The 46,226-nt window shown below is 61.7% G+C and carries 40 protein-coding genes (1 of these 40 only partly in view); 22 read left to right on the top strand and 18 right to left on the bottom strand.

The genetic code is table 11. The features are described from left to right. Positions 1-235: 235 nt before the first annotated feature. The 4 genes from HX815_RS05995 (at position 236) to HX815_RS05980 (ending at position 7,579) form a co-directional block, all read left to right on the top strand. Positions 236-1,147, top strand: coding sequence for an SDR family oxidoreductase (locus tag HX815_RS05995; RefSeq protein ID WP_008438591.1), 912 nt, complete (start codon positions 236-238; stop codon positions 1,145-1,147). 485 nt (positions 1,148-1,632) lie between these two features. Continuing rightward, a complete protein-coding gene (locus tag HX815_RS05990; RefSeq protein ID WP_023659149.1) occupies positions 1,633-3,423 on the top strand; it encodes a DUF1302 domain-containing protein in 1,791 nt (596 codons plus the stop codon). 26 nt (positions 3,424-3,449) lie between these two features. Further along, positions 3,450-4,817 (top strand): DUF1329 domain-containing protein, encoded by a 1,368-nt coding sequence (locus tag HX815_RS05985; protein ID WP_003212808.1) that lies wholly within the window; start codon positions 3,450-3,452, stop codon positions 4,815-4,817. A gap of 272 nt (positions 4,818-5,089) precedes the next feature. After that, on the top strand, positions 5,090-7,579 hold the full coding sequence (locus tag HX815_RS05980; RefSeq protein WP_177027944.1) for a LuxR C-terminal-related transcriptional regulator: 2,490 nt from the start codon (positions 5,090-5,092) through the stop codon (positions 7,577-7,579). A gap of 155 nt (positions 7,580-7,734) precedes the next feature. Here the strand turns inward: HX815_RS05980 and HX815_RS05975 are convergent, their stop codons facing one another. Then, on the bottom strand, positions 7,735-8,523 hold the full coding sequence (locus tag HX815_RS05975; protein WP_008438587.1) for an IclR family transcriptional regulator: 789 nt from the start codon (positions 8,521-8,523) through the stop codon (positions 7,735-7,737). Between the two features lie 119 nt (positions 8,524-8,642). On the opposite strand from HX815_RS05975, the gene hmgA reads away from it, so the two are divergent. The 4 genes from hmgA to HX815_RS05955 all read left to right on the top strand — a co-directional run bounded on the left by hmgA (position 8,643) and on the right by HX815_RS05955 (position 13,415). Next, positions 8,643-9,926, top strand: coding sequence for a homogentisate 1,2-dioxygenase (hmgA, locus tag HX815_RS05970; protein WP_177027943.1), 1,284 nt, complete (start codon positions 8,643-8,645; stop codon positions 9,924-9,926). Positions 9,927-9,929: 3 nt separating this feature from the next. After that, complete coding sequence (fahA, locus tag HX815_RS05965; RefSeq protein WP_177027942.1) at positions 9,930-11,216, top strand: fumarylacetoacetase; 1,287 nt, start codon at positions 9,930-9,932, stop codon at positions 11,214-11,216. Positions 11,217-11,228: 12 nt separating this feature from the next. After that, a complete protein-coding gene (maiA, locus tag HX815_RS05960) occupies positions 11,229-11,864 on the top strand; it encodes a maleylacetoacetate isomerase (RefSeq protein ID WP_177027941.1) in 636 nt (211 codons plus the stop codon). A 165-nt stretch (positions 11,865-12,029) separates the two neighbouring features. Then, complete coding sequence (locus HX815_RS05955) at positions 12,030-13,415, top strand: aromatic acid/H+ symport family MFS transporter (protein WP_177027940.1); 1,386 nt, start codon at positions 12,030-12,032, stop codon at positions 13,413-13,415. On the opposite strand, the gene HX815_RS05950 is transcribed toward HX815_RS05955, so the two are convergent. Then, positions 13,339-14,142 carry a SirB1 family protein gene (locus tag HX815_RS05950; RefSeq protein WP_003212796.1) on the bottom strand — a complete coding sequence of 268 codons (804 nt, stop codon included), beginning with the start codon at positions 14,140-14,142 and terminating at the stop codon, positions 13,339-13,341. The two genes, HX815_RS05955 and HX815_RS05950, sit on opposite strands and share 77 nt — an antisense overlap. A gap of 186 nt (positions 14,143-14,328) precedes the next feature. Here HX815_RS05950 and HX815_RS05945 point away from each other — a divergent pair, with 186 nt between their 5' ends. Beyond that, positions 14,329-15,348 carry a Glu/Leu/Phe/Val dehydrogenase dimerization domain-containing protein gene (locus HX815_RS05945; RefSeq protein ID WP_010176963.1) on the top strand — a complete coding sequence of 340 codons (1,020 nt, stop codon included), beginning with the start codon at positions 14,329-14,331 and terminating at the stop codon, positions 15,346-15,348. 6 nt (positions 15,349-15,354) lie between these two features. Here the strand turns inward: HX815_RS05945 and HX815_RS05940 are convergent, their stop codons facing one another. Continuing rightward, entirely contained in the window at positions 15,355-16,662 is a 1,308-nt protein-coding gene (locus tag HX815_RS05940) for an acetamidase/formamidase family protein (RefSeq protein ID WP_177027939.1), read from the bottom strand. Between the two features lie 217 nt (positions 16,663-16,879). On the opposite strand from HX815_RS05940, the gene HX815_RS05935 reads away from it, so the two are divergent. Then, positions 16,880-17,605, top strand: a complete 726-nt coding sequence (locus tag HX815_RS05935; RefSeq protein ID WP_087695180.1) for a dienelactone hydrolase family protein — start codon at positions 16,880-16,882, stop codon at positions 17,603-17,605. A gap of 208 nt (positions 17,606-17,813) precedes the next feature. On the opposite strand, the gene HX815_RS05930 is transcribed toward HX815_RS05935, so the two are convergent. Further along, positions 17,814-18,074, bottom strand: coding sequence for a YebG family protein (locus HX815_RS05930; protein ID WP_003212789.1), 261 nt, complete (start codon positions 18,072-18,074; stop codon positions 17,814-17,816). A 305-nt stretch (positions 18,075-18,379) separates the two neighbouring features. Between HX815_RS05930 and HX815_RS05925 the strand changes: the two genes are divergently transcribed. Beyond that, positions 18,380-18,637: a DUF6124 family protein gene (locus tag HX815_RS05925; protein ID WP_008438570.1), complete on the top strand. Its 258-nt coding sequence runs from the start codon at positions 18,380-18,382 to the stop codon at positions 18,635-18,637. Positions 18,638-18,920: 283 nt separating this feature from the next. Continuing rightward, entirely contained in the window at positions 18,921-19,409 is a 489-nt protein-coding gene (locus HX815_RS05920; RefSeq protein ID WP_003212783.1) for a phosphate-starvation-inducible protein PsiE, read from the top strand. On the opposite strand, the gene HX815_RS05915 is transcribed toward HX815_RS05920, so the two are convergent. The 3 genes from HX815_RS05915 to HX815_RS05905 all read right to left on the bottom strand — a co-directional run bounded on the left by HX815_RS05915 (position 19,406) and on the right by HX815_RS05905 (position 22,756). Further along, positions 19,406-19,723 carry a DUF3509 domain-containing protein gene (locus HX815_RS05915; protein WP_003212781.1) on the bottom strand — a complete coding sequence of 106 codons (318 nt, stop codon included), beginning with the start codon at positions 19,721-19,723 and terminating at the stop codon, positions 19,406-19,408. The two genes, HX815_RS05920 and HX815_RS05915, sit on opposite strands and share 4 nt — an antisense overlap. Before the next feature lie 300 nt (positions 19,724-20,023). Continuing rightward, entirely contained in the window at positions 20,024-21,319 is a 1,296-nt protein-coding gene (locus tag HX815_RS05910) for a serine/threonine transporter (protein WP_177021370.1), read from the bottom strand. 60 nt (positions 21,320-21,379) lie between these two features. Further along, positions 21,380-22,756 (bottom strand): L-serine ammonia-lyase, encoded by a 1,377-nt coding sequence (locus tag HX815_RS05905; protein ID WP_177027938.1) that lies wholly within the window; start codon positions 22,754-22,756, stop codon positions 21,380-21,382. A 137-nt stretch (positions 22,757-22,893) separates the two neighbouring features. Between HX815_RS05905 and HX815_RS05900 the strand changes: the two genes are divergently transcribed. Both HX815_RS05900 and HX815_RS05895 read left to right on the top strand, forming a co-directional pair. Then, positions 22,894-23,841, top strand: coding sequence for a LysR substrate-binding domain-containing protein (locus HX815_RS05900; RefSeq protein ID WP_003212775.1), 948 nt, complete (start codon positions 22,894-22,896; stop codon positions 23,839-23,841). Positions 23,842-24,052: 211 nt separating this feature from the next. Beyond that, positions 24,053-24,463, top strand: coding sequence for an HPF/RaiA family ribosome-associated protein (locus HX815_RS05895; protein WP_003212772.1), 411 nt, complete (start codon positions 24,053-24,055; stop codon positions 24,461-24,463). Positions 24,464-24,535: 72 nt separating this feature from the next. Here the strand turns inward: HX815_RS05895 and HX815_RS05890 are convergent, their stop codons facing one another. Then, positions 24,536-26,044, bottom strand: a complete 1,509-nt coding sequence (locus HX815_RS05890; RefSeq protein ID WP_177027937.1) for an MFS transporter — start codon at positions 26,042-26,044, stop codon at positions 24,536-24,538. Positions 26,045-26,148: 104 nt separating this feature from the next. On the opposite strand from HX815_RS05890, the gene HX815_RS05885 reads away from it, so the two are divergent. Continuing rightward, the gene (locus HX815_RS05885; RefSeq protein WP_008438547.1) at positions 26,149-27,021 is read left to right on the top strand and encodes a LysR family transcriptional regulator; all 873 of its coding nucleotides are present in this window, start codon (positions 26,149-26,151) and stop codon (positions 27,019-27,021) included. Here the strand turns inward: HX815_RS05885 and fecA are convergent, their stop codons facing one another. The 3 genes from fecA to HX815_RS05870 form a co-directional block, all read right to left on the bottom strand. Beyond that, complete coding sequence (gene fecA / locus HX815_RS05880; protein ID WP_177027936.1) at positions 27,022-29,367, bottom strand: TonB-dependent Fe(3+) dicitrate receptor FecA; 2,346 nt, start codon at positions 29,365-29,367, stop codon at positions 27,022-27,024. It lies immediately after the preceding gene. Positions 29,368-29,457: 90 nt separating this feature from the next. Then, the gene (locus tag HX815_RS05875) at positions 29,458-30,399 is read right to left on the bottom strand and encodes a FecR domain-containing protein (RefSeq protein WP_177027935.1); all 942 of its coding nucleotides are present in this window, start codon (positions 30,397-30,399) and stop codon (positions 29,458-29,460) included. Next, complete coding sequence (locus HX815_RS05870; RefSeq protein WP_087695173.1) at positions 30,396-30,884, bottom strand: sigma-70 family RNA polymerase sigma factor; 489 nt, start codon at positions 30,882-30,884, stop codon at positions 30,396-30,398. Before HX815_RS05870 ends, HX815_RS05875 begins: the two co-directional genes overlap by 4 nt. Before the next feature lie 159 nt (positions 30,885-31,043). Here HX815_RS05870 and HX815_RS05865 point away from each other — a divergent pair, with 159 nt between their 5' ends. The 6 genes from HX815_RS05865 to HX815_RS05840 all read left to right on the top strand — a co-directional run bounded on the left by HX815_RS05865 (position 31,044) and on the right by HX815_RS05840 (position 37,316). Then, positions 31,044-31,346: a DUF3649 domain-containing protein gene (locus HX815_RS05865; protein WP_003212759.1), complete on the top strand. Its 303-nt coding sequence runs from the start codon at positions 31,044-31,046 to the stop codon at positions 31,344-31,346. After that, a complete protein-coding gene (locus HX815_RS05860; RefSeq protein ID WP_177008185.1) occupies positions 31,343-32,917 on the top strand; it encodes a PepSY domain-containing protein in 1,575 nt (524 codons plus the stop codon). Before HX815_RS05865 ends, HX815_RS05860 begins: the two co-directional genes overlap by 4 nt. Next, on the top strand, positions 32,918-33,244 hold the full coding sequence (locus HX815_RS05855; RefSeq protein ID WP_003212755.1) for a DUF3325 domain-containing protein: 327 nt from the start codon (positions 32,918-32,920) through the stop codon (positions 33,242-33,244). It begins immediately after the preceding gene. 11 nt (positions 33,245-33,255) lie between these two features. Beyond that, entirely contained in the window at positions 33,256-33,816 is a 561-nt protein-coding gene (locus HX815_RS05850; protein ID WP_003212753.1) for an RNA polymerase sigma factor, read from the top strand. Then, complete coding sequence (locus HX815_RS05845; protein WP_102605180.1) at positions 33,813-34,802, top strand: FecR family protein; 990 nt, start codon at positions 33,813-33,815, stop codon at positions 34,800-34,802. The genes HX815_RS05850 and HX815_RS05845 overlap by 4 nt, the downstream gene beginning before the upstream one ends. A 273-nt stretch (positions 34,803-35,075) precedes the next feature. Further along, positions 35,076-37,316 (top strand): TonB-dependent receptor, encoded by a 2,241-nt coding sequence (locus tag HX815_RS05840; protein WP_177027934.1) that lies wholly within the window; start codon positions 35,076-35,078, stop codon positions 37,314-37,316. A 135-nt stretch (positions 37,317-37,451) separates the two neighbouring features. On the opposite strand, the gene HX815_RS05835 is transcribed toward HX815_RS05840, so the two are convergent. Together HX815_RS05835 and yejK are read right to left on the bottom strand one after the other, a co-directional pair. After that, positions 37,452-37,802: a glutaredoxin family protein gene (locus HX815_RS05835; protein ID WP_003212747.1), complete on the bottom strand. Its 351-nt coding sequence runs from the start codon at positions 37,800-37,802 to the stop codon at positions 37,452-37,454. Further along, on the bottom strand, positions 37,802-38,806 hold the full coding sequence (gene yejK / locus HX815_RS05830) for a nucleoid-associated protein YejK (RefSeq protein ID WP_003212745.1): 1,005 nt from the start codon (positions 38,804-38,806) through the stop codon (positions 37,802-37,804). Before yejK ends, HX815_RS05835 begins: the two co-directional genes overlap by 1 nt. 397 nt (positions 38,807-39,203) lie before the next feature. On the opposite strand from yejK, the gene HX815_RS05825 reads away from it, so the two are divergent. Continuing rightward, positions 39,204-39,485, top strand: a complete 282-nt coding sequence (locus HX815_RS05825) for an HU family DNA-binding protein (protein ID WP_003212743.1) — start codon at positions 39,204-39,206, stop codon at positions 39,483-39,485. A gap of 64 nt (positions 39,486-39,549) precedes the next feature. Here HX815_RS05825 and rlmF read toward each other — a convergent pair whose 3' ends face one another. The 5 genes from rlmF to HX815_RS05800 form a co-directional block, all read right to left on the bottom strand. After that, positions 39,550-40,572: a 23S rRNA (adenine(1618)-N(6))-methyltransferase RlmF gene (gene rlmF / locus HX815_RS05820; RefSeq protein WP_003212741.1), complete on the bottom strand. Its 1,023-nt coding sequence runs from the start codon at positions 40,570-40,572 to the stop codon at positions 39,550-39,552. Between the two features lie 248 nt (positions 40,573-40,820). Next, a complete protein-coding gene (locus HX815_RS05815) occupies positions 40,821-43,667 on the bottom strand; it encodes a valine--tRNA ligase (RefSeq protein WP_177027933.1) in 2,847 nt (948 codons plus the stop codon). Between the two features lie 185 nt (positions 43,668-43,852). Beyond that, positions 43,853-44,257 (bottom strand): DNA polymerase III subunit chi, encoded by a 405-nt coding sequence (locus HX815_RS05810; RefSeq protein WP_177027932.1) that lies wholly within the window; start codon positions 44,255-44,257, stop codon positions 43,853-43,855. Between the two features lie 7 nt (positions 44,258-44,264). Continuing rightward, complete coding sequence (locus HX815_RS05805; RefSeq protein WP_102605183.1) at positions 44,265-44,693, bottom strand: DNA polymerase III subunit chi; 429 nt, start codon at positions 44,691-44,693, stop codon at positions 44,265-44,267. 51 nt (positions 44,694-44,744) lie between these two features. Further along, positions 44,745-46,226: the 3' portion of a leucyl aminopeptidase gene (locus HX815_RS05800; RefSeq protein ID WP_177027931.1), read on the bottom strand. Its footprint extends 9 nt past the window's final position; only the last 1,482 of its 1,491 coding nucleotides appear in the window; the start codon falls outside the window, past its right edge; it ends in the stop codon at positions 44,745-44,747.

The raw sequence follows: 46,226 nt of genomic DNA, 5'->3' as shown, positions 1-46,226 counted from the left end.
CGAGTGGTGGGGCAAGAGCGTTTTGCTTACTTTTGCGCTCTTCAAAAGTGAGCCGCTGTAAGAGCGGAACCATAAGCCGCCGTTACCTAAATAACGGATATGTCCCCCATCTAACCCACACCAATCATCCCCCAGCCTTATCGCGCACCATTCACCCCCAGCCGTATTTATTGTGACCCCAGGCCCCGTGCCTGACACTCAACCCATCCACCCCTAACCACCCCTGGAGTCCCCAATGAGTGAGCCTGTGCAGTTCCAAGACAAGGTCGTGATCGTCACCGGTGCCGGCGGCGGACTAGGCCGCGCCCACGCACTCCTGTTCGCCAGACACGGCGCCAAAGTGCTGGTCAACGATCTTGGCGGCTCAACCCAGGGCGAAGGCGCCAACGCCTCGGCGGCCGACCGCGTAGTGGCCGAAATCCGCGAAGCCGGCGGCATCGCCGAGGCCAACCACGACTCCGTCACCGACGGTGACAAGATCGTCCAGAACGCCCTCGACGCCTTCGGCCGCATCGACGTCGTGGTCAACAACGCCGGGATCCTGCGGGACAAAACCTTCCACAAAATGGAAGACAGCGACTGGGACCTGGTCTACCGCGTACACGTCGAAGGCGCCTACAAAGTCACCCGCGCCGCCTGGCCCCACCTGCGTGAACAAGCCTACGGCCGGGTGATCTTCACCGCCTCCACCTCCGGTATCTACGGCAACTTCGGCCAGTCCAACTACGGCATGGCCAAGCTCGGCCTGTACGGCCTGACCCGCACCCTGGCGCTGGAAGGCCGCAAGAACAACATCCTGGTCAACGCCATCGCCCCCACCGGCGGTACACGTATGACCGAAGGCCTGATCCCGCCGCAAGTCTTCGAACGCCTCAAGCCGGAATTGATCAGCCCGCTGGTGGTGTACCTGGGCAGCGAGGCGTGTCAGGAAACCTCCGGGCTGTTTGAGGTGGGCGGCGGCTGGATCGGCAAGACCCGCTGGGAGCGCAGCCTGGGGGTTGGGTTTGATCCTGAAGCCGGGTTCTCCCCGGATGATGTCGCCGCCCACTGGCAGCAAATCTGTGACTTCGACGGGGCCGCTCACCCCAAGGACAACATCGAGGCCTTGAAGGAGATGATGGCCAACCTGCAGAAGTACAGCCTGTGATCATTACGTGAAAAAGTTTTAATCAAGCGGGGCGCCATGGCGCCCCGCTTTATTTCAGGCATAAAAAAAGCCGCTGCAAAGGCAGCGGCTGAAGTAAGACGTTTGATCAAGGAGCAATAAATCAACGTCAGTGAACACCGGTAAAAGATTGAAAATATTGATCAATCCATAAAAAACTGGCTGTTCTTCCAGGTTCTGGAAGCGGGCGGTTTGCCCTGAAAGCCAGGCAAGAATAGGCTTTTGTTACAAAATGAAAAATAGCGATTCGAGACAAGGACTGTTACCAAACCCGCAACAGTGGCAATAACACCTCATCCATCCCCCTGATAATCCTTCATCCATCTCGTCCATGGCCTCTCCAAGACCCCGGCCAGAGCGCCCTCTCATCCTTTCGAGCGACAACACGAATACCTCCTTGGTGCGCTTATCGCTCCTGATCGCGGGCAGTAGGGTGGGGCCTTCTGTCACACCACCGGGGAAGACGCATGACAAAAACAACAATGCGCGCCATCTTCAGGCCACAGGCGCTGGCCGCTGCGGTTGCTTTGGGTTGCTGTGCCCAGGCGCAGGCTGTTTCGTTCAACATCGGCGAGATCGAAGGGCAATTCGATTCCTCGCTGTCGGTCGGTGCCAGCTGGGGCATGCGCGATGCCGACAAGAAGCTGGTGGGCATTCCCAACGGCGGAACGGGCCAGGCCTCCACCGGCGATGATGGTCGCCTGAACTTCAAGAAGGGCGAGACCTTCTCCAAGATCTTCAAGGGCATCCACGACCTGGAACTCAAGTACGGCGACAGCGGCGTGTTCGTGCGCGGCAAGTACTGGTACGACTTCGAACTGCAGGACGAAGACCGCGAATTCAAGCAGATCAGCAATAACCACCGCGACGAAGGCGCGCGCTCTTCCGGCTACGAATTACTCGATGCATTTGTCTATCACAACTATTCCATCGGCGATTTGCCGGGCAACGTGCGCGTCGGTAAACAGGTGGTCAGTTGGGGGGAAAGTACGTTCATCGGCAACTCCATCAACAGCATCAACCCCATCGACGTTTCCGCGTTCCGCCGCCCTGGCGCCGAGATCAAGGAAGGCCTGATTCCGGTCAACATGGTGTTCGCCTCCCAAAGCCTCACCAACCAGTTGAGCGTGGAAGGTTTCTACCAGTTGAACTGGGAAAACACCGTGGTGGACAACTGCGGCACCTTCTTCGGTAACGACGTGGTGGCCCATGGCTGCAACGGCAACTACACCGTCGGCAGCCCGGCGATTGCACCATTGCAACCGGTAGCGGCGGCGTTTGGCCAGGGCTTCCAGGTTACGAAAGAAGGCGTAGTGGTGCAGCGTGCAAAAGACCGCGAGGCGCGCGATGGCGGCCAGTTCGGCATGGCGTTGCGCTGGCTGGGAGATGACACCGAGTACGGCCTGTACTTCATGAACTATCACAGCCGCACGCCCACCGTCGGTACCATCACCGCCAACACCAACCTGGCAACCATTGGCGCTATTGCCAACGCGGCCAACGGGATCGCCCCGGGTACCGGGGCCGGCCTGGCGCAAAGCACGATGCTCGGTCGCGGCCAGTATTACCTCGACTACCCGGAAAACATCCGCCTGTTCGGTGCCAGCTTCTCGACCACCTTGCCCACCGGCACCGCCTGGACCGGCGAAATCAGCTACCGCCCGAATGCCCCCGTACAACTCAACACCACCGACCTGACGCTGGCCCTGGTCAACCCGATTGCCGGCAACGCCGCTTCACCGATCAGCAGTTCCTTCGGTGCCGACAACGCCGGCTACCGCCGCAAGGAAATCACCCAGATCCAGAGCACCATGACCCAATTCTTCGACCAGGTACTGGGCGCCGAACGCCTGACCCTGGTGGGCGAGGCGGCCTTTGTGCACGTCGGCGGGCTGGAGGCGAAATCCAAGCTGCGTTATGGCCGTGACTCGGTCTACGGCCAGTACGGGTTCGGCGGCGACACCGATGGGTTTGTCACGGCCAACTCCTGGGGTTATCGCGCCCGGGCCATCCTCGATTACAACAACGTATTCGCCGGGGTCAACCTCAAGCCCAACGTGTCGTGGTCCCAGGACGTCAGCGGCTACGGCCCCAACGGCCTGTTCAACGAAGGCGCCAAGGCCATCAGCGTCGGCGTGGATGCGGACTACCGCAACACCTACACCGCGAGCCTGAGCTACACCGACTTTTTTGGCGGTGACTACAACACCCTCACCGACCGCGACTTCATCGCCCTCAGCTTTGGCGTGAACTTCTGATTTGGCTTAAGTAAGGACAAGAGACTATGCGCAAAATGATTCTGCAATGCGGGGTGTTGGCCCTGAGCCTGTTGGCCGCCAACGTGATGGCCGCAGTGTCGCCGGAAGAAGCGGCCAAGCTCGGCACTACCCTGACCCCGGTGGGCGCCGAGAAGGCCGGTAACGCCGATGGTTCGATCCCGGCATGGACCGGTGGCATCCCGAAAAACGCCGGGGCGGTGGACAGCAAGGGTTTCCTCGCTGACCCGTTCGCCAATGAAAAGCCGCTTTTCGTGATCACCGCCGCCACGGTCGACAAATACAAGGACAAACTCTCCGAAGGCCAGGTGGCGATGTTCAAGCGCTACCCGCAAACCTACAAGATCCCCGTGTACCCGACCCACCGCACGGTCAACCTGCCGCCGGAGATCTACGAGTCGATCAAGCGCAGCGCGCTCAACGTACACGCGATCAACGACGGCAATGGCCTGGAAAATTTCACCGGCAACCGCTACTACGCCTTCCCGATTCCGAAAAATGGCGTCGAAGTGCTGTGGAACCACATCACCCGTTACCACGGCGGCAACCTGCGCCGCATCATCACCCAGGCCACGCCGCAGACCAACGGCAGCTACACGCCGATCCGTTTCGAGGAAGAAGTGGCCGTGCCGCAACTGATCCCGGACATGGACCCGGTCAAGGGCGCCAACGTACTGACCTTCTTCAAACAATCGGTGACCGCCCCGGCGCGCCTGGCCGGCAACGTACTGTTGGTGCATGAGACGCTCGACCAAGTGAAGGAACCGCGCCTGGCCTGGGTCTACAACGCCGGCCAGCGCCGGGTACGCCGTGCGCCGCAAGTGGCCTACGACGGGCCGGGCACTGCGGCCGACGGCCTGCGCACCTCGGATAACTTCGACATGTTCTCCGGCGCTCCCGACCGCTACGACTGGAAGCTGGTGGGCAAGAAGGAGATGTACATTCCCTACAACAGCTACAAGCTCGATTCGCCGACCCTCAAGTACGATGACATCATCAAGGCCGGCCACATCAACCAGGACCTGACCCGCTACGAGCTGCACCGGGTCTGGGAAGTGATCGGCACGGTCAAGCCGAGCGAGCGGCACATCTACGCCAAGCGCCACATGTACATCGACGAAGACAGCTGGCAGGTGGCGCTGGTGGACCACTACGACGGCCGCGGCCAGCTGTGGCGTGTTGCTGAAGGTCACGCGCAGTTCTACTACGACCATCAGGTGCCGGCCTACACCGTCGAAACCCTGTACGACATCATCGCCGGGCGCTACATCGCCCTGGGCATGAAGAACGAAGAGAAGAGCAGCTTTGTGTTCGGCTTTGCGGCCAAGGCGGCCGACTACACGCCGGCAGCATTGCGCTCGGAAGGCGTGCGCTAAAACCTGATTGAAATGCGATCAAACTGTGGGAGCGGGCTTGCTCGCGAAGGCGGTCTGTCAGTTAAAGCATCAGTGACTGATACACCGCCTTCGCGAGCAAGCCCGCTCCCACATTTACGGTGTTCCACCTTTAGAACGAGTGCCGGGTGGCCTTTTGGCTCCCGGCTTTTTTATGCCCGCCAATCAGCCTGCTGAATACTCCTCAACAACCGCCAGCCACAGGACTAGGGTAGGGCGCACGCCGCCTAATAATAAAAAACAGGGACGCAGTAATGACCGCCATGACCCGTTGTCTGGATCGTCCTGGATTCATGCCACGCTTGTCTCCCCATCATCTGCTGCGCCCGCGCCTGGCCGTGCCGCTGCTCAACGCCACCGCGCGGGTGAAGTTGCTCTGCGCCCCGGCCGGCAGTGGCAAGAGTGCATTGCTCGCCGAGTGCGCGTTGCAGGCGCCTTCGCAGTGCCAGGTGTACTGGTTGCCGCTGAATGGCGTGGCCTCGGATTTGTGTCAGCGCCTGGCGCAAAGCCTTGGCCTCGACTTTGTTGATGAGCCCACGTTGCTGCTGGCCCTGAACCGCTGGCAAGCGCCGGCCTGGTTGTTTCTCGATGACTTCTGCCGCGTGCCGGCGCCTGAACTGGATGGGTTGCTTGACCGCATTCTGGCGGCCAGCAGCCCGGCCTTGACCTGGTGGATCGGCGCGCGGCGGCGGCCGGCCTGCAACTGGCCCCGGCTGTTGCTTGATGATGAGCTGTGGGAATGCAGCGCTGCCGAGTTGGCGTTTGACCCCAGCGAAATCCAGCACTTGGCCGGGCCCAGCGCCGACAAGGTATTGCAGTTCAGCGCCGGCTGGTGCGCCGGAGTGCGTATCGGATTGCTTGAAGGCGACGGGCACCCGGACAAAACCTTGCTCGACTACCTGCAACACGAGTTGTTCACGGGCCTGGCGCCGGAATTGGCCGAGGCCTGGCGCGTGCTCGCGCACCTGCCACGCTTCAACCCGAGCTTGTGTGACCACCTGTTCGGCTTTGGTGACGGCGGCAACTACCTGCGAGACTTGCAGACGCTGGGCGCCTTTATCGAGCCCTGGGAAGAGTCCACCGACTGGCTGCAAGTCTTCCCGCCACTGGCCCAACTGATGCGCGCCGAACCCTGGCCAGCGAGGCGCTCCTGGCACCGGCGCGCGTGCCAATGGTTTACCGCCGCCGAGGACTGGCAAGCAGCCTTTGAGCAAGCGTTGCAGGCCGAAGAGTACGAAGTGGCCGTGAGCCTGTTGCAGCACTTCAGTTTTGAAGACCTGTTCCGCCAGCAAAATGCGGTGCTGTTGTTGCGCCTGCATGAGCAGCATGGCGATGAATTGATGCTGGGCTCGGCGCAACTGGTGGGCTTGGTAACGGCGGCGTTACTGTTTGCCGGGCGTTTCGACCAGGCGGCGTTGTGCATTGACCAACTGGCGCGTTTCACTCCGCAACCGACCGCGCACCTGCAGCGTTATCTGCTGGCCCGCTGGCAGGCGCAATGGGGCTGGCTGTTGCATCTGGGCGGCGAAGCCGCACGGGCCCGGGAACATTTTCTCGAAGCCCTGCAAGACTTGCCCGAGAGCGCCTGGACGTCGCGCCTGATGTGCCTGTCGGGCCTGACCCAGCAAGCCTTGCTGCGTGGCGAGCTGGACGTGGCCCAGGCGCTGAACCGCGAGGCGTTGTGCCTGGCGCGCTCCCACGGCTCACTGCTGTTGGAGGCATTGTTGGAGCTCGATCATGCGCAGTTGCTGGAGCAGCGCGGCGCGCCGTATCGGGCCCAGAGCCTGCTGGAAAATGTGCAGCGCATGCTGGTGCAACAGCGGCTTAAAGCCGGGCCGTTGATGGGGCGGATTTGCTTGCGACGTGGGCACCTGGCGCTGCGCCAGGGCCACGACGGCGTGGCCGCCGAATGCTTCGAATCCGGCCTGGGCATGTGCCTGCACAGCCAGGACAAACGCGTGCTCTACGGCTACCTGGGACTGGCGCTATTGGCCGCCAACAAGGGCGATTACGCCCAGGCGTTTATCCAGTTGCGCGACGCTGAGCGCCTGATGCAGCAACGCCAGGTGCCCGACACCGTCTATCGCGCCGTATTGCTGTTGCTCAGCGGGCATTTCTGGCTGCAACAGGGTCGCGCCGAACTGACCCTGGAGGCGGTGACCCGGGTGCTGCGGCACTACCGTGGCCCCAAGGCGAAACAAGCACCGCCGGCCACCCTGGAGTTGATCCCCAGGCTTGAATATTTGCAGGTGCTGGCCGAAGTGAAATTGCATCGCGCCGAAGAGCCTGTCGCCCGCCTGAGTGCGTTACTGGAGGCCGCCCGTCAGCGGGGCATGCTGTGCCTGGAAGCGGAGTTGCACTTGGTGCTGGGGGAAGTGGCCTGGCAAGTCGGCGATCGCCCGTTGGCCGTGCGCTCGCTGGAAGCCGGATTGGAACTGGCGGGGCGTTGCCAGGTACAGCAGGCGATTCGCGAGCTGCGCCTCAGGCAACCGGGGTTGTTGAGTGCGTTGGGGCTGGAGCCGCAGGAATGCCCGGCGGCGGCGGGGGAAAATCCCCTGAGCCAGCGCGAGCTTGAGGTGCTGCAACTGATTGCCCAGGGCAATTCCAATCTGGAAATTGCCAGCCAATTGTTTATCTCGCTGCACACGGTAAAAACCCATGCGCGGAGGATTCACAGCAAGTTGGGGGTGGAGCGGCGTACCCAGGCGGTGGCCAAGGCCAAGACGCTGGGCTTGATGGCTTGAAGCCATGCACTATTCGTCAAACAATGACGATCAAATGTGGGAGCGGGCTTGCTCGCGAATGCGGTGTATCAGTCACTGATGCTTTAACTGACAGACTGCATTCGCGAGCAAGCCCGCTCCCACATTTTGTTCTGTTGGGTGCCTGATACTGAGCGTTACGGCTGATAACCCATGCGCCAACTCACCGCCTGGGTCGCCGCCAGCAAACGCTTCGCCGCCGGGCCGTCTTCATCGGCATGGAACAGCGACGTCGGTCCCACCACGGTCAACACCGCCGCCACTTGCCCGACTGCGTTGAATACCGGCGCCGACAACGCGTCCACACCCGGCATCAGCAAACCATGCACAAAGTGCAAGCCGCGCTGGCGGATCTGCTCACAGGTGGTCGCGTATTCCTGGTCATCCGCCAACGCATGGGCAACGCCCGCCTGAATCTCCCGCTCGCGCAACTCCACGGTTTCCCGCGACGGCAGGAACGCACTGAACACCAGCCCGGTGGACGAACTGAGCAACGGCAACACCGAGCCCAATTGCGTGACCACCGTCACCGCGCGCACCGCCGGCTCGATATGCACCACCGTCGCGCCCTGGTTACCCCAGACGGCCAGGAAGCAGGTTTCATTCAACTCATCCCGCAGTTCCGCCAGGGGCAGGGCGGCGACTTTCAGCACGTCCATGCTGCCCAGCGCGGCCAGCCCCACGCGCAAGGCTTCGCGGCCCAGGCCGTAATGGTTGGTGGCGGTGTTCTGTTCGGCAAAACCCGAGGCAATCAGCGCCTGCAAATAACGGTGGACCTTGCTCGCCGGCATTTGCACGTGCTCGGCCAGGCGCGACAACGAGGTGGCCGGCGACAGTTCAGCCAGGGCCTTGAGGATGTCGGTGCCCACTTCAGCCGAGCGGACTTTCTGTTTACCGGTGTCGCGGGGGGCGGGCGGCTTTTCCATGGAAGGCATGAATCCGAAAGACGAATGGGCGTCTTTATAGCTTGACGGTCAACAGGTATCAAATTACGTTATGCGTAACTGGATTACGATAAAAACAACTTCCGCTCAGAGGACGATCCATGACCCTCGAATACCAATCGGGTTTTGGCAATGAATTTGCCACTGAAGCCTTGCCCGGTGCATTGCCCGTCGGCCAGAACGCCCCGCAGAAAGCGCCCTACGGGCTGTACACCGAACTCTTTTCCGGCACCGCCTTCACCATGGCCCGCAGCGAAGCCCGGCGCACCTGGTTGTACCGCATCCAGCCGTCGGCCAATCACCCGGCGTTCGTCAAGCTGGAACGGCAATTGGCCGGTGGACCGCTGGGCGCTGTGACGCCCAACCGCCTGCGCTGGAACCCGCTGGATATTCCGGGTGAGCCGACAGATTTCGTCGATGGCCTTGTAGGCATGGTCGCCAATTCCGGATCGGAAAAACCCTCGGGCATCAGCATCTACAACTACCGCGCCAACCGTTCGATGGACCGCGTGTTCTTCAACGCGGACGGCGAACTGTTGATCGTTCCCGAGCAGGGCCGCCTGCGCATTGCGACCGAACTGGGTGTGCTGGAAGTCGAGCCACTGGAAATCGTCGTGCTGCCCCGGGGCCTGAAATTCCGCGTCGAACTGCTGGATGCCCAGGCCCGCGGTTACGTCGCCGAGAACCATGGCGCGCCACTGCGCCTGCCGGACCTTGGTCCTATCGGCAGCAACGGCCTGGCCAACCCACGGGATTTCCTCACCCCCGTCGCCCATTACGAAGACCTCAAGCAACCGACCACGCTGGTGCAGAAATTCCTCGGCGAACTGTGGGGCTGCCAGCTCGACCATTCGCCGCTGAACGTGGTGGCGTGGCACGGCAACAACGTGCCGTACAAATACGACCTGCGTCGTTTCAACACCATCGGCACCGTGAGCTTCGATCACCCGGACCCGTCGCTCTTCACCGTATTGACCTCGCCCACCAGCGTGCACGGCCTGGCCAACCTCGATTTCGTGATCTTCCCGCCCCGCTGGATGGTCGCCGAAAACACCTTCCGGCCACCGTGGTTCCACCGCAACCTGATGAACGAATACATGGGCCTGATCCAGGGTGCCTACGACGCCAAGGCCGAAGGCTTCGTGCCCGGCGGCGCGTCGTTGCACAGCTGCATGAGCGCCCACGGCCCGGATGGCGAGACCTGCACCAAAGCCATCAACGCGACGCTTGAGCCCCACAAGATTGATAACACCATGGCGTTCATGTTCGAGACCAGCCAGGTGCTGCGTCCCACCCAGTTCGCCCTTGAATGCTCGCAGCTGCAACCTTCCTACGACGCTTGCTGGGCCTCGCTCCCTGCAACCTTCAACCCGAATCGGAGATAACCCATGACTCAGCCTAATCTCACCCGCAGTTGGGTGGTTTCCGCCAACGGTCACCGGGATTTCCCGCTGCAAAACCTGCCGTTGGGGGTGTTCAGCGTTAATGGCTCGGCACCGCGCAGTGGCGTGGCGATTGGCGAGCAGATTCTTGATCTGCACGCCGCGCTGGAATGCTTTGAAGGCGAAGCCCGCCGGGCCGTTGAAGCCACCGCTGGCGGCCAACTGAACGCATTTTTCGAACTCGGCCGTGGCCCGCGCGTGGCCCTGCGCGAACGCCTGCTGGAACTGTTGGCCGAAGGCAGCGACCAGCAAGGCAAACTGCAAGCTGCGCTGCACCCGGCTGCCGATTGCCAAATGCACCTGCCGGCCAGGATCAACGACTACACCGACTTCTACGTGGGCATCGAGCACGCGCAAAACGTCGGCAAGCTGTTCCGCCCGGACAACCCGCTGCTGCCCAACTACAAGTATGTGCCGATCGGTTATCACGGCCGTGCGTCGACCATTCGCCCATCGGGCACCGACGTGCGCCGCCCTAAAGGCCAGACGCTGCCAGCCGGTCAAACCGAGCCGACCTTCGGCCCCTGCGCACGCCTGGACTACGAGCTGGAGCTGGGCATCTGGATCGGCCAGGGCAATGCCATGGGCGACTCGATTGCCATCGGCGACGCGGCTGATCACATCGCCGGTTTCTGCCTGCTCAACGACTGGTCGGCGCGGGATATCCAGGCTTGGGAATACCAGCCGCTGGGCCCGTTCCTGTCGAAGAGTTTCATCACCAGTATTTCGCCATGGGTGGTGACGGCTGAAGCCCTGGAACCGTTCCGCAAGGCACAACCGGCGCGCCCTGAAGGCGACCCGCAACCACTGCCATACTTGCTGGACAAGCGCGACCAGGCGGCCGGTGGTTTTGATATCGAACTGGAAGTGCTGCTGACCACCGCCTCGATGCGTGAGCAGAACCTGCCGGCCCATCGCTTGACCCTGAGCAACACCCAACACATGTACTGGACCGTCGCGCAGATGGTTGCGCACCACAGCGTCAACGGCTGCCAGTTGCAGGCGGGTGACCTGTTCGGTTCGGGCACCTTGTCGGGGCCGGAAGCCGGGCAATTCGGCAGCCTGCTGGAAATCACCGAGGGCGGTAAAAAGCCGATCGAACTGGCCTCCGGCGAGGTGCGGAAATTCCTCGAAGACGGCGACGAAATCATCCTGCGTGCCCGCTGCACCCGCGACGGTTTTGCCTCCATCGGCTTCGGCGAATGCCGGGGTACCGTGGTCGCGGCGCGCTGAGAGGGCAGGGCCATGGAACTCTATACCTACTACCGCTCCACTTCGTCCTACCGGGTGCGGATCGCGCTGGCCCTCAAGGGCCTGGACTTCACCGCCGTGCCGGTCAACCTGCTGGTGCCCAAGGGCGGCGCCAACCATCAGCCGGAGTACCTGGCGATCAACCCGCAAGGTCGCGTGCCGGCCTTGCGCACCGATGAGGGTGATGTGTTGATTCAGTCGCCGGCAATCATCGAGTACCTGGAGGAACGTTATCCACACGTGCCGTTGCTCTCCACGGATCTGGCAACCCGCGCCCATGAGCGCGCGGTGGCGTCGATCATCGGTTGCGACATTCATCCGCTGCACAACTCCAGTACCCAGAATCTGCTCAAGCAATGGGGGCACGATGAAGCGCAGGTGCTGGAGTGGATCGGGCACTGGATCAGCCAGGGCCTGGCGGCGGTTGAGCAGTTGATTGGTGATCAGGGTTACTGCTTTGGCGAGCAGCCGGGGATGGCGGATACGTTCCTGATTCCACAGTTGTATGCGGCCGAGCGGTTCAAGGTGTCGCTGGCGGCGTACCCGCGCATTCAGCGGGTGGCGGGGTTGGCGGCGCAGCATTCGGCGTTCATGGCGGCTCATCCCGCCAACCAACCGGATACCCCATAAATCTCCAGGCTCACACCGGCCAAATGTGGGAGCGGGCTTGCTCGCGAATACGGTGTATCAGTCAGCAGATGTATTGACTGGCATACCGCTTTCGCGAGCAAGCCCGCTCCCACATGTGATCTTCAGCGTGTCCAAAATATATAAAAACAATACAGGTCCCTTGCGATGCACAATCAGATTGCCAGCTTTCGTGCGGCACTCGACGCCCGTCCGGTGTCGCGCTATCAGTGGTTGATTCTCCTGTTGCTGGCACTGTTGCTGGTCACCGACGGCTACGACGCCCAGGTCCTGGGCTACGTAGTACCGGCGCTGGCCAAGGACTGGGGCCTGGAAAAAGCCGCGTTCGGCCCGGTGTTCAGCGCCAACCTGCTGGGGCTGACGCTGGGCTCCCTGGCCGTCACGCCGCTGGCGGATCGCTTCGGGGTGCGGCGCATCCTGCTGTGCTGTGTGTTGATCTACGCCAGCCTCACGGTGCTGATGGTGTTCGCCAACTCTCTCAATACCTTGATGGCCGCCCGCTTTATCTGCGGCATCGGCATGGGCGGTGCAATGCCCAGCGCCATGGCCTTGATGTCGGAATACTCACCACCCCGCCTGCGAACATTGATGGTGACGCTCGCCGCCTGTGGCTTTTCTTTCGGCGGTGCGGCCGGTGGTTTTGTCGCGGCCGGGTTTATCGACAGCTTCGGCTGGCAGGCGGTGTTCCTCGCCGGTGGTGTGACGCCATTGCTGTTGTTTCCGTTTCTTGCCTGGATGTTGCCCGAATCCCTGCCACGCCTGCTGCGTGATGCACCGCCGTATGCGCGCCTGCAAAAAGTCACCGCGCAAATGCTGCCAGGCTGGCAACCGCCGCCAGCGAGCGAGGCAGAAAACCGCCAGGAGCAAGGCAGCAAACTGACGGTGGTGGAGCTGTTCCGCCATGGTTATGCGCGCCCGACATTACTGCTGTGGGCGACGTTTTTTGTCAGCCTGATCCTGCTGTATTTCATGATCAGCTGGCTGCCTTCGCTGTTGCTGGAAAGCGGCCTGGGCCTGAATGAGGCCAACCTGGTGACCTCGATGTTCCTGTTCGCCGGGACCTTGGGCGCCATCGGCATGGCCTGGTTTGCCGACCGGCTCAAAAGCAAAGTGCGCCTGCTGTCCGGCGTGCTGGCAGCGGCTGCGGTGTGCACCATCCTGCTGGGGCTGAATCACGACAATCCGCGCTATCTGGTGGCCTGCGTGTTTGCGGCGGGCTTCTGCATCATCGGCGGTCAACTGACCCTGAACGCGTTCGCCAGTAACTTCTACCCGGCTCACGTGCGGGCCACCGGTACAGGCTGGGCACTGGGTGTCGGGCGGTTCGGGTCGATCCTGGGGCCGCTGTTCGGCAGCCTGCTGCTGGCGATGCACATACCGGTGCAGCAGATTTTCTTCTTCTGCGCGATTCCGGCGGTGATAGCGGCGTTGTTGATTATCCAGGTGCGCTCGCCAGTCAATGCACCACTGAGTTCGGCGGCAAATGCCCCAGCCGTTCGGTCAGGCGTAGACGCTGGATCGGGTCTTCGCTGAGCATCAACGCGTGTTCCAAGTCAAAACGCTCGGCGTTCGGGCAATCCAGGCGCTGATACAAACTGGCCCGGGCCAGGTAATCGGCGGCGCTGGCATTGCCCAGCTCCAGCACGCGTTCGGCATCCACCAGAGCGGCCAGGTGGTCGTCGTTGGACAGGTGCAACTGGCGCAGATTACGCGACAGCCGTTGCAGGATCGATCGCGGCTCGGCGGTGTGCAGGTGGTCGGCCTGCAACTTGAGATTGGGCCCGTACTGGCGGGTCAGCAGGTCGCGGCAATCGTTGGGGTACAGGCGTCGGCCGCCGCAGGGGTCGAGCAGGTGATCGGCGCCCGGCACCCGCAACAGGAAGTGCCCCGGGAAGTTGACGCCCACCAGCGGAATGTCCAGGCGCCGCGCCAGCTCCAGGGCAATCAGCCCGAGAGCCAGCGGCTGCCCGCGTTTACGCTTCAACACCTTGTCCAGCAGCGCGGCGGCGGGGCGCAGCGGGGTGTGGTCATCCTGGGCGAACCCCAGGTCGTTCATGCGCCGCAGCAACGGTTGTCCGAGTTCATCCGCCGGCAGCATCGGCATGCTGAGGCTGACCAATTGCTGCAATACCTTGAAGTCCTGCAGGATGGCCAAGGGGTCCACCGCCGGGTCGTGCTCGGCCGCCATCCACAGCGCGGCTTCAAACAGCGCGGGCGGTGACCGTTCCAGGCAGGCAAAAAAGGCGTCGCGGGGCTTCATTGGGTTCTCCGGCGGATGTCTCGTTTTAGCCTTGCTGTGAACTTTCGTCCAGTGCCTTAAGACAGGTCCTACCTGTTTATGTCGCAAACCCTTTAAAACCGGTGGTCTTATTCCTGCGCGCTTCAGCAGGGTTTCGCTGGCAGTCCTATACTTGGCGCCTACCAGAAGTGATTCGGGAGCTTGACGATGTTTGCGCTCATGCACAGCACCCGCCTTGAATCGCTGCACCTGAGCGTTGACCCGGCCACCGGGTTGAAGGCGGTCATTGCCATCCACAACAGCCGCCTGGGTCCCGCCCTTGGAGGCTGCCGCTACCTCTCTTACCCCGACGATGAAAGTGCCGTGGCGGATGCCGCGCGCCTGGCCCAGGGCATGAGCTACAAGGCCGCGCTGGCCGGTTTGCCGGTGGGTGGCGGCAACGCGGTGATCATCCGCCCCGCCCATGTGGAAAGCCGCGCGGCATTGTTTGAAGCCTTCGGCCGCTGCATCGAGCAGTTGGATGGCCGCTACATCACCGCCATCGACAGCGGCACCTCGGTGGCCGACATGGATTGCATCGCCCAGCAGACCCGCTATGTCACCAGCACCACGGCGGCCGGCGATCCCTCGCCCCACGCGGCGATGGGCGTGTTCGCCGGCATCCGCACCACCGCGATGGCTCGCCTGGGCAGCGATAACCTGGAAGGTCTGCGCGTGGCGATCCAGGGCCTGGGCAATGTCGGTTATGCCCTGGCCGAGCAGCTGCACGCCGCCGGGGCTGAATTGCTGGTGAGCGACATCGACCACGGCAAGGTGCAACTGGCCATGGAGCAACTGGGTGCGCACCCGATTGCCAACGAAGCCTTGCTCAGCACCCCATGCGATATCCTTGCGCCCTGCGGTGTGGGCGCGGTGTTCAACCGCTACACGGTCGCGCAGTTGCGATGCGCAGCGGTGGCCGGCTCCGCCAGTGCGCAACTGACCAACCTGCAAGTGGCCGATCAGTTGGAAGGGCGTGGGATTCTTTACGCGCCGGACTACGTGATCAACTCCGGTGGGCTGATCTACGTGGCCCTCAAGCACGGCGGCGCGGAGCTGGAAACCATCACCGCGCACCTGTCGAACATCGGCACACGCCTGACCGAAATCTTCGCCCATGCCCAGGCTGAAAAGCGCTCACCCGCGCGGGTAGCGGATGAGCTGGCGGAGCGCTTGCTGTACCGCTGAGGCGGGTCAAAGCTGATATTTCTCCCGGGCCAGTTGGCCCACGCCCATACGATCAAGGATGTGCATCGGGCACAGAATCGTGACCCGCACGGTTCCCGGCAGGCGGCTGATTTCAATTGAGCCGTTGATGGTCGCGCGGTTGCGCACTTCGTCGAGCGGCAGCCCGGTCACGGCGGCGGCGCGTTCCAGTCCATTGTCTGTCGCGACGTTGAGATTGGTCCCACTGCCGATGAAGGTGATGGGCGCGTTCTCCTCGATCTCCACCTGGCCCCAGCGCTCCCCCAGTGCCTTCACCCGCAGGCGTTGCTCCGCGGTCATCGGGCGCGCCATGGGCGGCAGGTCATCGAGGTTTTGCAGCAGGATCGGCCCGTCCAGGCTCAGGCCCTTGATCACCTGCACCGTCAGTTCGGTTTCCCCCGACACATCGGTGGCATGCCCGGCAATTTCGCCATTGCCCTGTTGAGCATGCATATCGCCCATGTACACCCCGGCGCCGGGGACCTTCACCGGGCAGATCAGGATGCAGCCTTCGCGCACGGAATTGGTGTCCATGTGGCCATCGGTTTTCGCGGCGTGCAGTTCATCGTGGGTCATGCTGTAGCGATGGGGCGCGCCCACCAGGTACTGGCCGAAGTCGCCGCAGTTGTGGGAATCCGGCAGATCCCGTGAAGGCGTGGTGCCGATGTTGCCCAGGAATGGGCGCATATGCGCGGCCAGGCCCGGGATATCGGCGCGGGCCAGGGACAGGATCGAGTGCTGGGCAGACAGTTCGGGCAGCGCCGACATGTCCGATGCCTTGCCGGCCAGGCGATCCGCCACGGCCTGGTTGACCGTCAGGCTCACCTGATGCTCGGCATCCAGAACGATCACGTAACCATTGCTGAAACGAAACGCACTGACCTCGGCGCCACAGGCATCGCAACGAATGGCGTCATCGCCAATGCCTTCGACGTGGCTGGCGGGATGCTCTTGCCCGCAGTTGGAGCAGAACTTCGCGACGAACGGGTCGCCATGGTAACGACCTTCGACAAAACTCATGACCCCCGAGGACGTGGCCAGGGAGGTGACGCGCATGCGCTTGATCTTCAGCGCCACCGCGTCGCCGATGTCGGCGCCGGCGATGAACACGGGCTGGGTCACTTCATGGCCACCCTCAAAGGCCGGCGTGATCATCGGGCCCCAGCAACCGGGCGGGGTGCCGGTGATCAAGGTGCCACCGTCGGCCAGCGGGCCGAGCATTTTCTGGCTGGGGCCGAGCAGCCCATTGGTGTAGGAGGTGACGGTGAGACGGTCGACAAAAGGGAGGTTATTCATTTTATTTTCCGGGCCCTGGGTGATTGAATGTTGAACAGGCTTCATCACTTAAGCGCCGATGTGTATCTGTCGTGTGTCGCGCTGCCGCGATTGCCGGTACGTGTGTATCTCAGGGGCATCCATACACACTCTGATACACCCGCAGTGGCGGACACGTGCAAATACAGATATCTCTGTTGCAGGCTTATTTTTTCAAACCCATCAGAACGAGGTTGGCATGTCCAAACAAACAGCAGGGCGCTCCAGTGGGCGCATGATTACCTTCAAACGTCCGGATGGCGCTGACGTCAACGGCTACCTGGCCAGCCCGGCCGTACTCGAAGGCGCGCCGGCGATCGTGGTGATCCAGGAATGGTGGGGCGTAAACGATCAGATCAAGGGCGTGGCCAATCGACTGGCCGAATGCGGTTACCGCGTGTTGGTGCCGGACCTTTATCGCGGCGCGTCGACCGTGGAAGAGGAAGAGGCTCACCACCTGATGGATGGGCTGGATTTTGGTGACGCGGTTTCTCAGGACATCAAGGGTGCTGTGCAGTACTTGCAGGCGGATTCGAAAAAAGTCGGTGTGACCGGTTACTGCATGGGCGGGGCGTTGACGTTGCTGGCGTTGAACGCGATTCCGGAAGTCGCTGCGGGCGTGGTGTGGTACGGCTTCCCGCCGCTGGAGTATCTGGATGCTTCGAAGATCAAGGCGCCGCTGATCGGGCATTGGGGCACGCAGGATGCCTTCTTCAATATCGACACCGTGGCGGAGCTGGAGTCAAAACTGCATGCTGCGGGTGTGGACGCGACTTTCCATCGCTACCTGGCGCGCCATGCGTTTGCCAACGAGACGGCGATTGGTGATGGTCGGATTGCAGACACGCAATACGATGCCGCCTGGTCGCAACTGGCGTGGGACCGCACGTTGACGTTCTTCGGCAAGACCTTGTGGCAGGCATGACACATGTGAAAGGCATCAACGCATAACCTGTGGCGAGGGAGCTTGCTGTGGCGAGGGAGCTTGCTCCCGCTGGAGTGCGCAGCGCTCCCAAGCTTTTGGGTCTGCTGCGCAGCCCAGCGGGAGCAAGCTCCCTCTGCCACAGCAAGCGCCCTTGCTCAAAGCAAGCTCCCTCGCCACAGCAAGCCCTTTCGCCACTACTGGCAATGCATCACTCAGCCGCTGGCTGCCCAATCTCCGCCAATGCACTCGCATTGTTCTTGAACGCCGCCGCAAACGCCGCGCGGTTCTTGGCCATGAAAATACCGGCATCTTCAGCCTGCTTCTCGCTCAAGCCTTCGACGTTTTTCAACAGCACTTCCATCAGGGACTCTGCCAGTTCAAGCATCTGGTCGTGTGCGTCGGCAAGTTTGCGATCCACGAATGTAGTCTCCAGGTCACGGGTACTGCGATACAGGGTTTCAACAGCCATTTTTCGGCCTCGTCATCGGTGCAGTATTGAAGGGAGTTGCCCTTGGTTCGAGTGTCGCCAAGCGTTCTCGCGACTACTGTATTTATATACAGCTAAAAGCATAAGCCAATCCATGGGCTTTGGGTAGTGGCTTTTCAATGTAGCTGGCAAATGCTGGTTTGCCCTATCGGAAACTTCTCACAGGTTGGTGGGGTTGCAGGAGCGTCATTCAGTGGCTTACCTTCTCCGGGCTTCGCTTATGCGGTACACGAGTTTGGCGGCTCGAATTTAAGGAGCAAACATCTTGTAAATCCAAGGAATGCACCATGGTAAAAATGACTGCCTGTTTTTCTGAATCGCCTATAAAGCCGCCTACCGCGCTTTTCGCTGTGACCCCAAATACTGACACTGAAACATTACTCGCCAATGCCAGCGAAACCTTGAACAGTGCCCGTGAAATGGCCAGTAGCCTGGCTTTTGAGCTTGAAGGACCACAGCGAAGTTTGCTTCTGGCGATCCATCAACTGCTGGAAATGAGTGGTTTATTGGTCGATCAAGCGTTGGATCAAGTCGCCCCGACCTGACCTGAATCACCCGGTCACCTGGATCGTTCCCACGCTCTGCGTGGGAATGCATACCGTGACGCTCCGCGTCACCTCTACCCGAAACCCTGGGGCATGGGACGCGGAGCGTCCGGGGCGGCATTCCCACGCAGAGCGTGGGAACGATCATCGAGCAGCAAGATAAGTGCCTCATATCACCCCGCCACCATCTCACTCCCTGTTCCCTGGCCTTTTTTCTGCATGCAGAGAAACCGTCACGTCCAACCCGCATTATCCGGTCGAGCCGACCTAAGGAAGCATCATCGTGAAAATCAACTGGGCTGAAAACCTGCGCAAGACCGTGCACCAACTGGCCGAGTCCTTGGGAAATCTGTTCGTCGAGACCTTCCACTACCTGGCACTGTTCGCCATTGGTGCGGTGACCGCCTATGCCGCGGTGATGGAATTTCTGGGGATGCTGGAGACGGGGCACATCAAGATCGATGACATCTTGCTGCTGTTCATCTACCTGGAACTGGGGGCGATGGTCGGGATTTATTTCAAGACCAACCACATGCCGGTGCGTTTCCTGATCTACGTGGCGATCACGGCGCTGACCCGTCTGCTGATTTCCAACGTGTCCCACCACAACCCGCCCGACATCGGCATCATCTACCTGTGCGGTGGGATTCTGCTGCTGGCGTTCGCGATTCTGGTGGTGCGGTATGCGTCGTCGGCATTTCCGTCGGTGAAGGTCGAAGGCCCGCGCCGCAAGGGCGAAGCGAGCCTTGAAACAGAGAAGGGCGAGCTCTAGAACCCTGCGTTGAGCGGCGGCCTGCTGACCGGCGGCCGCTGCAGTACCTGGTGGCTGTCCCCATCGGTCATCACCGCCAATATCTCCATCGCGCTGTGCCCCTGCTCGATCGCAATCCCGAATTGCACACTCTGCACCAGCCGTTTCAGGCGCTGCGGGTCGTTGCGTTGTTCGGCGCTGATCATGCGTTTGGCCACGACGCCGTCTTCATCGGACAGGGTCAGCATGATGCTGCCGTCCAGCCGCTGGATGCTTAAATTGACCCGGTATTTCGGGGCGAAGGTGTCGGTGATGATCTGAAAAGGGTTGTCCATGGTGCGTTACCGCCTGATAAGAACATGCAGTCATTGACGACCGGTGTCGGGATTAGTTCGCGTTTCCTGACCACCGGCCATTCGCTCGCTGAGGTTTTCACAAGGTCCGTTTTCCTCAGTAGCTGTACAGCAAGGGGCGTGCCGTACAGCAATCTGCCTGCCATCAAATTTCCCCTGTGGGAGCGGGCTTGCTCGCGAATGCGGTGTGTCAGCCAATGATTGCTCAGCTGAACGATCGCTTTCGCGAGCAAGCCCGCTCCCACAGTGGGTGGGTGGTGTTTTTTAGTTCGGTGATCCGTTTCAGGGCATGACCGAAAAAACGATCGCAGACAGCGCAATCAAGCCGACCAACACCACAAACACGTTGGACGCCTGGCCCGAGTACTGGCGCAAAGATGGCACTCGGCGGATGGCGTACATCGGCATCAGGAACAACAGGCAAGCGATGATCGGCCCGCCCATGGTTTCGATCATGCCGAGGATGCTCGGGTTGAAGGTGGCCACGGCCCAGCAGGTGAGCACCATGAACAGCGCGGTGCAGCGCTCCAGCCACTTGGCCGACATGCTGCGGTTGCGCCCGCGCAGGGATTTGACGATCAGGCCCTGGAAGCCTTCGCTGGCGCCGATGTAGTGGCCCAGGAAGGATTTGGTGATCGCCACCAGCGCGATCAACGGTGCGGCGTAGGCGATGACCGGGGTCTGGAAGTGGTTCGCCAGGTACGACAGGATCGAGATGTTCTGCGCCTTGGCGGCGGCGAGGTCAGCCGGCGACAGGGCCAGCACGCAGCTGAAGCAGAAGAACATCACCGTCAGCACCATCATGCTGTGGGCCATGGCCAGGATGCCGCTGCTTTTGCGTTCGGCTTGCGGGCCGTACACACGTTTCTGGTCGACGGCGAAGGCGGAGATGATCGGCGAGTGGTTGAAGGAAAACACCATCACCGGGATCGCCAGCCACAGGGTCTTGAAGAAGGCCGGCAGGGGCATGCCTTCGCTGGCGGAGGCGAAGAATGCACCGTTCCAGTTGGGGATCAGGCTCACCGCCAATAGCAGCAGGGCGGCGACGAAGGGGTACACCAGCACGCTCATGGCCTTGACGATCACGCCCTGGCCGCAGCGCACAATGGCCATCAGGCCGAGGATCAGCACCAGCGACAGGATTGCCCGGGGCGGTGCTGCCAGGTGCAGTTGGTGTTCCATAAAGCTGGTCAGGGTGTTGGTCAGCGCCACGCTGTACACCAGCAAAATCGGGAAGATCGCGAAGAAGTACAGCAGGGTGATCAGCTTGCCGGCGCCGATGCCGAAGTGTTCTTCCACCACTTCGGTGATGTCGCCCGATTTGCCCGACAACACAAAGCGCGTCAGCCCACGGTGGGCGAAGAAGGTCATCGGGAAGGCCAGCAGCGCCAGCACGATCAACGGCCAGAAGCCGCCCACGCCAGCGTTGATCGGCAGGAACAAGGTGCCGGCACCGATGGCGGTGCCGTAGAGGCCGAGCATCCAGGTGGTGTCGTGTTTGTTCCAGCCTTGTGTAACGGTGGTCGGCGTCAGGTCTACAGCGGGATTTTCGGCAGCAGGTGTACGTACATCGGTCATCGTTATTGCCTCGTTATTATTTTTGCGCGGGCTCACGTTGGGGCGATCAGGGAATGCTCCTCAGCACTCCACCCAGCTAACGGCCAGGCCGCCCCGTGAAGTTTCTTTGTATTTGTCGTGCATGTCGGCGCCGGTGTCGCGCATGGTGCGGATCACCCGGTCCAGGGAGATGAAGTGTTTGCCGTCGCCGCGCAGGGCCATTTGCGTGGCGTTGATCGCCTTGACCGCGGCGATGGCGTTGCGCTCGATGCATGGCACCTGGACCAACCCGCCAACCGGGTCGCAGGTCAACCCCAGGTTATGTTCCAGGCCGATTTCGGCGGCGTTTTCCAGTTGCTCCGGGGATGCGCTGAGCACGTCTGCAAGGCCGGCAGCGGCCATGGCGCAGGCGGAACCGACTTCGCCCTGGCAGCCGACTTCGGCGCCGGAGATCGAGGCGTTTTTCTTGCAGAGGATGCCGACGGCGGCGGCAGCCAGGAAGAAATTCACCACGTCATCGTCGGACGCGTCCGGGTTGAACTTCATGTAGTAGTGCAGCACCGCCGGGATGATTCCCGCCGCGCCATTGGTCGGCGCGGTGACCATGCGCCCGCCGGCGGCGTTTTCTTCATTGACGGCTAGGGCGAACAGGTTGACCCATTCCATGGCCGACAAGGTCGAGGTGATGACGTTGGGTTTGCCGATTTCCAGCAGGCTGCGGTGCAATTTCGCCGCGCGCCGTGGCACATCCAGACCGCCGGGCAGGATGCCTTCGTGGCGCAGGCCTTGTTCGACGCATTCACGCATCACCGACCAGATATGCAGCAGGCCGCTGCGGATCTCGGCATCGCTGCGCCAGGCCCGCTCGTTGGCCATCATCAGCTCGGAAACCCGCAGGCCGTGCTTGTTGCACAAGGCCAGCAGTTCGACGGCGCTGGAGAAGTCGTAAGGCAATTGCACTTCGCTGGTCGGCGCGATGCCGGATTCGGCTTCCGCCGCTTCGATGATGAAACCGCCGCCCACCGAGTAGTACGTCTGCTCGCTCAACAGGCCGTTTTCGCCGTAGGCATGCAGGGACATGGCGTTGGGGTGGTAGGGCAGGCTTTCGTCCAGCAGCAGGAGGTCGTGTTGCCAATTGAAGGCAATCGACATGCGGCCGCCGAGCAGCAATTGGCCGGACTCGCGCAGTTGCTGGATGCGTGGGCCGATGCTGGTGGGGTCGATGCTGTCTGGCCATTCGCCCATCAGGCCCATCACACAGGCGCGGTCGGTGGCGTGGCCGACACCGGTGGCGGACAGCGAGCCGTACAAACGCACCTCTACGCGACGGGTTTCGTCGAGCAATTGCTGGTCGATAAGCGCTTGGACGAAGGTCGCCGCGGCCCGCATCGGGCCGACGGTATGGGAGCTGGAAGGACCAATGCCCACTTTGAATAGATCGAAAACACTGATAGCCATGCTAAACCCTTACAAGCAATGGAGTAGGAATCGCTGCCATGTTTTGTAGGACAAGCGGAATTGGCGCGATACTGAGCCTCTGGATCGGCACTGACCAACGAATTATCCTAAGACACCCTTTAGCAGGACTAAACCCTATGGCTCGCCCGCTTCATGGCCAGACCTACGTCTGGTTGCACGTTTTTTCCTGCGCGGCACGGCATTTGTCGTTCACCCGTTGCGCCGAGGAACTGCACATCACCCCGGGCGCGGTCAGCCAGCAAATCCGTCAGTTGGAGGAGCGCCTGGGCTTTCGCCTGTTCCATCGGCGCGCACGCGGGGTTGAGCTGAGCGCAGAGGGCCAGCGGTTGGCGATCACCGTGGGCGAGGCCTATGGCAGCATCGATGCCGAGTTGCAGCGGCTGGACGCCGGGATGATCAGCGGCACCTTGCGACTGCGCTCGATCCCGTCGTTTCTCGGCAAATGGCTGACCCCGCGTTTGCCGCGTTTGCAGCAGCGCTTCCCGGATATCCAGCTGCGCATGGTTGCCGAAGACAGCAGCGTCGCCCTGCACGAGGGCGACTTCGACCTGGCCATCGACCTTAACGACGGCAGCTATCCCGGCTTGTTGTCCACAGCCTTGCTGGACGAGCAGATTTTCCCGGTGTGCGCACCGAGCCTGCTGCGGGGGCGACCGCCACTGCATGGCCCCGCTGACCTGGTGCATTTCCCGCTGCTGCACGACATCACTGCCTGGCGTGGGAGTTATGAGTACGCAGAGTGGGAGTTCTACCTGAACGCCATCGGCTATGACGCCGCCGACGTACGGCGCGGGCATACCTTCAACCGCAATCACCTGACCATCGAGGCGGCGATTGCCGGCATGGGCGTGGCGATTGCCCGGCGTACCTTGCTCAATGACGAACTGGAACGCGGCACCTTGATCGTGCCATTCGGCCTCGCCGTCCCCAACCACAAACGCTATGTGCTGCTGTACGCGCCGGGTGCGCTGAGCCATCCGGGCGTGCGGGCGGTGCATGACTGGCTGGTGGAGGAAGCGGAGATTTTTCGCGGATTGCACCCGTTGGGAGAGGGGCAATTGTAAGGAAGTTGGCGGTAAGAAGATGTAACCAACTCCCCACCCTAACAGCGTTTTTGGTTGTAGTCAGGGTTAATTTGTAATGTGGGATTTATCTTTGCAAAGGGGTTGAAATGTTCCTCTGTCTGCTCAATTGTGTAATCAGGAGGTCATGGTTTTCACCCATCCGGTGAAGCAGGAATGGCCTTCGGCGAGCTAGCTGAAATAAGGGAAAACTATGCAAATCCAAGTCAATAGCGATAACCATATTGAAAGCAGCATCCGACTGGAGGAGTGGGTACGTACCACCATTGAGAGCACGCTCGAACGTTACGAAGAAGATCTGACCCGCGTCGAGGTTTACCTGCGGGACGAGAACGGTGACAAGCCCGGCCCACACGATCTGAGTTGCCGACTGGAAGCACGGCCAAAAGGCCATCAACCGCTTTCGGTCCTCCATAAAGCCGATACGCTGGAACAGGCGATCGATGGCGCAGCGACCAAGCTGGAGCATGCCCTGGAGCATCTGTACGGCAAACTGCGCGGCAAACCACGCGCCGCGGGTCAAAGCCTGCCCAATACCAAGGCCGACGAGGCCGAGCTAGAAGAGGAATTCCTGGAAAACGAACAGGCTGCGCTTAACGGCTGATAGCTGATACTTTTTTCAACCCCACTGAAAACGGGCCTGCAGATGCAGGCCCGTTTTTTTATGCGCAAAAGGTCAGCGCGGGCTGCGCCGGAAAAAACAGGCGCTCAAGGCCGCCAGTGCGCACGCTCCAACGCCGGCATACAACATGGCCCAGCCCGCACCGTTGCGCAGCGCGGCCTGGGCGATCAGTGGGCCCTGCGGCAACACGTCCAGCCTGCCGGCGGCGATGTCCTGACTGAGGGCGGCCAATTGCGCCGTGGCGGGCGACACGCCTGCCAGGTAGTGAGCGATCCCGAGTATCAACACCAACCCCATCAACGCGATATTCAGCGCCAGGGTGATCAGACGTGCACTGAAGTCGATGCCCGAGGCCATCCCTGCGCGGTCGGATGAAACTGATCCGGTGGTGGTGTTGGTGGTGGGCGAGTTGGTAAACGCCAAGCCGCTGCCGGCAATCCCACAGGCGATCAGGACCCATACCACACTGGGCTGGCCGCTATGATTGATCGCCGCCATTGTCACAAACCCCACGCCCATCAGGCCCAGGCCCAATGGAATGATGCGTTCGGCGCCATAGCGCAGGGCCAGGCGTTCAGCCAGCGGCGGCACCACCAACGTGGGCAGGGTATAGGCGAGCAGGGCGAGCCCGGTGAGCATGGTGTCGTAGCCCAGGCCGGCCTGGAAATACAGCGGCAGGTAGATCATGAAGGGCCAGAAGCTGAAGTTCATGCCGATCGAGCCCATCAGCGCGCCGTTGAAGCGCGGGATGCGAAACACCGAGAAGTCGAACATCGGATGCAGGCTGCGCCGCTCGACAACCACGAACAACAACAGGCTGCCCACCGACAGTCCGGCCCAGCCGAGCATGGCCGGGGTGGCAAAGCCGCTCTCGGTGCCCTGGGTGATGAAATAAACCAGGGCGAACACTGCCAGGGTGAGGGTGGCCATACCGGCTATATCGAGGCGATGGGCCGCCGGGTCACGGGATTCCTGCACGCTGATGCGCAGCAACACCAGGGTGAACAAGGTCAACGGCACATGCACCAGGAACACCCAGCGCCAATCCGCCACCGCCAGGATCAATGCCCCCACCATCGGCCCGAAACCCAGGCCCACCCCGGCGATCACGCCCCACACCGCAAAGGCCCGGGCCCGGGCCGCCGGCTCGCGGAACTGGTGCGAAAGGATCGCGAACTGGCAGATCATCATCGCCCCGCCTCCCACGCCCTGGACAAAACGCGCCGCGATCAGCGTGGACGCATCGTTCGCCAGCCCGCAGGCCAGCGAAGCCAGCCCGAATACCCACAGGCACAGCACCAGCATGCGTCGGCGGCCAAAACGATCGGCCAATGTGCCGGCGGCCATCAGCACGCTGGTGCAGGCCAGGGTGTAGGCGTTCATGATCCATTGGGCGTCCTGGAAGCCGGTGCCCAGTTGCTGCTCAAGGGTGGGCAGGATGACCGGCACGCTGGAAATCTCCAGCCCGAACATCAACGCCACCAGGCACACGGCGGTGAGCGCAAGGCCGTCCCGGGCGGTACGTGGCGGGTTGATGGCGGATACAACGGCGTCGGGTGGCATGGCCTCTTCCTTTCAATGGGGGAAGGTGTCATTTTCACGGGAATCTGATTCTTTATTAGCGATACTTCTTCCTGTGATAAGGGAATATAGGGCGACAAACGACCATGGCCACTCCGCGTTTTGATGGTGTTGAACTGTTTTTGCAGATCGTCGAGAGCGGCAATCTGACGGAGGCCGCCGAACGGCTGAACCTCACGCGCTCGGCGGTGGGCAAAGGCTTGGCGCGTCTGGAAGCGCGGCTGGGGACGTCTTTATTGCAACGCTCCACCCGGCGCCAGCGTTTGACCGAAGACGGGCAGGCCTACTACGAGCACTGCCTGCGTGCACTGGCAGAGCTGGAAGCGGCTGAATCCGTGCTGGAAAGTGGCCGCCAGCAGCCACGAGGGCGGTTACGGGCGAGCCTGCCTTTGGCATTCGGCCACCACTATGCGGCGCCTGCGTTGTGGGGGCTGATGGACCGTTTTCCGCAACTGGAAATCGAGATTTCCTTCTCCGACCGATTGATCGACTTGGCGCAGGAAGGCTTCGACCTGGCGGTGCGCATTGGCGCATTGCCTGACACTGACCGCTTGAGTGCACGTCGCCTGGGGGAACAGGCGATTGCCTTGGCGGCGTCACCCGCGTACTTGCAGCGCACACCTCGGATTGACTCCATCGACGACCTGGCCGGGCACCGGGGCATTGCCTATCGCAGCAATGCCCCGCACCGCGAGCGAGTCGCCTCGCCGTTGATCCTCGATGACCTGCAGGCCGTGGCCGATGCCGCCATCGCCGGGGTCGGCCTGGCCTGGTTGCCCAGTTGGCTGATCGCCCACTACGTGTTGCGCGGGCAATTGCAGGCGGTGCTGCCGGGCCACCGCGAGCAACCGATGCCGATCCATGTCATCTGGCCCACGGCGACGCACATGCCGGCCAAGACCCGATGCGCCATCGACGCGTTGGTGGCCGGCACACCGTCGTGCCTTGCGGGTAGCTGATCAGAACGCGATGGACGTCTGCACATACAGCGTGCGCGGCTCGCCGACGTATTTGCCCTTGTTGTTATCGTCAAACGAGCGGGTGTAGTACTGCTTGTTGAAGATGTTTTTCACACCCACCGCCACGTTCAAATCCGACAGCTGCGGGCCAAAGTCGTACGCCGCGCGGCTGCTGAACAGCATGTAGCCAGGAATGCGTCCGGTGCTGCCATCAGCACTTTCTGCTTCAGTGTTGGCGTTGTCGGCAAACTGGCTGCTCTGGTAGCTGCTGTCCACGTTCAACTTCCAGCGACCTTCGGTGTAACCCACACCCAGGGTGCCCTTGTGCTTGGAGGAGAAGGGTACGCGGTTGCCTTTGTTCGGGCCGTCTTCGCGGATGGTGGCGTCGACGTAGGCGTAGGTGGCGTACACATCAAAACCGGCGAGCGCCGGGCTCAAGCCGTCGAGGGCGTAGTTGATGCTGGACTCGATGCCCTGATGGCGGGTTTCGCCGCGGGCGATCACGGTGTCGTTGGTCTGGTTGCTGTCGTACTGGTTGTCGAAGTTGATCAGGAACGCGCCGATTTCGGCCCGCAGGGTGCCATTGTCGTAACGGGTACCGAGTTCCCAGGTGCGGGCTTTTTCCGGCTTCACTTCGCCACTGGTCACGCGGTTGGGCATCTGGCTGTACTGCACGCTGCCGAACGAACCTTCGGTGTTGGCGTAGAGGTTCCAGTCGTCGGTCAGGTGGTAGAGCACGTTCAGCGCCGGCAGGGCGGTGTTGTAGTCGCCTTTGTATTTGACGTTGCTGAGGTTGTTGGTCTGCTGGGACTCGATCATCTCGTAGCGGATGCCCGGAGTGATGGTCCACTTGCCGATATCTATCCGGTCGTCGACGAAGAACGCATTGGCTTCGGTGCTGCCTCGGGTGTCGCGGTCGTTGCGGCTGTCGGTGGTCGGCAGTTGCTGATTGGCGGAAATCGGCGTGCGGTAGCGCAGTTCGTGGCCGGCCTCGTTGATGTAGCGGTAGCCCACGCCGACTTCGTGGCTGGTTGGGCCGAGGTCGAAGCCTTGGGCGAAACGGGTTTCCAGGCCGCGTACCCAATACTCGCGGGGCGACAGGGAGAGGAAGTTGCCCTGGTCCAGGTAACCGCTGCGCAGGGTGGTGGTGAAGAAGCTGTTGACCGTGAATTCCCGGCGGTCTTCCTGGTAGCGATAGCCTGCGTTGAACATGGTGCGCCGGCCCCAGAACTGGTCGTAGGGGCGGGTGGACTGGTACGGGTCGGCCTTGTAGGCCGCAGTGCTCAAACCACCGGGCATATCGGCTTTGCCTTCGTAGTACTGCGCCATGGCGTTGAAGCTGTTGGCGTCGTCCAGCTGGTATTTGCCCTTGAGGATCAGGTCGTCGATGCGGGTGTCGCTGTTTTCGCGCCAATCACCACCACGGGTGCCGGAATACAGGATCGCGCCGCCCAGGCCGTTGTCCGCCGTGCCGCCGGCCAGCAGGTTGCCGGTGGTCTTGAAGCCATCGTGGCTGGAAGGCGGGCTGGTTTCGGTTTGCAGGCCGCCTTTCACCGTTGGCGCATCGGGAATCGCGCGCGTGACGAAGTTGACGATGCCGCCGACGTTCTGCGGGCCATAACGCACTGCGCCGCCGCCGCGTACCACGTCCACGGCATCCATGTTGCCCATGCTGATGGGCGCGAACGACAACTGCGGCTGGCCATACGGCGCGAACGGCACCGGGATGCCGTCCATCAAGACCGTGGAGCGCGAGGCCAGGCGTGGGTTGAGCCCGCGAATGCCGAAGTTCAGCGCCATGTCGTGGCTGCCGGTGCCGTTGTTTTCCGGGGCGTTGACCCCGGGAATGCGGTTGAGCACGTCGCGGGCCTGGGTGGCGCCCTGGCGTTCGAATTCTTCGCGGCGGATCACGTCCCGGGCGCCCGGGTGCTCGAAGACGTTGGTTTGTGCCGCGTCCCCCAGCCAGTCGCCGACCACGTTGGAGGTGCCCAATTCGAGGGTGGCCGGAGCATTCGCCGGTTGCAGGCTGAAGGCGTTGTTGCCCTCGGCACGGGCTTGCAGGCCGGTGCCTTTGAGCAACGCATTCAAGCCTTCTTCAGCGGTGTAGTTGCCCGACAGGCCGTGGCTTTGCACGCCGGCGGTCACGTCCGAGCCAAATGAAATCAGCACGCCGGCTTCCCGGCCAAATTGATTCAGCGCCGCTTCCAGTGACGTAGGGGCGATGCGGTAGGGCTTGGCGTCGGCCGCCATTACGTAGGGAACGGTGCTGAAACTGAGGCTGGCCCCCAGCAACAAGTGGCGCAGGGTGCGGGCGAGTGGCGTCAGGCGAGTCGGTTGCTGGGGCATGAAGTGCGGTCCTGAGAAGGAAGGATCAAGGTGGCTTTCCTTCTCTGTCACGCGAGGTGCGGAAAACGGCTCACGGGTTTTGAAAATATTTCAGGCACGGGCTTCGACAGTGACCCAGTAGCGGGTAAACCGCCGGACCCTGACCGGCAGGCTGACTTGCAGCAGGTCCAGGATTCGTTCGCTGTCGTCCAGCGGGTAGCTGCCGGAAATCAGCAGGTTGGCCACCTGCGGGTCGCAATTGAGCTGGCCACGGCGATAACGGCTCAATTCGGCGAGGAAATCTTCCAGGCGCATGTGGGCCGCCACCAGCATGCCGTCGGCCCAGGCGCCGCTGCCGGCGTCGGTGGGGCGGGCGGTGTCCCAGCCTTTGCGGGTGAAATTGACCTGATGGGCTTTCTCCACCGACAACGGCAAACCGCTATAGGTGTTGGGCATCACGTCAACGTGCCCATCAAACACCGCCAGTTGTGTGTGATCGTTGAATTGCCGCACGTTCAGCCGCGCGGCCTGGGCGCTGAGCAGGCCCTGGGAAGTGATGACCCGCAGCGGGGCGTTGCCGGGTTTGGCGGTCAGCAGGATTTCGCCTTCGAGCAGGCGGATCAAGCGTTGCTGGCCATCAAAATGCACATCCACCGCACTGCCGGTGTTGAGCTGCAACTGGCTGCCATCCGCCAGCTGGAACTTGCGCCGTTGGCCGATGGGGCTGCGGTAGTCGGCACTCAACGGCGGCAATATATGTTGCTGGCGCAAACCCCAGGCCGCTGCCGACCCGGCGCCGAGTATCAGCAACAACTTCAGGGCCTGACGACGACTGTTGGATTTCGGTGCATTCAAGGCGGCATGGGCCAGGGGTGATGGCATCCCGCGCAAGCGCTGGTTCACTCGCTGGATGTGCTCCCAGGCCCGCTGATGTTCGCTGTGGGCGTCCAGCCACTGTTGCCAGGCCGCCTGTTTGCGTGGGTTGAGCGGGCCCTGCCGCATTTCCATCAGCCAGTGCACCGCTTGTTCGGCGACTTGCGTTGAGAAACTCATAGGGCGAAGTAGCAGCGCATCGCCGCTTTATTCAGATGGCGCTTGACCGTGGCGATGGAGATGCCCAGTTCCGCGCCGATTTGCGCGTAGGTCAGGCCGTCGAGCTGGGACAGCAGGAACGCGCGTTTGACCAGGGGCGCCAGGCCATCCAGCAACTGGTCCAGCTCCATCAGGGTTTGCAGGATGATTGCCCGCTCTTCCTCCGACGGCGCCACGTGTTCGGGCATTTGTGCCAGGGCGTCGATGTAGGCGCGCTCCAGGTCCTGGCGGCGGTAATGGTTGCACAGCACACGCTTGGCGATGGTGGTGAGGAAGGCGCGAGGTTCGATCAGCGTCGGTGTTTCCCGTGCGGTGAGCACGCGGATGAAGGTGTCCTGGGCCAGGTCGGCGGCGCTTTCCGGGCAGCCGAGCTTGCGTCGCAACCAGCCGGTAAGCCAGTGGTGATGGTCGTGGTACAGGACTTCGACGGTGTTGGACGGCTGCAACGCGCACACTCCGGCAGCATGGGCATGCTTTAGAGAACAAGAATTGTTCGCATTGTAGGGCGCGCAGACGGGTTCGGCAATTGCCAGTGATGCGTTCTCTTTTGCTTATGAGAACCTTTATCATTAATATTGCGCACTGACGAACCTGGCGCCTTGTGCATGAAACGCAAAACCTCACTTCCCGTTTCCTACCGTCTTGCCGTGACGTCGCGGGTGCTGGCGGCTGTGGTCGGCGGTTACCTGCTGGCCTCGCTGGCCAGCGTGTGCATGACGCTGTGGCTGCCCACCAGCCGCGCCGATGCGGTGATCAGCGGCATGCTGAGTTCGTTTGTGTTCTACCTGTTGGCAGTCATCTGGTGCTTCGCCTGCCGCACGGCCTGGCGCGCCTGGTTTGGCGTGTTGCTGCCCAGCGCGATAATGGCCACGTTCGCCGGGTTGGCGTACTGGATGGCGCGCACATGAAAGAGGGCTTCCGCCAGGCCATGGCCTGGTTGCACACCTGGGCCGGGCTGATCTTTGGCTGGCTGCTGTTTGCGATTTTCCTGACGGGCACCCTGTCGTATTTCAAGGACGAAATTACCCACTGGATGCAGCCCGAAGTGCAGGCGCATCCCGTCGATGACGCCCGTAGCCTGGCCGCCGCCCAAACCTATCTGCAACACCAGGCGCCCAATGCCGCGCGCTGGTTTATCACCTTGCCGAGCAGCCGTGAGCCGGGCCTGTCGGTGATGTGGCAAGACAAGGTCGACCCGGGCAAACGCGGCAATTTCGTCGAAAAACTCCTCGATCCCGTCAGCGGCCAGCAGGTCCAGGCCCGGGAAAGCATGGGCGGCGAATTCTTCTATCGTTTCCACTTCCAGCTGCAAATGCCCTATCCGTGGGGGCGCTGGCTGTCGACCATCGCCGCGATGGTGATGTTCGTGGCGTTGATCACCGGGATCATCACCCACAAGAAAATCTTCAAGGACTTCTTCACCTTCCGCCCGCGCAAGGGCCAGCGGTCCTGGCTCGACGGGCACAACGCCGTGGGCGTGCTGGTGTTGCCGTTCCACTTGATGATCACCTACAGCAGCCTGGTGATTTTCATGAGCATGGTGATGCCGGCGAGCATCCTCGCTTCCTACGGCAACGATACCCGTGCGTTCTTCAACGATGTGTTTCCGGCCACCGACAATGCGCCGGCCCTCGGCCAGCCGGGGCAATTGCTGCCACTGGGTCCGATGTACGAGCAGGCGCGCGAGCAATGGGCCGGCGGGCATGTCGGACGGCTGGTGGTGAATAATCCAAGCGATGTAAACGCCTCGGTCAATGTGTTCCGCGCCGGGTCGGATCGAGTGGTGCATGACTTTGGCAGCACCGTCTCATTCAACGGCACTACCGGCGAACTGTTGCGGGTGAGCGGCGAGCAGTCGCTGCCGGCGGCGATTGGTGGCAGCTTCTACGGTTTGCACATGGGCCATTTCGCCGGCCCGGTATTGCGCTGGCTGTATTTCATCTGCGGCCTCGCGGGCACGGCAATGATCGGCACCGGGCTGGTGATGTGGCTGGGCAAGCGTCAGCTCAAGCACACCAAAACCGGTGTGCTGCCCTTTGAGCTGCGGCTGGTGGAAGTGCTGAACATCGCCAGCATGTCCGGCTTGATGATCGCCATCGCTGCATTCTTCTGGGCCAACCGCCTGTTGCCGGCCAGCTTTGCCGGGCGCTCGGACTGGGAAGTACAAGCCTTCTTTATTGCCTGGGGCTTGAGCGTCCTGCACGCGATTGTCCGCCAGGGGCGCCGCGGCTGGGTTGAGCAATTGAGTGTGGGCGCGCTGCTGTTTATCGGCGTGCCGGTGCTCAACGCGCTGACCACGACCCAGCATTTGGGTGTGTCCCTGGCCAACGGCGACTGGGCCATGGCCGGTTTTGACCTGACGTGCCTGGGCAGCGGCGTGTTCCTCGCCTGGGCTGCCTGGAAAATGCAGCACCGCCGTGTCCCTCAGCCCAAGGCCGAACGTGCCCGGCCATTGACCCTCAAGGGCGAGGTGAACTGAATGCTCCTGGCGCTGCTGCTGTGTTACGCAGGGTTTACCGCGTTGTGCCTGTCCATGGACCGGCACCATGGCGAACTGCTGCACAGTAAACCTTCGCCTCGTCGGCGCCTGGGTTTGCGCGTGGGCGGCTGGCTGCTGTTGATTGTCTCGATCTGGCCGGCGGTGCTCGCGACCGGGTGGAGCCAGGGGTTGGTGGAGTGGTGCGCGGTCTTGATGCTCAGCGGGTTGTTGCTGGTGTTGCTGTTGCCGTATCGGCCAAGGCTGGCCTTGATCCTGGCGGGCCTCGGCCTGCTGGCCAGTCCGGTTGCGGCCTTCGCGACCCTTTGAGTCCATCGTTGATGATCACCACGCCCCCCGAACATCCAGAGCAGCACGCAGACGCGGCGGGCGGACGGGCGCATTTCCTGCAGGTGTTCCTGTCCCAGCGCTCGCAGATGGAAGCGCTGGTCAGCCGCCGCGTGGGCTGCCGTGCGACGGCGGCGGACCTGGTGCAGGATTTGTTCCTGCGCTTCTGGCGCCGGCCGCTGGTGCAGGTCGAGGAGCTCAGCACCTACCTGCTGCGCTGCGCCGGCAATATCGCCATCGACCACCTGCGCAGCGAAGGCGCCCGGGTGCGCAGCAGCGAAGGCTGGCTGCCGGAACAACAGGATAACCAGGGCTGCGAACCCCAGGCCGCGCTGGAGGCGGGCAATGATCTGCGTCACGTTGAAGCAGCCTTGCGCAGCCTGCCGGAACGTACCCGGCAGATTTTCCTGCTCAACCGCATCCATGGCCGCAAGTACGCGGAAATCGCCAAGGCCATGGGCCTGTCCCAAAGCGCCGTGGAAAAACATATGATGCGTGCCCTCGAAGCCTGCAAGGCCAGCCTTCGTGAACCATCGCCAAGGAAAGCCCCGTGAACGCCACTGCCCGCGTCACCCCGACGCCCGACCAGGAACAGGCCGCACTGGCCTGGTTGAGCCTGTTGCATGACCAACCCAGCAGTGGCGACCAGGCCACGTTCAGCCGTTGGCTGCGGGCCGATCCTGCGCATGTGGAAGCCTACGCCCAGGCCCAGGTGCTGTGGGAATTGAGTGAAGTACCGGCCAGAACGTTGGCGGATGAGGATGCCCTGGCGCTGCAGGGTTACTTGAACGCGATGAATACCTCGAAACGCTCCAGCGTGCGGCGCTGGTCTGGTGCCCTGGCCATGGCCGCCTGCCTGCTGGTGATGATCTCGATGGGCGCCGGCTGGCAGCCGTCACGCTGGGTCGATGACTTCGGCGCGGATTACGTCACCGCGCCGGGTGAGGTGAAGACCGTGACCCTGGCCGATCAAAGCCAGGTCACCCTGGACGCCGACAGTGCGATCGCAGTGGATTTCAAGCATGGCGAGCGCCATATCCAGCTACGCCGTGGCGCCGGTTTTTTCAGTGTGACCCACACTGGCGAATCCTTTGTGGTCGAGGCCGGCAGCGGCGAAGCACGGGTGCTCGGCACGCAGTTTGAGGTGCGCCTGCAACCGGCAGGTGCGCAGGTGACGGTGTTGTCCGGTCGGGTTGGGGTAACGGCGTCGAAGTATGCTCAGCAACAGATTCTGACGGCCGGCCAGCAAGTGGCCTATGCCGACGGTGTCGCCGATGAGCTGCACGCGGTCGACAGCGAGTCGCGCCTGGCCTGGCGCGATGGTTGGCTCAACTACTACAAGGCGCCGCTGGCCGATGTGGTGCAAGACCTCGGCCGCTACTATCCGGGGCGCATTCTGCTGCTCAACGAAGACCTCGGCGCCCGGCGTGTCAGCGGCAGTTTCCCGAGCAAGGACCCCCAGGCGGTGCTCAATGCGTTGCAGGCGGTCTTGGGGTTTGAACAACACTCGCTGCTCGGTCGGATGATCGTATTGCGCTAGATACAGAGCGCTACGCCGCAATGGCGTGGCGCTGTCATTACTTGCACCACCTTCCCTTGAAAATCCCCATGCCTTGGCACATCCGTGTGTGTGGACCTTTCATTTAACCTTCATCGCAATCGCCAAAACCTGTAACCAAATCGTTACGTGATGCACGGATGATCCTCGGATTCCTGAGCAGGTGGTCAGGAAGATTGGCGGCGCTGTTCACCCGGCCGAGATCGCCAATACCTCCCCCATAACAACAGATAGATGCATGTAAGGGATCTACTCGTGACCTACAACAAACTCTATGCCCTGCTTTTAGCATCGGGCCTGGGCGGCTTTGCGCCGCTGGTTTTGGCAGACGATTCCCAGGATGTCGGTTCGGTGCACGTCGCCGGCGAACGTACCCTGGGCACCGGCCACATGATTCAGGAAGAAAGTGCCAAGGCCCGGTCCACGGTGACCAAGGAAGCCATGGATGAAATGTCCCCGACGGCCAACGCCATCGACAAGCTCAAGTACACCCCGGGCATCAACGTTTCCAACGACGACGCCAGCGGCATGAGCGGCACCAGCTTCACCATGCGCGGCATGAACTCCGACCAGGTCGGGGTTTCCATGGACGGCGTGCCGATCAACGACTCCGGCAGCTACGGTGTTTACGCCAACCAATTGGGCGACCCGGAAAACGTCGGCGAAGTATTTGTCACCCAGGGCTCCTCGGAAGCGGACGGCCCGCACATTGGTTCCAGCGGCGGCAACATCGGCATGGTCACCATTCGGCCGACCAAGGAGCCGGGGCTGTTCGTCAAGCAATCCATGGGTTCGAACAACCTGACAAAGTCCTTCGCCCGTATCAACACCGGCGACCTCGGCGGCTTCAAGACCTGGGTGTCGGCCTCTCACACCGAAGGCGACAAGTGGCGCGGCAAGGGCACCTTGCGGGGCGACAAGGTAGAGTGGAGCACGCTGTTCGAAGACGACAACGGCAACACCAGCAACTTCACCATGAAGTACAACACCCAGGAAAACTACAACTACAACACGCTGAGCAAGAGCCAGTTCCAGCAACAGGGCCGCCGCCTGGATTACGCGGAAACCCCGGTCTACAAAAACGGCTTGCTGTCGTCTTCCTACAAGCTCAACCGCAACCCTTTCGAAAGTGTCATGACCACCTTCACCCAGCGCTGGCGTCTGCGTGATGACCTGGCCCTGACGGTTGCGCCTTACTACTACTGGGGCAACGGCGGCAGTTTCAGCGGCCAGACCGCGACCAACCTGGGGCCGAAGTCCGACAAGGCCGGTAACTACGACCTGGGTAACCTCCAGTCGGCCAACTACTATCGCCCCTCGTGGACCGAAACCTGGCGCCCTGGCGTGACGGTCAAAATGAAATGGGACATCAACGAGGAGCACAGCCTGGATTACGGCTACTGGTACGAGCGCGCTCGCCAGCGCCAGACCCAGCCGTATATCGGGATCAACAGCGAAGGTGCACCGGACGACGTCTGGGGCGATTACAACAGCGGCGGCCAGGTGGTCGACAAGAACGGCAAGACTGTCCAGGGGCGCCATCAATACACCGTGACCCCGGCCCAGAAGCTGTGGGTGCAGGACAGCTGGCAAGCCACGCCAGACCTGAGCTTTGTCGGCGGGCTGGCGTACCAGTACGTCGAGCGTGACGGCGACAACCTCGGTAGCCTGTACGACAAGCCGGAAAAGCGTAACGCCCGCTACCATCAGTTCCTGCCGAACTTCAGTGCCAAGTACCAGGTCGACGAGAGCAACCAGGCGTTCTACAACGTCACTCGCAACATGCGCACCCCGCAGAACTACGTGCTGTACAACAAGGGTGACTCGCTCAACCTCAACCCCGAGCTGAGCTGGAACCAGGAGCTGGGCTGGCGCTACACCGAAGAGAAAATGGCCCTCAGCGCCACCCTGTTCTACATCACCTTCAAGGACCGTCAGCTGTCGACCACCGACTTGAACGGTGACTACGTGATGGCCAACGTCGGTGACGTGACCAACAAAGGCCTGGAGTTGGAGTGGAGCGGCCTGCTGCCGTACAACTTCAACTACTACGCGTCGTACACCTATACCAAGTCCGAGCAGCAGGACGACTTTGTCAGCAAGAACGTGTTGTTGCCGACCAAGGGCAACCAGTTGGCCAACGTGCCGGAAAACATGCTCAACCTGGTGTTTGGTTACGACGACAAGCGCTACTACGGCAACATTGCCGGCAAGTATGTCGGGGCGTTCTACGGTGATTTGACCAACAACGAGAAAATCTCCGGGCGCACCGTGTTCGACCTCAACGCCGGTATCTACCTGCCGGTGGACAAGAAGGTCTTCAAGTCGGCCGCGCTGCGCTTCTCGATGCTCAATGTGTTTGATAAGGAATACTTGAGCTCGGCGCGCACCGTGTCGTTCAACTCGGCGCCAGTGAATGGCCTGGCGGCCAGCTCGGCTTACTACAACGTAGGAGAGGAGCGTACGGCGATGGTTTCCCTGGAGGCCAATTTCTAACGCGTACGCAAACCCAATGTGGGAGCGGGCTTGCTCGCGAAAGCGGTGGATCAGTCGCCAGATGTATTGACTGAACCAGCGCATTCGCGAGCAAGCCCGCTCCCACATTTGATCTGCGGTATTTTACAGAGTGAGTTACTTCAGCGCCGCCATGATCGCTTCCGGGTTGTAGTCGCGAATCAGCGTGCCGTTCACGTCCACAAACGGAATCCCGCCGCCCCCCAACGCCTCGTACGCCTTGCGCGCCTGGGCGTCCTTCTCGATATCAAACGCCTGGTAGGGAATCCCCTTGGAATCCAGAAAGCGCCGGATCTGCTTGCAGTAGCCGCACCACTCGGTGGAATACAGCACCACGCGCGCTGCCGCGCGTGTCTGCTCCGGCACCACCTGGGAGGGGTTGAACAGCCGCTCGATCTTGCCCCAGTTCTGGAAAACCACCACCACCAGCAACACCAGCAGGACTTTCTTCAGAACCCCGCCCAGCATCAGTTGCGACGCTTGAGCTGGTCGGTCAGTTGGGTCGGCAGGCCCTTGATGATCAAGGTGCCGGCGGCTTCGTCGTATTCGATCTTGTCGCCCAGCAGGTGCGCTTCAAAGCTGATGGACAAGCCTTCGGCACGCCCGGTGAAACGGCGGAACTGGTTGAGGGTGCGTTTATCCGCCGGGATTTCCGGCGACAGGCCGTAGTCCTTGTTGCGGATGTGATCGTAGAAGGCTTTTGGCCGATCTTCATCGATTAACCCGGACAGCTCTTCCAGGCCCATCGGCTCGCCGAGCTTGGCCTGGCTGCTGGCGTAGTCCACCAGGGTCTTGGTTTTCTCGCGGGCGGACTCGTCCGGCAGATCCTCGCTTTCAACGAAGTCGCTGAAGGCCTTGAGCAGGGTACGGGTTTCGCCCGGACCGTCGACGCCTTCCTGGCAGCCGATAAAGTCGCGGAAGTACTCCGAGACCTTCTTGCCGTTCTTACCCTTGATAAAGGAGATGTATTGCTTGGACTGCTTGTTGTTCTGCCACTCGGACACGTTGATGCGCGCGGCGAGGTGCAGTTGGCCAAGATCCAGATGGCGCGACGGCGTCACGTCCAGCTGGTCGGTCACGGCCACGCCTTCACTGTGGTGCAGCAGGGCGATCGCCAGGTAATCGGTCATGCCCTGTTGATAGTGGGCAAACAGCACGTGGCCGCCGGTGGAGAGGTTGGACTCCTCCATCAGCTTCTGCAGGTGTTCCACCGCAATGCGGCTGAAGGCGGTGAAATCCTTGCCGCCGTCGAAATACTCCTTCAACCAGCCGCTGAACGGGTGCGCGCCGGACTCGGCATGGAAAAAGCCCCAGGCCTTGCCTTGTTTGGCGTTGTAGCTCTCGTTGAGGTCGGCGAGCATGTTCTCGATCGCGGCCGACTCGGCAAGCTCGGAGTCGCGGGCGTGGAGAACTGCGGGTGTGCCGTCGGGTTTTTTGTCGATCAGGTGGACGATGCAATGACGGATCGGCATGGGCTTCTCGGCTGGTTGAAGGGGAGGGGTGGGGCTCCCGGAAAAAGTCGCCAGTGTACCGCACCCGCTGGGGATGGCGCTGTTCGGAGGGCGTTTTGAGCGCCATCCGACGGGCCATATGCCTTTTTTTCACGGTTTAGAGCGATAAAGCTGACCAAATGGGTATGTTGAGGCGGATATTTCCCCGTCTCTGTGCTAGTTTTGCCCCGTCTTACGCGCAGTCTGGGCGTTAAGCGTGCATTCAGCATTTGTCAGGTCGAACCAAACCCGGTTTCAGGTATCTATAACCCCGATCTTCGTGGTTATAGCCCTTGGGTGCCAGGCCTTGATGGCAGGGCTCGATGGCTGACACTGCACTCTGCAATCCAAATGAATTTGATAGGGAAGGAACACCACAATGGCTATTACTAAAGACCAACTGATCGCTGATCTGGCTGAAGCTGTAGACGCACCGAAAACCACCGTGCGTGCTCTGCTGGACCAACTGAGCCAGATCGTTGCTGATCAGCTGGAAAACGGCGGCGAAATCACTCTGCCAGGCGTTGGCAAACTGAAAGTGACCGAGCGTCCTGCCCGTACTGGCCGTAACCCTTCGACTGGCGCTGCCATCGAAATCGCTGCCAAGAAAGTTATCAAGCTGGTTGTGGCCAAAGGCCTGACCGACGCTGTTAACAAGTAAGACGCAGCAAAAAAAACCGTGCTCCGGAGCGATCCGGGCACGGTTTTTTGTTGCCTGCGATTTATCAGTCTTTACGGGCCCAACGCTGGCGCCACACCTGTTGCTCGCTCGGGGTCTGGAACGTCCAGGCGACGAAGCGGCTCTGCTTCTGGCCCTGGGACATCTCCACTACCTGGCTTTCCAGCACACCGGCCTTTTTCAGCGCTGTCTGGATCGCCGGCAAGTTCGACGCTTTCGACACCAGCGTGCTGAACCACAGCACCTTGTGCTGGAAATGCGCGCTTTCAGCGATCAGTTGCGTCACGAACCGCGCTTCACCGCCTTCACACCACAATTCCGCCGACTGGCCACCGAAGTTCAGCACCGGCAACTTGCGTTTCGGATCAGCCTTGCCCAGTGCGCGCCATTTACGTTCGCTGCCCTTGGTCGCTTCATCCATGGACGCGTGGAAGGGCGGGTTGCACATGGTCAGGTCAAACCGCTCGCCTGGCTCCAGCAAGCCCAGCAGGATCTGCTTGGGGTTGGTTTGCTGGCGCAGCTGGATGGCCTTGTTCAGCCCGTTGGACTGCACGATCGCCTTGGCGGCGGCCACGGCGGTCGGGTCGACTTCCGAGCCGAGGAAGTTCCAGCGGTACTCGCTGTAGCCAATCAACGGATAGACGCAGTTGGCGCCCATGCCGATGTCCAGCACCTTCACCGGCGCGCCACGGGGGATCACGCCTTCGTTGACGCTGGCCAGCAGGTCGGCGAGGAAGTGCACGTAGTCGGCACGCCCCGGTACCGGTGGGCACAGGTAGTCAGCCGGGATGTCCCAGTGATTGATGCCGTAGAACGCCTTGAGCAACGCCCGGTTGAACACCCGCACCGCGTCTGGGCTGGCAAAGTCGATGCTTTCCTTGCCGTACGGGTTGATGATCACGAATTGCGCCAGTTCGGGCGTGGTCTTGATCAGCGCCTGGAAGTCGTAACGGCCCTGGTGGCGGTTACGCGGGTGCAAGGTGGCCTCTTTGCGCGGAACGACGGGCTTGGCCGGCGTACTGGATTTTGGCTTCTTGCGCGGTGCTTTGGGTGTGCTGGGGGCGGTCATGGGCTGCGTCGATTCTGCGTTTGTTTCAAAAGTGGCGGGTATTGTCACACATTCCTTGGTCGAACTCGGTCAAATGTGGGAGCTGGCTTGCCTGCGATGGCATCGCCTCGGTCTGGCAGATACACCGAGTCACCTGCATCGCAGGCAAGCCAGCTCCCACATTGATCGGGTTTCCAAAGAGAAATAGCGGTGTTTTTCCAAGCAAAAAAAAGAGACCCGAAGGTCTCTTTTTCCGCACGGGCAGCCCCTTACAGGCTGGAAATCCGCGCGTGTTGCTCCGCCAGCTTGCCCAAAGCCTGTTCAGCCTCAGCCAGTTTGGCGCGTTCTTTCTCGATCACTTCAGCCGGAGCCTTGTCGACGAACGCCGCGTTGGACAGCTTGCCGCCCACCCGCTGCACTTCGCCTTGCAGGCGCAGGATTTCCTTGTCCAGGCGCGCCAGTTCGGCACCCTTGTCGATCAGGCCGGCCATCGGCACCAGCACTTCCATCTCGCCCACCAGTGCAGTGGCGGACAGCGGTGCTTCTTCGCCAGCGGCCAATACGGTGATCGACTCCAGCTTCGCCAGCTTCTTGAGCAGCGCGTCGTTCTCGGTGAGGCGACGCAGGTCTTCGCTGCTGGCGTTCTTCACGAACACGGCCAGTGGCTTGCCCGGACCGATATTCATCTCGGCGCGGATGTTGCGCGTACCCATCATCAGGGTCTTGAGCCACTCGATATCGCTTTCGGCTGCCTCGTCAATGCGGGCTTCGTTGGCCACCGGCCAAGGTTGCAGCATGATGGTCTTGCCGTCTTTGCCCGCCAGCGGCGCGATGCGCTGCCAGATTTCTTCGGTGATGAAGGGCATGAACGGATGCGCCAGGCGCAACGCCACTTCCAGTACGCGCACCAGGGTTTGACGGGTGCCGCGCTGACGTTCGATCGGCGAGTTCTCGTCCCACAGCACGGGCTTGGACAGTTCCAGGTACCAGTCGCAATACTGGTTCCAGATGAACTCGTACAGGGCCTGCGCCGCTAGGTCAAAGCGGAACTGGTCGAGTTGACGGGTCACTTCGGCTTCGGTGCGCTGCAGCTGGGAGATGATCCAGCGGTCCGCCAGGGACAGCTCGATGGTCTCGCCGTTCTGGCCGCAGTCTTCGCCTTTATCCAGTACGTAGCGCGCGGCATTCCAGATCTTGTTGCAGAAGTTGCGATAGCCTTCGACGCGGCCCATGTCGAACTTGATGTCGCGACCGGTGGACGCCAGCGAGCAGAAGGTAAAGCGCAGGGCGTCGGTGCCGTAGCTGGCGATGCCATCGGCGAACTCGTCGCGGGTCTGCTTCTCGATCTTCTTCGCCAGTTTCGGCTGCATCAGGCCCGAGGTGCGTTTCTGCACCAGGGTTTCCAGGTCGATGCCGTCGATGATGTCCAGCGGGTCCAGGACGTTGCCCTTGGACTTGGACATCTTCTGGCCCTGGCCATCACGCACCAGGCCGTGCACGTACACGGTCTTGAACGGTACCTGCGGGGTGCCGTCTTCGTTCTTCACCAAGTGCATGGTGAGCATGATCATCCGGGCAACCCAGAAGAAAATGATGTCGAAGCCGGTGACCAGCACGTCGGTGGAGTGGAATTTCTTCAGGAACTCGGTCTGTTGCGGCCAGCCGAGGGTGGAGAAGGTCCACAAGCCCGAGCTGAACCAGGTGTCCAGTACGTCGTTGTCCTGTTGCAGCGTCACGTCCGCGCCAAGGTTGTGCTTGGCACGTACTTCGGCTTCGTCGCGGCCCACATAGACCTTGCCCGACTCGTCGTACCAGGCCGGAATCCGGTGGCCCCACCACAGCTGGCGGCTGATGCACCAATCCTGGATGTCACGCATCCACGAGAAGTACATGTTTTCGTACTGTTTCGGCACGAACGCGATGCGGCCGTCTTCCACGGCAGCGATCGCCGGCTCAGCCAAAGGCTTGGTGGACACGTACCACTGGTCGGTCAGCCAAGGCTCGATGACGGTGCCGGAGCGGTCGCCTTTCGGCACCTTCAGGGCGTGGTCATCAACGCTTACCAGCAGGCCGGCGGCGTCGAAGGCGGCAACGATCTGCTTGCGCGCCTCAAAACGGTCGAGGCCGGCGTATTCAGCCGGGATCTTGCCGTCGATGCTCTCGTTCAGCGTGCCGTCGAGGTTGAACACCTGGCAGGCCGGCAGAACGGCGGCGTTTTTATCGAAGATGTTCAGCAGCGGCAGGTTGTGGCGCTTGCCGACTTCGTAGTCGTTGAAATCGTGGGCCGGGGTGATTTTCACGCAGCCGGTGCCGAATTCAGGGTCGCAGTAGTCATCCGCGATAATCGGGATGCGACGGCCAACCAGCGGCAGCTCGACGAACTTGCCGATCAGCGCCTGGTAGCGTTCGTCGTTCGGGTTGACCGCGACGGCGGCGTCGCCGAGCATGGTTTCCGGACGGGTGGTGGCGACGATCAGGTAATCATTGCCTTCGGCGGTCTTGGCGCCGTCAGCCAACGGGTACTTGAGGTTCCACAGGAAACCTTTCTCGTCGTGGTTTTCCACTTCAAGGTCGGAAATCGCCGTGTGCAGCTTGGTGTCCCAGTTGACCAGGCGCTTGCCGCGATAGATCAGGCCGTCTTCATGCAGGCGCACGAAGGCTTCCTTCACGGCTTCCGACAGGCCGTCGTCCATGGTGAAGCGCTCGCGGCTCCAGTCGACGGACGAGCCCAGGCGACGGATCTGACGGCTGATATTGCCGCCGGACTGATCCTTCCATTCCCAGATTTTCTCGAGGAATTTCTCGCGGCCCAGGTCGTGACGGTTCTGGCCGGTGGCTTCCAGTTGGCGTTCCACCAGCATCTGGGTGGCGATACCGGCGTGGTCTGTACCTGGTTGCCATAGGGTATTGCGACCCTGCATGCGGCGGAAACGAATCAGGGCATCCATGATCGCATTGTTGAAGCCATGGCCCATGTGCAGGCTGCCAGTGACGTTCGGTGGCGGAATCATGATGGTGTAGGCATCGCCCGCGCCTTGCGGAGCGAAATAATTCTCGGACTCCCAGGTCTGGTACCAGGAAGTTTCAATAGCGTGCGGCTGGTAGGTCTTATCCATGCGCGGCGGGACCCTAGTTGGCATTAATTCAGGAAAGCCGACAAGTATAACGGGGGATAGGGGAGAGGGGTAGGAGCGAGCTTGCTCGCGAAAAACCTTAGGGCGGCGCGTTCATTCAGGATGTACGCGTTATCGTTCACGCCCTTCGCGAGCAAGCCCGCTCCCACAGGGGATATGTGTCAGCCTTAGTTCTGGTACTGGCTCAACAACCGCTCCATGCGCGCATCCAGCCGGCGCTTGATCTCGGTTTCGATATGCGGGGCAAAATCGTCGATCACGTCTTGCATGATCAGTTGCGCGGCGGCGCGCAGTTCGTTGTCCAGGTGCAGCAGCAGGGCGTCGGGGGCTTTTTCGGCGGCAGGTACGGCAACAGCCGCAGCCGGCGCAGCTTGCACCGCGGGCGTTTCGACAGGTTCCGGCGTAACCGGCTTGCCACCCACCATATCGAACAGCAGGGGAATTTGTACGTCACCGTTGACCGCATCGGTCAGCAATGGCGGTTGCAGGTCATCATCACCGAGCAGCTTGCGGATCGACTCAAGGTCGTCCAGCAGGTGGTCAGAGTCTTTTAGCGGGTTTGGAGTGTCCATCGTGTGCTCAAAGTCGTTGTAGCCGGTGATCTTGCAGAGAATAGCCCTGTTCGCGGTAGAAGCGGAAACTCTCCCGCGCGGCCTGACGAATAGCCGGGTCTTCCACCACCACTTCCGCCACGCGGGCAAAACCCTTGGCGAAGGCCGGTACTTTCAGGTCAAGGTTGACCAGCAGGTCTGTGTGATCGCCGCAGCTGTCGCCCAAACCCAGTACTACCAGGCCTTCCGGTTCTGATTCGGCGGGACCGTGGGGCACGAAGCTTTCGCCCTTGAAGCGCCACAGGCGGGCGTCGAGGTCGTCACGCTGGGCGGCATCGCTGCAATGCAGGTAGATACGGTGGCCCATGCGCCAGGCTTTTTCGGTGAGCTTGCAGGCAAAGTCCAGGCGCGCGGAAGGATCGGCGCTGGGCAATATATAGAAGTCGACTTGGGTCATTGGGGTTCCTGAGCCCCGGGCGGCTTTACAAGCGCCCGGGGATCTTCATTTTCAGGCTTTGGCGCGGTCCAGCAGGTACTGGGTCAGCAATGGAACCGGACGGCCAGTGGCGCCCTTGTCCTTGCCGCCGCTGGTCCAGGCGGTGCCGGCGATGTCCAGGTGGGCCCAGTTGAAGTTCTTGGCGAAACGCGACAGGAAGCACGCCGCAGTGATGGTGCCGGCTTTCGGGCCGCCAATGTTGGCGATGTCGGCGAACGGGCTGTCCAGCTGTTCCTGGTACTCATCGAACAGCGGCAGTTGCCAGGCGCGATCGTCTGCAGCCTGGCCGGCGCTGAGCAGTTGGCCGATCAGTTCGTCGCTGTTGCCCAGCAGGCCCGACGTGTGGGCGCCCAGGGCAACCACGCAGGCACCGGTCAGGGTGGCGATGTCGATCACGGCTTGCGGCTTGAAGCGCTCGGCGTAGGTGAGTGCGTCGCACAGCACCAGGCGACCTTCGGCGTCAGTGTTGAGGATTTCCACGGTCTGGCCGCTGAGGGTGGTGACGATGTCGCCCGGACGGGTCGCGCCGCCGCTCGGCATGTTCTCGGCGCAGGCCAGGATGCACACCAGGTTGATCGGCAGCTTGAGTTCCAGCACGGCACGCAGGGTGCCGAACACGCTGGCGGCGCCGCCCATGTCGTACTTCATCTCGTCCATGCCCAGGCCCGGCTTGAGGCTGATGCCGCCGGTGTCGAAGGTGATGCCTTTACCGACCAGGGCAAATGGCTTCTCGGACTTCTTGCCGCCGTTGTATTGCATCACGATCAGGCGTGGCGGCTGGTCGCTGCCCTGGCCCACGGCATAGAACGAGCCCATGCCCAGTTCCTTGATCTTCTTCTCATCCAGGACTTCGACTTTCAGGCCCTTGAATTCCTTGCCCAGCGCCTTGGCTTGCTCGCCCAGGTAGGTTGGGTGGCAGATGTTCGGTGGCAGGTTGCCCAGGTCACGGGTGAACGCCATGCCGCCGGCGATGGCCTGGGCGTGGGTCACGGCGCGTTCGACTTCAGCCTGGGCCGCCTTGATGGTCAGCAGGGTGACTTTCTTCAGGGCGCGGGGTTCGGCCTTGGTGCTCTTGAACTGGTCGAAGACGTAGCCGCCGTCCAGCAGGCTTTCGGCCAGCAGGCGGGTCTTGCCGTAGCTGTCGCGGCCCTTGACCACGACTTCGTCCAGCGCCAGGGCTGCGTCGGTGCCGCCCAGGCCCTTGAGGGTGTTGAGGATGCCGGCGATGATCTTGCGGAACGGACGGTCGCCCAGTTCGGCGTCTTTACCAACGCCCACCAGCAATACGCGCTCGGCTTTAAGGTTAGGCAGGCTTTGCAGCAGCAGGCTTTGGCCAACCTTGCCGGCCAGGTCACCGCGCTTGAGGACTGCGCTGATGGCGCCGCCGCTCAGTTCGTCCAGTTGCTTGGCGGCAACGCCGAGCTTGCGGCCTTCGCCGACAGCGACCACGAGGGTGGCGGTTTTCAACGTTTCGGGGCTAACGCTTTTTACAAC

Origin of the sequence: Pseudomonas sp. E6002 (assembly GCF_013385565.1) — a bacterium.
Classification (GTDB): domain Bacteria; phylum Pseudomonadota; class Gammaproteobacteria; order Pseudomonadales; family Pseudomonadaceae; genus Aquipseudomonas.
Note: the sequence above shows the minus strand (reverse complement) of the source record. Positions and strands in the feature narration are given on the sequence as shown.

Coding starts and splice junctions, on each gene's coding strand:
- HX815_RS05995 (WP_008438591.1), top strand. CDS start 236: ATGAGTGAGCCTGTGCAGTTCCAAGACAAGGTCGTGATCGTCACCGGT.
- HX815_RS05990 (WP_023659149.1), top strand. CDS start 1,633: ATGACAAAAACAACAATGCGCGCCATCTTCAGGCCACAGGCGCTGGCC.
- HX815_RS05985 (WP_003212808.1), top strand. CDS start 3,450: ATGCGCAAAATGATTCTGCAATGCGGGGTGTTGGCCCTGAGCCTGTTG.
- HX815_RS05980 (WP_177027944.1), top strand. CDS start 5,090: ATGACCGCCATGACCCGTTGTCTGGATCGTCCTGGATTCATGCCACGC.
- HX815_RS05975 (WP_008438587.1), bottom strand. CDS start 8,523: ATGGAAAAGCCGCCCGCCCCCCGCGACACCGGTAAACAGAAAGTCCGC.
- hmgA (WP_177027943.1), top strand. CDS start 8,643: ATGACCCTCGAATACCAATCGGGTTTTGGCAATGAATTTGCCACTGAA.
- fahA (WP_177027942.1), top strand. CDS start 9,930: ATGACTCAGCCTAATCTCACCCGCAGTTGGGTGGTTTCCGCCAACGGT.
- maiA (WP_177027941.1), top strand. CDS start 11,229: ATGGAACTCTATACCTACTACCGCTCCACTTCGTCCTACCGGGTGCGG.
- HX815_RS05955 (WP_177027940.1), top strand. CDS start 12,030: ATGCACAATCAGATTGCCAGCTTTCGTGCGGCACTCGACGCCCGTCCG.
- HX815_RS05950 (WP_003212796.1), bottom strand. CDS start 14,142: ATGAAGCCCCGCGACGCCTTTTTTGCCTGCCTGGAACGGTCACCGCCC.
- HX815_RS05945 (WP_010176963.1), top strand. CDS start 14,329: ATGTTTGCGCTCATGCACAGCACCCGCCTTGAATCGCTGCACCTGAGC.
- HX815_RS05940 (WP_177027939.1), bottom strand. CDS start 16,662: ATGAATAACCTCCCTTTTGTCGACCGTCTCACCGTCACCTCCTACACC.
- HX815_RS05935 (WP_087695180.1), top strand. CDS start 16,880: ATGTCCAAACAAACAGCAGGGCGCTCCAGTGGGCGCATGATTACCTTC.
- HX815_RS05930 (WP_003212789.1), bottom strand. CDS start 18,074: ATGGCTGTTGAAACCCTGTATCGCAGTACCCGTGACCTGGAGACTACA.
- HX815_RS05925 (WP_008438570.1), top strand. CDS start 18,380: ATGGTAAAAATGACTGCCTGTTTTTCTGAATCGCCTATAAAGCCGCCT.
- HX815_RS05915 (WP_003212781.1), bottom strand. CDS start 19,723: ATGGACAACCCTTTTCAGATCATCACCGACACCTTCGCCCCGAAATAC.
- HX815_RS05910 (WP_177021370.1), bottom strand. CDS start 21,319: ATGACCGATGTACGTACACCTGCTGCCGAAAATCCCGCTGTAGACCTG.
- HX815_RS05905 (WP_177027938.1), bottom strand. CDS start 22,756: ATGGCTATCAGTGTTTTCGATCTATTCAAAGTGGGCATTGGTCCTTCC.
- HX815_RS05900 (WP_003212775.1), top strand. CDS start 22,894: ATGGCTCGCCCGCTTCATGGCCAGACCTACGTCTGGTTGCACGTTTTT.
- HX815_RS05895 (WP_003212772.1), top strand. CDS start 24,053: ATGCAAATCCAAGTCAATAGCGATAACCATATTGAAAGCAGCATCCGA.
- HX815_RS05890 (WP_177027937.1), bottom strand. CDS start 26,044: ATGCCACCCGACGCCGTTGTATCCGCCATCAACCCGCCACGTACCGCC.
- HX815_RS05885 (WP_008438547.1), top strand. CDS start 26,149: ATGGCCACTCCGCGTTTTGATGGTGTTGAACTGTTTTTGCAGATCGTC.
- fecA (WP_177027936.1), bottom strand. CDS start 29,367: ATGCCCCAGCAACCGACTCGCCTGACGCCACTCGCCCGCACCCTGCGC.
- HX815_RS05875 (WP_177027935.1), bottom strand. CDS start 30,399: ATGAGTTTCTCAACGCAAGTCGCCGAACAAGCGGTGCACTGGCTGATG.
- HX815_RS05865 (WP_003212759.1), top strand. CDS start 31,044: ATGAAACGCAAAACCTCACTTCCCGTTTCCTACCGTCTTGCCGTGACG.
- HX815_RS05860 (WP_177008185.1), top strand. CDS start 31,343: ATGAAAGAGGGCTTCCGCCAGGCCATGGCCTGGTTGCACACCTGGGCC.
- HX815_RS05855 (WP_003212755.1), top strand. CDS start 32,918: ATGCTCCTGGCGCTGCTGCTGTGTTACGCAGGGTTTACCGCGTTGTGC.
- HX815_RS05850 (WP_003212753.1), top strand. CDS start 33,256: ATGATCACCACGCCCCCCGAACATCCAGAGCAGCACGCAGACGCGGCG.
- HX815_RS05835 (WP_003212747.1), bottom strand. CDS start 37,802: ATGCTGGGCGGGGTTCTGAAGAAAGTCCTGCTGGTGTTGCTGGTGGTG.
- yejK (WP_003212745.1), bottom strand. CDS start 38,806: ATGCCGATCCGTCATTGCATCGTCCACCTGATCGACAAAAAACCCGAC.
- HX815_RS05825 (WP_003212743.1), top strand. CDS start 39,204: ATGGCTATTACTAAAGACCAACTGATCGCTGATCTGGCTGAAGCTGTA.
- rlmF (WP_003212741.1), bottom strand. CDS start 40,572: ATGACCGCCCCCAGCACACCCAAAGCACCGCGCAAGAAGCCAAAATCC.
- HX815_RS05815 (WP_177027933.1), bottom strand. CDS start 43,667: ATGGATAAGACCTACCAGCCGCACGCTATTGAAACTTCCTGGTACCAG.
- HX815_RS05810 (WP_177027932.1), bottom strand. CDS start 44,257: ATGGACACTCCAAACCCGCTAAAAGACTCTGACCACCTGCTGGACGAC.
- HX815_RS05805 (WP_102605183.1), bottom strand. CDS start 44,693: ATGACCCAAGTCGACTTCTATATATTGCCCAGCGCCGATCCTTCCGCG.